At 69.3% G+C, this 57,671-nt stretch carries 51 protein-coding genes (2 of these 51 running past the window's edge); 21 read left to right on the top strand and 30 right to left on the bottom strand.

Features of this window, described 5'->3' with window-relative positions; genetic code table 11:
• The 4 genes from OG876_RS37035 to OG876_RS37050 all read right to left on the bottom strand — a co-directional run.
• On the bottom strand, window positions 1-812 hold the 5' portion of the coding sequence (locus OG876_RS37035) for a Mur ligase family protein (protein ID WP_328521369.1). 874 nt of this gene lie to the left of the window's left edge; the window shows 812 of its 1,686 coding nt (coding positions 1-812); it begins with the start codon at window positions 810-812; its stop codon lies beyond the left edge, outside the window.
• The gene (gene fabI / locus OG876_RS37040; protein WP_328521370.1) at window positions 813-1,583 is read right to left on the bottom strand and encodes an enoyl-ACP reductase FabI; all 771 of its coding nucleotides are present in this window, start codon (window positions 1,581-1,583) and stop codon (window positions 813-815) included.
• A gap of 29 nt (window positions 1,584-1,612) precedes the next feature.
• Complete coding sequence (fabG, locus tag OG876_RS37045) at window positions 1,613-2,317, bottom strand: 3-oxoacyl-[acyl-carrier-protein] reductase (protein ID WP_328521371.1); 705 nt, start codon at window positions 2,315-2,317, stop codon at window positions 1,613-1,615.
• Window positions 2,318-2,423: 106 nt separating this feature from the next.
• On the bottom strand, window positions 2,424-2,636 hold the full coding sequence (locus OG876_RS37050; protein ID WP_328521372.1) for a dodecin: 213 nt from the start codon (window positions 2,634-2,636) through the stop codon (window positions 2,424-2,426).
• Between the two features lie 74 nt (window positions 2,637-2,710).
• On the opposite strand from OG876_RS37050, the gene OG876_RS37055 reads away from it, so the two are divergent.
• Together OG876_RS37055 and OG876_RS37060 are read left to right on the top strand one after the other, a co-directional pair.
• On the top strand, window positions 2,711-3,070 hold the full coding sequence (locus OG876_RS37055; protein ID WP_328521373.1) for a DUF3099 domain-containing protein: 360 nt from the start codon (window positions 2,711-2,713) through the stop codon (window positions 3,068-3,070).
• A 202-nt stretch (window positions 3,071-3,272) separates the two neighbouring features.
• Window positions 3,273-3,476 carry a hypothetical protein gene (locus OG876_RS37060; RefSeq protein WP_328521374.1) on the top strand — a complete coding sequence of 68 codons (204 nt, stop codon included), beginning with the start codon at window positions 3,273-3,275 and terminating at the stop codon, window positions 3,474-3,476.
• Between the two features lie 48 nt (window positions 3,477-3,524).
• On the opposite strand, the gene moaA is transcribed toward OG876_RS37060, so the two are convergent.
• Entirely contained in the window at window positions 3,525-4,544 is a 1,020-nt protein-coding gene (gene moaA, locus OG876_RS37065; protein WP_328521375.1) for a GTP 3',8-cyclase MoaA, read from the bottom strand.
• A gap of 69 nt (window positions 4,545-4,613) precedes the next feature.
• Here moaA and OG876_RS37070 point away from each other — a divergent pair, with 69 nt between their 5' ends.
• From OG876_RS37070 to OG876_RS37080, 3 genes are read left to right on the top strand one after another with little or no spacing between them, the layout of a single operon-like run.
• Window positions 4,614-5,402, top strand: a complete 789-nt coding sequence (locus tag OG876_RS37070) for an SURF1 family cytochrome oxidase biogenesis protein (RefSeq protein WP_328521376.1) — start codon at window positions 4,614-4,616, stop codon at window positions 5,400-5,402.
• Entirely contained in the window at window positions 5,335-7,173 is a 1,839-nt protein-coding gene (locus tag OG876_RS37075) for a glycoside hydrolase family 15 protein (protein WP_328521377.1), read from the top strand. Before OG876_RS37070 ends, OG876_RS37075 begins: the two co-directional genes overlap by 68 nt.
• A gap of 49 nt (window positions 7,174-7,222) precedes the next feature.
• Complete coding sequence (locus OG876_RS37080) at window positions 7,223-7,999, top strand: SDR family oxidoreductase (protein ID WP_328521378.1); 777 nt, start codon at window positions 7,223-7,225, stop codon at window positions 7,997-7,999.
• A 3-nt stretch (window positions 8,000-8,002) separates the two neighbouring features.
• Here OG876_RS37080 and OG876_RS37085 read toward each other — a convergent pair whose 3' ends face one another.
• Together OG876_RS37085 and OG876_RS37090 are read right to left on the bottom strand one after the other, a co-directional pair.
• Window positions 8,003-8,476 carry a carboxymuconolactone decarboxylase family protein gene (locus OG876_RS37085; protein ID WP_328521379.1) on the bottom strand — a complete coding sequence of 158 codons (474 nt, stop codon included), beginning with the start codon at window positions 8,474-8,476 and terminating at the stop codon, window positions 8,003-8,005.
• Window positions 8,477-8,556: 80 nt separating this feature from the next.
• Entirely contained in the window at window positions 8,557-9,648 is a 1,092-nt protein-coding gene (locus OG876_RS37090; RefSeq protein ID WP_328521380.1) for a DNA polymerase domain-containing protein, read from the bottom strand.
• 169 nt (window positions 9,649-9,817) lie between these two features.
• Between OG876_RS37090 and OG876_RS37095 the strand changes: the two genes are divergently transcribed.
• The 6 genes from OG876_RS37095 to OG876_RS37120 all read left to right on the top strand — a co-directional run bounded on the left by OG876_RS37095 (window position 9,818) and on the right by OG876_RS37120 (window position 19,735).
• A complete protein-coding gene (locus OG876_RS37095) occupies window positions 9,818-11,413 on the top strand; it encodes a M4 family metallopeptidase (RefSeq protein WP_328521381.1) in 1,596 nt (531 codons plus the stop codon).
• Between the two features lie 137 nt (window positions 11,414-11,550).
• On the top strand, window positions 11,551-13,293 hold the full coding sequence (locus OG876_RS37100; RefSeq protein ID WP_328521382.1) for an FAD-dependent oxidoreductase: 1,743 nt from the start codon (window positions 11,551-11,553) through the stop codon (window positions 13,291-13,293).
• Window positions 13,286-14,668, top strand: a complete 1,383-nt coding sequence (locus OG876_RS37105; RefSeq protein WP_328521383.1) for an adenylate/guanylate cyclase domain-containing protein — start codon at window positions 13,286-13,288, stop codon at window positions 14,666-14,668. Before OG876_RS37100 ends, OG876_RS37105 begins: the two co-directional genes overlap by 8 nt.
• Window positions 14,669-14,750: 82 nt before the next feature.
• Window positions 14,751-17,141, top strand: coding sequence for a lamin tail domain-containing protein (locus OG876_RS37110; RefSeq protein ID WP_328521384.1), 2,391 nt, complete (start codon window positions 14,751-14,753; stop codon window positions 17,139-17,141).
• Window positions 17,142-17,232: 91 nt separating this feature from the next.
• Window positions 17,233-17,649 carry a peptide-methionine (R)-S-oxide reductase MsrB gene (gene msrB, locus OG876_RS37115; RefSeq protein ID WP_328521385.1) on the top strand — a complete coding sequence of 139 codons (417 nt, stop codon included), beginning with the start codon at window positions 17,233-17,235 and terminating at the stop codon, window positions 17,647-17,649.
• 43 nt (window positions 17,650-17,692) lie between these two features.
• The gene (locus tag OG876_RS37120) at window positions 17,693-19,735 is read left to right on the top strand and encodes an AAA family ATPase (RefSeq protein ID WP_328521386.1); all 2,043 of its coding nucleotides are present in this window, start codon (window positions 17,693-17,695) and stop codon (window positions 19,733-19,735) included.
• Between the two features lie 5 nt (window positions 19,736-19,740).
• Here the strand turns inward: OG876_RS37120 and OG876_RS37125 are convergent, their stop codons facing one another.
• From OG876_RS37125 to hemE, 5 genes are read right to left on the bottom strand one after another with little or no spacing between them, the layout of a single operon-like run.
• A complete protein-coding gene (locus tag OG876_RS37125; RefSeq protein ID WP_328521387.1) occupies window positions 19,741-20,118 on the bottom strand; it encodes a VOC family protein in 378 nt (125 codons plus the stop codon).
• Between the two features lie 4 nt (window positions 20,119-20,122).
• Window positions 20,123-20,821 (bottom strand): hydrogen peroxide-dependent heme synthase, encoded by a 699-nt coding sequence (gene hemQ / locus OG876_RS37130; RefSeq protein WP_328521388.1) that lies wholly within the window; start codon window positions 20,819-20,821, stop codon window positions 20,123-20,125.
• Window positions 20,818-22,227, bottom strand: coding sequence for a protoporphyrinogen oxidase (gene hemG, locus OG876_RS37135; protein WP_328521389.1), 1,410 nt, complete (start codon window positions 22,225-22,227; stop codon window positions 20,818-20,820). The genes hemQ and hemG overlap by 4 nt, the downstream gene beginning before the upstream one ends.
• On the bottom strand, window positions 22,224-22,730 hold the full coding sequence (locus OG876_RS37140) for a GNAT family N-acetyltransferase (RefSeq protein ID WP_328521390.1): 507 nt from the start codon (window positions 22,728-22,730) through the stop codon (window positions 22,224-22,226). The genes hemG and OG876_RS37140 overlap by 4 nt, the downstream gene beginning before the upstream one ends.
• Window positions 22,717-23,787, bottom strand: a complete 1,071-nt coding sequence (hemE, locus tag OG876_RS37145; RefSeq protein WP_328521391.1) for a uroporphyrinogen decarboxylase — start codon at window positions 23,785-23,787, stop codon at window positions 22,717-22,719. Before hemE ends, OG876_RS37140 begins: the two co-directional genes overlap by 14 nt.
• 221 nt (window positions 23,788-24,008) lie before the next feature.
• Here hemE and OG876_RS37150 point away from each other — a divergent pair, with 221 nt between their 5' ends.
• Window positions 24,009-24,611, top strand: coding sequence for a DUF3000 domain-containing protein (locus tag OG876_RS37150; protein ID WP_328521392.1), 603 nt, complete (start codon window positions 24,009-24,011; stop codon window positions 24,609-24,611).
• Entirely contained in the window at window positions 24,608-25,876 is a 1,269-nt protein-coding gene (locus OG876_RS37155) for a ribonuclease D (RefSeq protein WP_328521393.1), read from the top strand. Before OG876_RS37150 ends, OG876_RS37155 begins: the two co-directional genes overlap by 4 nt.
• On the opposite strand, the gene OG876_RS37160 is transcribed toward OG876_RS37155, so the two are convergent.
• From OG876_RS37160 to OG876_RS37185, 6 genes are all read right to left on the bottom strand, one after another.
• Window positions 25,877-26,362 carry a VOC family protein gene (locus OG876_RS37160; protein ID WP_328521394.1) on the bottom strand — a complete coding sequence of 162 codons (486 nt, stop codon included), beginning with the start codon at window positions 26,360-26,362 and terminating at the stop codon, window positions 25,877-25,879.
• Window positions 26,363-26,426: 64 nt separating this feature from the next.
• The gene (locus OG876_RS37165; protein WP_328521395.1) at window positions 26,427-27,656 is read right to left on the bottom strand and encodes an MFS transporter; all 1,230 of its coding nucleotides are present in this window, start codon (window positions 27,654-27,656) and stop codon (window positions 26,427-26,429) included.
• Window positions 27,653-28,243, bottom strand: a complete 591-nt coding sequence (locus OG876_RS37170; protein WP_328521396.1) for a winged helix-turn-helix domain-containing protein — start codon at window positions 28,241-28,243, stop codon at window positions 27,653-27,655. The genes OG876_RS37165 and OG876_RS37170 overlap by 4 nt, the downstream gene beginning before the upstream one ends.
• 100 nt (window positions 28,244-28,343) lie before the next feature.
• On the bottom strand, window positions 28,344-28,832 hold the full coding sequence (locus OG876_RS37175) for a glutathione peroxidase (protein WP_328521397.1): 489 nt from the start codon (window positions 28,830-28,832) through the stop codon (window positions 28,344-28,346).
• The gene (locus OG876_RS37180) at window positions 28,829-29,506 is read right to left on the bottom strand and encodes a dienelactone hydrolase family protein (protein ID WP_328521398.1); all 678 of its coding nucleotides are present in this window, start codon (window positions 29,504-29,506) and stop codon (window positions 28,829-28,831) included. The genes OG876_RS37175 and OG876_RS37180 overlap by 4 nt, the downstream gene beginning before the upstream one ends.
• A gap of 32 nt (window positions 29,507-29,538) precedes the next feature.
• Window positions 29,539-30,219, bottom strand: a complete 681-nt coding sequence (locus tag OG876_RS37185) for a hypothetical protein (RefSeq protein ID WP_328521399.1) — start codon at window positions 30,217-30,219, stop codon at window positions 29,539-29,541.
• A gap of 128 nt (window positions 30,220-30,347) precedes the next feature.
• On the opposite strand from OG876_RS37185, the gene OG876_RS37190 reads away from it, so the two are divergent.
• From OG876_RS37190 to OG876_RS37205, 4 genes are all read left to right on the top strand, one after another.
• Window positions 30,348-30,644 (top strand): hypothetical protein, encoded by a 297-nt coding sequence (locus tag OG876_RS37190; protein WP_328521400.1) that lies wholly within the window; start codon window positions 30,348-30,350, stop codon window positions 30,642-30,644.
• Between the two features lie 10 nt (window positions 30,645-30,654).
• A complete protein-coding gene (locus tag OG876_RS37195) occupies window positions 30,655-31,002 on the top strand; it encodes a hypothetical protein (protein WP_328521401.1) in 348 nt (115 codons plus the stop codon).
• 88 nt (window positions 31,003-31,090) lie between these two features.
• Entirely contained in the window at window positions 31,091-32,293 is a 1,203-nt protein-coding gene (locus OG876_RS37200) for a thiolase family protein (protein ID WP_328521402.1), read from the top strand.
• Window positions 32,290-34,410, top strand: a complete 2,121-nt coding sequence (locus OG876_RS37205; protein ID WP_328521403.1) for a 3-hydroxyacyl-CoA dehydrogenase NAD-binding domain-containing protein — start codon at window positions 32,290-32,292, stop codon at window positions 34,408-34,410. Before OG876_RS37200 ends, OG876_RS37205 begins: the two co-directional genes overlap by 4 nt.
• Before the next feature lie 124 nt (window positions 34,411-34,534).
• On the opposite strand, the gene OG876_RS37210 is transcribed toward OG876_RS37205, so the two are convergent.
• From OG876_RS37210 to dxs, 5 genes are all read right to left on the bottom strand, one after another.
• Window positions 34,535-35,845 carry a hypothetical protein gene (locus OG876_RS37210; protein WP_328521404.1) on the bottom strand — a complete coding sequence of 437 codons (1,311 nt, stop codon included), beginning with the start codon at window positions 35,843-35,845 and terminating at the stop codon, window positions 34,535-34,537.
• Between the two features lie 60 nt (window positions 35,846-35,905).
• On the bottom strand, window positions 35,906-37,387 hold the full coding sequence (locus OG876_RS37215; RefSeq protein ID WP_328521405.1) for an amino acid permease: 1,482 nt from the start codon (window positions 37,385-37,387) through the stop codon (window positions 35,906-35,908).
• Between the two features lie 69 nt (window positions 37,388-37,456).
• Entirely contained in the window at window positions 37,457-38,800 is a 1,344-nt protein-coding gene (locus OG876_RS37220; RefSeq protein WP_328521406.1) for a hypothetical protein, read from the bottom strand.
• A gap of 231 nt (window positions 38,801-39,031) precedes the next feature.
• Complete coding sequence (locus tag OG876_RS37225) at window positions 39,032-40,300, bottom strand: hypothetical protein (protein ID WP_328521407.1); 1,269 nt, start codon at window positions 40,298-40,300, stop codon at window positions 39,032-39,034.
• Between the two features lie 73 nt (window positions 40,301-40,373).
• A complete protein-coding gene (dxs, locus tag OG876_RS37230; protein ID WP_328521408.1) occupies window positions 40,374-42,266 on the bottom strand; it encodes a 1-deoxy-D-xylulose-5-phosphate synthase in 1,893 nt (630 codons plus the stop codon).
• 147 nt (window positions 42,267-42,413) lie between these two features.
• Between dxs and OG876_RS37235 the strand changes: the two genes are divergently transcribed.
• Window positions 42,414-42,926 (top strand): DUF402 domain-containing protein, encoded by a 513-nt coding sequence (locus OG876_RS37235; RefSeq protein WP_328521409.1) that lies wholly within the window; start codon window positions 42,414-42,416, stop codon window positions 42,924-42,926.
• Between the two features lie 33 nt (window positions 42,927-42,959).
• On the opposite strand, the gene OG876_RS37240 is transcribed toward OG876_RS37235, so the two are convergent.
• A complete protein-coding gene (locus OG876_RS37240; RefSeq protein ID WP_328521410.1) occupies window positions 42,960-44,741 on the bottom strand; it encodes a LamG domain-containing protein in 1,782 nt (593 codons plus the stop codon).
• Window positions 44,742-44,892: 151 nt separating this feature from the next.
• Here OG876_RS37240 and OG876_RS37245 point away from each other — a divergent pair, with 151 nt between their 5' ends.
• Window positions 44,893-45,387, top strand: a complete 495-nt coding sequence (locus tag OG876_RS37245) for a DUF402 domain-containing protein (protein WP_328521411.1) — start codon at window positions 44,893-44,895, stop codon at window positions 45,385-45,387.
• Here OG876_RS37245 and OG876_RS37250 read toward each other — a convergent pair.
• On the bottom strand, window positions 45,366-46,880 hold the full coding sequence (locus OG876_RS37250) for a CocE/NonD family hydrolase (RefSeq protein WP_328521412.1): 1,515 nt from the start codon (window positions 46,878-46,880) through the stop codon (window positions 45,366-45,368). The two genes, OG876_RS37245 and OG876_RS37250, sit on opposite strands and share 22 nt — an antisense overlap.
• A 132-nt stretch (window positions 46,881-47,012) precedes the next feature.
• Here OG876_RS37250 and OG876_RS37255 point away from each other — a divergent pair, with 132 nt between their 5' ends.
• On the top strand, window positions 47,013-48,914 hold the full coding sequence (locus tag OG876_RS37255) for a Na+/H+ antiporter (RefSeq protein ID WP_328521413.1): 1,902 nt from the start codon (window positions 47,013-47,015) through the stop codon (window positions 48,912-48,914).
• Between the two features lie 165 nt (window positions 48,915-49,079).
• Complete coding sequence (locus OG876_RS37260) at window positions 49,080-49,496, top strand: HIT family protein (protein ID WP_328521414.1); 417 nt, start codon at window positions 49,080-49,082, stop codon at window positions 49,494-49,496.
• On the opposite strand, the gene OG876_RS37265 is transcribed toward OG876_RS37260, so the two are convergent.
• The 5 genes from OG876_RS37265 to OG876_RS37285 all read right to left on the bottom strand — a co-directional run.
• Window positions 49,493-50,062 carry a HEAT repeat domain-containing protein gene (locus tag OG876_RS37265; protein ID WP_328521415.1) on the bottom strand — a complete coding sequence of 190 codons (570 nt, stop codon included), beginning with the start codon at window positions 50,060-50,062 and terminating at the stop codon, window positions 49,493-49,495. The two genes, OG876_RS37260 and OG876_RS37265, sit on opposite strands and share 4 nt — an antisense overlap.
• A gap of 72 nt (window positions 50,063-50,134) precedes the next feature.
• Entirely contained in the window at window positions 50,135-52,909 is a 2,775-nt protein-coding gene (acnA, locus tag OG876_RS37270; RefSeq protein ID WP_328521416.1) for an aconitate hydratase AcnA, read from the bottom strand.
• Between the two features lie 172 nt (window positions 52,910-53,081).
• Window positions 53,082-54,170 carry a Fic family protein gene (locus OG876_RS37275; RefSeq protein WP_328521417.1) on the bottom strand — a complete coding sequence of 363 codons (1,089 nt, stop codon included), beginning with the start codon at window positions 54,168-54,170 and terminating at the stop codon, window positions 53,082-53,084.
• Between the two features lie 196 nt (window positions 54,171-54,366).
• Entirely contained in the window at window positions 54,367-55,299 is a 933-nt protein-coding gene (locus tag OG876_RS37280; protein WP_328521418.1) for an LLM class F420-dependent oxidoreductase, read from the bottom strand.
• A gap of 10 nt (window positions 55,300-55,309) precedes the next feature.
• On the bottom strand, window positions 55,310-57,671 hold the 3' portion of the coding sequence (locus tag OG876_RS37285; RefSeq protein ID WP_328521419.1) for a hypothetical protein. It continues 2,210 nt past the right edge of the window; the window shows 2,362 of its 4,572 coding nt (coding positions 2,211-4,572); the start codon falls outside the window, past its right edge; the stop codon is at window positions 55,310-55,312.

Genomic DNA, 57,671 nt, shown 5'->3' on the forward strand with positions numbered 1-57,671 from the left:
TTCACCTCGGCCAACTGGTCGACCGTGTCGATGCCGCCGAGGCCCAGGTGGTCCGCGGTGACGTTCGTGACGACCGAGACGTCGTTCGAGATCACGCCGACGCCGCGGCGCAGGATGCCGCCACGGGCCGTCTCGGTGACCGCGAGCTGGATCCCCGGCTGGGACAGCACCTGACCGGCGCCACTCGGTCCGGAGAAGTCGCCGTACTTGACCAGTTCGCCGTCGAAGTAGACGCCGTCGGTGCTGGACCAGCCGACGTGCAGGCCGGCCGCACGGCCGATGTGCGCGATCATCCGCGACGTCGTGGTCTTGCCGTTCGTCCCGGTCACCGCGACCACGGGCACCTTCGGGCGCAGGGTCGGCGGCGGGTTGCCGGGCGGTTCGTTCCGGACCCGGTCGCCGACGGAGGTGATCAGGTCGGTCAGGTCGTCGGACCCGAACGCGTCCAGCACCTCGACGATCGCGGCCCCGAGCGCCCGCGCCCGGTTCTCGTGGGCCCACGGGAACGCCACCACCAGGCGCCGTACGTCGGACTCCGGGCGGACCCGGACACCGATCCGCCCGATCCCGGCTTCGCGGGCGATCCGCCGTACGACGTGACCGGCGACGCGGATCGCGAACCGCTGCCGGAACCCGGACCCGATCCGGCCGGGCCGGGTGGTGCCGAGACCGATCGCCTGGCCGTAGGCCTTAGCGGCCGGAGCCGGGGCGTCGACGAGGGCCGACACGTCGAGCGTGAGCTTGACGGCGGCACGACTGAAATAGAGGTTGGCGCCGTCCAGGACCCGGAGCTCAACCAGCGATGTGGCCACCTACGCTCCCATCGCGTGGTAGCCGCCGTCGACGTGGACGATCTCGCCGGTGGTCGCCGGGAAGAAGTCGCTCAGCAACGCGACGATGGTCCGGCCGGTGGGCTCCAGGTCGGTCGGGTCCCAGCCCAGCGGGGCGCGGTCCAGCCACGGCCCCTCGAACTTCTCGAAGCCCGGGATCGCCTTCGCGGCCAGGGTCTTCAGCGGACCGGCCGAGACCAGGTTGCAGCGGATGCCCTGGGCGCCGAGGTCGCGGGCCAGGTACCGGCTCGTCGACTCGAGCGCGGCCTTGGCCACGCCCATCCAGTCGTACCCGGGCCAGGCGACAGTGGCGTCGAAGGTCAGCCCGACGACGCTGCCGCCACGGCCCATCAGCGGCGCACAGGTGATCGCCAGCGACTTGAGCGAGTACGCCGACACGTGCACGGCCTGGGACACGTCGTCCCACGGGCCGTCGAGGAACTTGCCGCCGAGGATGGTCTCCGGGTTGCCGTAGGCGATCGAGTGCACGACCCCGTCGAGGCCGTCGACGTGCTCGCGGACGGCATCCGGCAGCGCGGCCAGATGGTCCGGATCCGTGACGTCGAGCTCGAGCACCGGCGGCTCGACCGGGAGGCGTTTGGCGATCCGTCTGGTGATGCCCAGCGCGCGGCCGAAGTTGGAGATGAGCACGGTGGCGCCTTGCTCCTGCGCCACTTTGGCGGTCGCGAAGCCGATCGAGGAGTCGAGCGTGACGCCCGCGACCAGGATGCGCTTGCCGTCGAGGATGCCCACCGGCGTCCCTTTCTAGAAATGGTGTGTTGTCAGTTGCCCATGCCGATGCCGCCGTCGACCGGGATCACCGCACCGGTGATGTATCCGGCCTCCTCGGACGACAGCCAGCGGACCGCCTGCGCGATCTCCTCGGTCCGGCCGAACCGGCCGAGCGGGATCTGGCTCAGGTACTGCTTCTGGGTCTCCTCCGGCAGGACCGCGGTCATGTCGGTCTCGACGAAGCCGGGAGCGACCACGTTCGCGGTGATGCCGCGGCTGCCGAGCTCGCGGGCGATCGAGCGGGCCATCCCGATCAGACCGGACTTGCTGGCGGCGTAGTTCACCTGGCCGGGCGAGCCGAGCATGCCGACCACCGAGGAGATGAAGACGATCCGGCCCTTGCGCAGCCGCAGCATCCCCTTCGCCGCCCGGCGGGCGACCCGGAACGAGCCGGTGAGGTTGGTCTGTACGACGGCGTCCCAGTCGTCGTCCGACATCCGCAGCAGCAGGGTGTCGCGGGTGATGCCGGCGTTGGCCACCAGCACCTCGACCGGGCCCTGCTGCTCCTGGATCGCGTCGAACGCCGCGTCCACCTGCTCCTGGTCCGTGATGTCGCACTTGACCCCGAAGAAACCCTCCGGCGGCGGGCTGCTGTTGTACGTCACGGCGACCTGGTCACCGGCCTCGCGGAACGCGGTCGCGATCGCCAGCCCGATCCCCCGGTTGCCACCGGTCACCAACACAGACCTGCTCACAAGCCCTCCTCACTCGGCACCAGTGGAGGAACGCTATCGCCCGCCGCCCGCGTGCCCGGACGGCGGGTGCCCCCGCCCCTCCGCCGAGCGCGGCGAGGCGTGCTGTTCAGGAGTCCTCGAGGCGGAAGCCGACCTTCATGGTCACCTGGTAGTGATCGATCTGGTTGTCGGCGACATGGCCGCGGATCTCGGTGACCTCGAACCAGTCGAGGTGCCGCAGGGTATCGCCGGCCCGGCTGATTCCGTTGGTGATCGCCTGGTTCAGGCCTTCCTTGGACGTGCCCACGATCTCGGTCACGCGGTAGGTGCGGTCGGTCATGAGACGTACCTCTCCATCCTGGCCGCGCCGGGGCGAACGACGCGGCGTACCGTTGTTCTTGTTGAGGAGGATAGATGTCGAGACGTCGTGAACGGAGCGGCGAGACCGTCATCTCGGTGACGAGTGCGCAGCCGGGCCGGTCCGCGGATCTGGACAGCCGGATCGCTCGGTATGCCTGGATGATGTCGATCCGGATCGTCTGCTTCGTGCTCGCCGTGATCACCCCCTCGCCGTGGCGCTGGATGTTCATCGTCGCGGCCGTGTTCCTGCCCTACATCGCGGTCGTGCTGGCGAACACCCAACGGACCACGACGGTGTCCGACGCGCAGCCGTTCGTGGCCCCCGCGCGACCCGCGATCGGCTCGCATCCGGCGGCCGTCACACCACCGGATCAGGCTCCCGATCCGGAGCCCGCGATCGACACCGAAAAGTGATCTGTGCCGGGACTGGAAACTTTGGCGGGATCCGTGTCAGAATCTCCCGCGTGCTCTGAAGTTCACGGATGAAATTCAGGGACTTGATGCGGCGTCGGACGGCTCCCCCCGTGGCTGTCCGACGTCGCTTCATTTCGTCCAGGCTATTGATAATTGAGTGGTCAGGAACAATTGCCCGCATGCACAGGAATGGGTGTCCCCGATGACTGACGAGGCACTCCCATCGGTCTGCTCCGCCAGGGGATGCGGGCAGCCGGCCACCTGGGCGCTGCTGTGGAACAACCCGAAGATCCACACACCCGACCGGCGCAAGACCTGGCTGGCCTGCGACGAACACAAGGACAGCTTGTCCGACTTCCTGGCCCGCCGGTCATTCCTGCGCGAGGTCGAGCCTTTCTCCGGCTAAAGACCCAGACCCGAAAAAGCACATTTCCGGATTGGGCCGGTATGGCGGTCAGCCGCCGATCGCGGACATCGGCCGGGTGGGTTGCAGGAAGCTCGGGTCGTTGATGCCGTGGCCGGGGAGTTTGTCGCGCATGGCGCGCCGCCAGCGATCGGCCAGTTCGTCGTCGTCCGCACCCGCCCGCAGCGCCGTCCGCAGGTCCGACTCGGTCCGGGCGAACAGGCAGTCGCGCACCTGACCGTCGGCGGTGAGGCGGACCCGGTCACAGTCACCGCAGAACGGCCGCGTCACCGACGCGATGATGCCGACCGTCTGCGGCCCGCCACGCACCAGGAACGACTCGGCCGGCGCACTCCCCCGGGCCGACGGGTCGGTCGGCGTCAGACCGAACCGTTCGTCGAGCAGTTCGTGGATCTCGTCCGCGGTGACCATGGTCGCGCGGTCCCAGCCGTGCTGGGCGTCCAGTGGCATCTGCTCGATGAAGCGCAGTTCGTAGCCGCGTTCCAAGCAGTAGTCGAGCAACTCGGGCGCCTGCTGGTCGTTCACGCCGCGCATCAGGACGGCGTTCACCTTCACAGGTGTCAGCCCGGCTGTGTGTGCCGCCTCGAGTCCGGCCAGCACGTCCTTGAGGCGGTCCCGGCGTGCGAGCTCGACGAAGGTCTCCGCCCGAATCGTGTCGAGGCTCACATTCACCCGGTCCAGACCGGCGTCCTTGAGGGCCTGGGCCTGCCGGGCGAGGCCGATCCCGTTCGTCGTCAGCGACACCTCGGGCCGTGGCGTGAGCTCCGTCGTACGCGAGACGATGCCGACCAGGCCGCGGCGGAGCAGGGGCTCACCACCGGTGAAGCGGATCTCGCGCACGTCCAGGCGGGTCACCGCGATCGAGACCAGGCGGACGACCTCGTCATCGGTGAGCAGGTCGGGCTTGGCGAGCCAGTCCAGGCCTTCCTCGGGCATGCAGTAGCTACAGCGCAGATTGCAACGGTCAGTGAGCGACACGCGCAGGTCGGTGGCGAGCCGGCCGAACCGGTCCGCCAGACCCACCTGGGTCACCTCTTCCGTAGCCGTCATGCCTTCAGCCTACGTGCCGGGCGCGAGTCTTTTCAGGCGATGGCTTAAGTTCGAGATGTGGGTCGCTTGATGAATGTCCGCTGGATCGCCACCGCGCTGGCGGTCCTCGTGCTCGCCGCGGTGTGCGTCCAACTCGGCCGCTGGCAGTTGCACCGGCTGGACGAGCGCAAGGCCCGCAACGACGTCACCCGGGCCAATCTGAAGGCTCCGCCGGCGCCGCTCGACCAGGTCGTCGGCCAGCAGGGCGTGATCGGCGACCAGCACGCGTGGCGGACGGTCGTCGTCACCGGCACGTTCGACGCGTCGAAGCAGATCGTCATGCGGTACCGCAATGTCAGTGACCGGCCCGGCTTCGAGATCGTCACCCCGCTGATGCTCGCCGACGGCAAGGGGATCCTGGTCGATCGAGGCTTCCTGGCCCGCCAAGGCGCTGAACTCGCTCCGCTGCAGATTCCCGCCGTACCGGCCGGCGAGGTGACGATCACCGGCCGGCTGCAGCGCAGCGAACGCGGCGGCAACACCAACGGCGGGACGCCGGACGACGGTACGGCGCGACTGATCAACGGACCGGACTTCGCCAAGGCCCTCGGCCTGAACCTGTACGACGGCTACATCACCGTGGACAAGCAGGAACCGGCCAACGACCCGGCGTTCGGCGCGTTCCCGGGACCGGAGATCGACGACGGGCCACACTTCTTCTACGCGCTGCAGTGGTTCTTCTTCGCGCTGCTGGCGCTCGGTGGACTGGTCTACTTCTCCAGACAGGAAGTACGCGGTGAACGATCAGCGGGTGACAGCGCAGCGGCCGCATCGCCGGAACCGTCCCGACCCGAAGCACGTACCGGAGCGGCGGATTGAGGACTACGCGCTGATCGGTGACCTGCAGACCGCCGCACTGGTGTCCAAGCAGGGCTCGATCGATTGGCTGTGCTTCCCGCGGTTCGACTCCGAGGCCTGTTTCGCGGCGCTGCTCGGCACCGACGAGAACGGCCACTGGCGGGTCGCTCCCCGCGACGCCGACGCGGTCAGCAGCTGGCACTACCGCGACGACACGCTGATCCTGGAGACGGAGTGGTCCACCCCGACCGGATCGGTCCGGGTGATCGACTTCATGCCACCACGGGACGCCGCGCCCGACGTCGTACGGATCGTCGAAGGCATCAGCGGGACCGTGGAGATGCGGTCCGAGCTGCGGCTGCGGTTCGACTACGGTCAAGTGGTGCCGTGGGTGCGGAACCTCGACGGCCAAGTGGTCGCAATCGCCGGTCCGGACGCGGTGTCGTTGCGGTCCGACATCCATCAGTACGGGCGCGACTTCGCGACGTACGCGGATTTCCGGGTCTCGGCCGGGGACCGGGCCTGGTTCGTGCTCACCTGGCATCCGTCGCACCACCCGGTGCCCGAGCCCACCGACGCCCTCGCGTCGCTCGAGCCGACCGCGACGTACTGGACCGAGTGGATCGCTCGCAGCAAGGGCGCGAACGAGTTCGGCGAGGAGGTCACCCGCTCGATCCTCACGCTCAAGGCGCTCACCTACGGCCCGTCCGGCGGCATCGTCGCGGCGCCGACCACCTCGTTGCCCGAGGCGCTCGGCGGGCAGCGCAACTGGGACTACCGGTTCTGCTGGTTGCGCGACGCAACGATGACGCTAGCGGCGATGCTGCGATCCGGCTACAGCGAGGAAGCCCATGCCTGGCGGGACTGGCTGCTCCGGGCGATCGCCGGATCGCCGGCCGACCTGCAGATCATGTACGGCGTGACCGGGGAACGGCGGCTCCGGGAGTTCGAGGCGGATTGGCTGCCCGGGTTCGCCGCGTCGGCGCCCGTACGGATCGGGAACGCCGCCGCGGACCAGTTGCAGATCGACGTGTACGGCGAGGTGATGGACGTCCTCGCGCTGGCCCGCGAGACGCAGATCGGGGCGAGCGACGAAGCGTGGGCCGTGCAACGCGGGCTGATGCGCCACCTCTCCGAGATCTGGAACCAGCCGGACGAGGGCATCTGGGAGGTCCGCGGCGGCCGCCAGCACTTCACCCACTCGAAGGTGATGGCCTGGGTCGCGTTCGACCGGGCCGCGCGGGCGGTCGAGCGGTTCGGGCTGGGCGGACCGGCCAAGCAGTGGCGGGCGATGGCCGAGGAGATTCACCGGGACGTGTGCGAGAAGGCGTTCGACCCGGAGCGGAACACGTTCACCCAGGCCTATGGCAGCAAGGCGCTGGATGCCGCCGTACTGCTGATCCCGCAGGTCGGCTTCCTGCCGCCCAGCGATCCGCGGGTGGTTGGGACGGTCGACGCGGTGCAGCGGGAGCTGGCCACCGACGGGTTCGTCCGGCGGTATCTGACCGAGCACACCGACGACGGGCTGCACGACGACGAGGGCGTGTTCCTGATCTGCTCGTTCTGGCTGGCCGACGCGCTGGCGATGATCGGCCGGGTCGGCGAGGCTCGCGACCTGTACGACCGGCTCGTTGCCCTGCGCAACGATGTGGGGTTGCTCGCGGAGGAGTACGACCCGGCCACCGGCCGGATGCTCGGGAACTTCCCGCAGGCCTTCTCGCATCTGGGGCTGGTCAACACCGCCTGGCATCTGACCACCGCCGAGTCGCCGCTGCGCCGGTCGGCGTACTAGGCACCGGTTCTTGCCGGAGGCCACGAACAGTCGAGGTGCGCTACGGGGTGTGGTGAGGCAGGATGGTGACGTGGACCTCGGACTGCGCGACCGCACCTACATCGTCACCGGAGCCAGCGCCGGACTCGGCTTCGCCACCGCGAAAGCCCTCGCCGGCGAAGGCGCCAGGTTGGTGATCTCGAGCCGCAACGAGGAGTCGATCGCCCGCGCCGCGGCCGAGCTCGGCGAGAACGTCGTCGGCATCCCGGTCGACAACGCCGATCCGGAGAGCGCCGAGCGACTGGCCGCGACCGCGATCGCCAAGTGGGGCGCATTGCACGGCGCCCTCATCAGTGTCGGCGGCCCCCGGCCGGGCACGGCTCTGGACACCGACGAGGAGGACTGGCGGGCGGCGTTCGACAGCGTCTTCCTCGGCGGCCTGCGGATCGCCCGCTCGGTCGCCCGAGCGGGTTCGGAGGGTACGTCGATCGTCTTCGTGCTGTCGTCGTCGGTGAAGTCCCCGATCAGCGGCCTGGCCATCTCGAACGGTCTGCGCCCCGGTCTGGCGATGGTGGCCAAGACGCTCGCCGACGAGCTAGGCCCGAACGGGACCCGCGTGAACGGCCTGATGCCCGGCCGGATCGCCACCGACCGGCTCAAGGAACTCGACGCCAAGGGTGGCGACCCGGAGGCGGCCCGGCGCGCCTCCGAGAAGACCATCCCCTTGCGTCGCTACGGCGACCCCGACGAATTCGGCCGCGTCGCCGCCTTCATCCTCTCCCCCGCCGCCTCCTACATCACCGGAACCATCCTCCCCATCGACGGCGGAGCCCTCCGAGCCCTCTAGGTATCAGCCCCACTGGCCGGGGACGTAGTCGCCGGCCGGCTGCTGGGTGATGACGTTGAGGCGGTTCCAGGTGTTCATGCTCGCGATGGTGGCGATGAGCGCCGCAAGCTGTTCCTCGTTGTAGTGCTTGGCCGCATTGGCCCACACCTCGTCGGTGACTCCCGGTGCGGCGTCGGCGAGCCGGGTGCCCTCTTCCGCCAGCGCGAGTGCGGCGCGCTCGGCCTCAGTGAAGACCGTCGCCTCCCGCCAGGCCACGACCAGGTTGAGGCGCAGCGAGGTCTCCCCGCGCTCGATCGCGTCCTTGGTGTGCATGTCGACGCAGACCGCGCAGCCGTTGATCTGGCTGACCCGCAACGCCATCAGCTCGAGCGTGTCGATCGGCACGCCGGCCGACCTCGCGACCAGGCTTCCCGCGTTGACATGCTTGATGAACTTCATCGCGACCGAGTTGGTGAACAGATCCAAGCGGGCGTCCATAGTGGTGTCTTCTCCTTAGCGGATGTGTTGTTGACACCACTCCGACGAGACAGCCCCGCAAGGTGTGAGTTCGGCCGGGGTCAGTCCGGCGCGATCCGGTTGCCCTGCTCGTCCCAGTGCCCGGCAACCTTCTTGCTCGGCTGGACGCGGGGCGGTTCTCCCGGCATCTTCGGGTAGTCGGGTGGGAAGTTCAGCTCGCCGCCAGGGAGTTCCTCCCACAGGCGCAGCAGCGCATCGAGCGGGTACGCCGTCTCGTCCATGTCCGCCCAGGGATCGCCGTCGGCGAGGTAGTCCGGAACCGTGTGCAGGTTGAAGGCACGCGGGTCGTCCACCTCGGCAAGCCGGTCCCACGTCATCGGCGTACTGACCGGCGCACCCGGCCGTGGTCGCAGCGACCAAGCGCCCGCGACCGTCCGGTCCCGGAGGTTCTGGTTGAAGTCCAGGAAGATCGAGGCCTCGCCGCGTTCCTCCTTCCACCAGGCCGTCGTCACGCCGTCGTCGCGCCGCTCGAGCTCGCGGCCGAGGCCGATCGCGGCATGCCGGACCTGGTCGAAGGTCCACTCCGGCCGGATCCGCACGTAGATGTGGATCCCGCGGTTGCCGCTGGTCTTCGGATATCCCCGTAGGCCCAGCTCCTCGAGAAGTTCGCGGGCGACGCCGGCCACCCTCCGCGCATCGGCGAAGGTCGCGCCGGGCTGTGGATCGAGATCGAGGCGCAGCTCGTCGGGGTGGTCGAGATCGCTGCTGCGCACCGCCCACGGGTGGAAGGTCAGCGTGCCCATCTGGGCCGCCCACACCGCAGCGGCAGGCTCGGTCAAGCACAGCTCGTCGATCGGGCGGTCGTTCGGCGTCAGGACGCGGCAGGTCTGGAGCCAATCGGGAGCACCCTTGGGGAGGCGCTTGGAGTAGAAGCCGTCCCCGGTCTGACGACCGATCGAGTCCACCGACAGCGTCATACCCTCGCGCCACCCACCGGGCCAGCGTTCCAGCGCGACCGGACGGTCGCCCGACGCTCGCATGAACGCAGGAGCCACACCGATGAAGTACTCGCAGACCTGCAGCTTCGTGACCTCCGGAGCCCAGTCGGTCGCCTCGTAAACAACCCGATCGGGGCTGGAGACCCGGACCTCGCGGTCTCCGACGGTGACCACCACCCCTGTGCTCTTCGCCATGCCGCGACGTTATCGCCCCGCACCGACCAAGTCCCGGAATTGCCCGGGAGCGTGCGGGAAAGGCAACTTTTCCCAACCTCTGGCCACCGTGGGTGACCGAGCGGTAACGTTCCAGCACCCTCGTTCCTGGGGCGTGAGGCCCCCGGGACGCTGATGAAGGAGCGCGAGGATGAACAGATCCGCCCTGTTCGCCGCTGCCACCGCAGTGGCGACCACCACCGCCCTCGGTCTGTCCAGTGTCACCACCGCCACGGGTGCACCGATGGCAGACCCCGTTCCCAGTCCGGCCGCGGCCGTTGCCCGGGCCAAGACCGCGATCGGCGACCATCTCGCCGTACTGCGTGCCACCGGCGCCGATGCGTTCGCCGTCAAGGACGTCATCGTCGACCCGGACGGGTCCAGCCATGTCCGGATGGATCGCACCATCGGCGGGCTGCCCGTCCTCGGTGGTGACGTGGTCGTGCACCAGGCCAAGGACGGCACCTTCAAGGGCGCCAGCCTGACGCTGAGCCGCAGCGCCGACGTGAGCCGGACCCCGAAGGTCAGCGTCGCGACGGCGACGCCGAAGGCTTTGGCCAAGGGCCTGAAGGCCGAGGGCAAGCCCGCGCTGGTGATCGAGGCCCGCAAGGGTGCGCCGCGGCTGGCCTATCTGGTCACCACGGTCGGCACGCAGCCCGACGGTACGCCGAGCAACATCACGACCACCATCGACGCACTCACCGGCGCCAAGCTGGTCAGCGAGCAGCACATCGAGACCGCGACCGGCGACGGCCAGAGCCTCTACAGCGGGACCGTGCCGCTCCAGACCACGGCGGCCACCGGCGGCTTCACGCTGACCGACCCGGTCCACGGCAACGGCTTCACCGCCGACGCCAACAACAAGACCGACTCCATCCTCTGCCAGCTGTTCGGCCTCGGCTGCCCGACGCCGACGCGCTTCACCGACGCCGACAACCACTGGGGCACCGGCACCAACGCGAACCGGGCCACCGCCGCCGTCGACGCGCACTACGGGGCCGCGACCACGTTCGACTACTACAAGAACGTGCACGGCCGGAACGGCATCTTCAACGACGGCAAGGGAGTCCCGAGCCGGGTGCACTACGGCACCAACTACGTGAACGCGTTCTGGGACGGCAAGCAGATGACGTACGGCGACGGCGACAACGTCGTCGCGGGTCCGCTGGTCTCGATCGACGTGGCCGGCCACGAGATGTCCCACGGCGTCACCGAGCACACGGCCAACCTCACCTACTCCGGTGAGTCCGGCGGCCTGAACGAGGCGACCAGCGACATCCTCGGCACCATGGTCGAGTTCTATTCCAACAACGCCGCCGACCCCGGTGACTACTACATCGGCGAGCGGATCATGAAGGACCGGCCGGCGCTGCGCTTCATGGACAAGCCGAGCAAGGACGGCAACTCCCCCGACTGCTGGTCCTCCGGCGTCGGCAACCTCGACGTGCACTACTCGTCCGGGATCGCGAACCACTTCGCCTACCTGCTGGCCGAGGGCAGCGGCGCCAAGACGATCGGCGGCTTCCCGCACAACTCGCCGACCTGCAACGGCTCGACGGTCACCGGCATCGGCCACGACAAGCTCGGCAAGATCTGGTACCGCGCACTGACCACGTACATGACCAGCGGTACGACGTACGCCCAGGCCCGGACCGCGACACTCAACGCGGCCACCGACCTGTACGGCGCGAACAGCACAGAAAGGGCCGCGGTCGCCGCCGCCTGGTCCGCCGTCAGCGTGAACTGAGTCGGTGAGGTCATGGGGCCCGCCGGGAACCGAGGCCCCATGACCCGCCGCGCCGGAGGCGCGGCAATCAAGTACAGACTGGTGAACAAACGCTTTGTCCATTGCCGTCCGCCGGTCGCGGACCTACCGTCACATGCATGGGTGGGGAGCTCGGGGGAGATTCCAGAGTGCAGGTGGCCAGGCTTCAAGAGGCCAGGCCACTGCTGCTCGTCGTCGACGCTGACCCGGAGCGTCTGGAGCGCTGTGAAACCGAGCTGGAGCGGGGCTTCGGCGTTGACTTCAGAGTCCGCGGTGAGCTGACCGCCGCTGCTGCGATCAATTCCTTACAGCAAGCTCACGACTGGGGACAGCGGGTCGCCGTCGTCCTGGTCGATCACGCGTTCACCGACGCCGCGCGAACCGAGATCCTCGCCGCGGCTCGCACGCTGCATCCGGACGCGCGCCGGGCGTTGCTGATCGAGTGGGGCGCCTGGGCGGACCGTGCGACGGCGGCCGCGATCCTGTCCGCGATGTCGGTCGGGGATATCAACTACTACGTCCTCAAGCCGTGGATCGCGCGGGACGAGTTGTTCCACCGGACCGTCGCGGAGTTCGTCCAGGAGTGGTCCCGCAACGAGGTGGCGAACCTGCGCGAGGTGGTCGTGATCGCTTCCGACCACTCGGTCCGGGCCCAGGCGGTGCGCAGCCTGCTCGCACGCAACGGCATCCCGAGCGCCTTCCGGCCGAGCGGTTCGGCGTCGGCGAACGACGCACTGGAGTTCATCGGGGAGCCGGATCCCGGCGACGGTGTGCTGGTCTGGATGCCGGCGGTCGGCGGCACCCTGTTGCACGATCCGACCGACGTGGAGATCGCCGAGGCGTGGGGGGTGCCGACGAGGCTGGCTCCCGGCGAGGAGCCGTCGTTCGATGTGCTGGTGATCGGGGCCGGTCCAGGTGGGTTGGCGGCCGCCGTCTACGCGTCGTCCGAGGGTTTGCGGACGTTGGTGGTGGAGCGGGAGTCGATCGGCGGGCAGGCCGGGTCCACGTCGCTCATCCGCAACTATCTGGGGTTCTCCCGGGGTATTCGTGGCTCGGAGCTGGCGCAGCGCGGATACCAGCAGGCCTGGGTGTTCGGCGTGCATTTCATGCTGATGCGGACGGTCGAGCGGGTCGAGAAGCGTGGCGACCATTTCGTCGCCGTGATCGGGGACGTCGGTGAGGTGACCGCGCGGGCCGTCGTACTCGCGGCGGGCGTGTCGTATCGGAGGCTCGGCGTACCGTCGCTGGAGAAGCTGATGGGGACCGGTGTGTACTACGGCGCCAACGTCTCGGAGGTCCATGGGTTGAAGGGTCTCGACGCCTGCGTGGTCGGTGGCGGGAACTCGGCCGGGCAGGCGGTCGTGGATCTGGCTCGGTACTGCCGGCAGGTCACGTTGGTGATCCGCGGCAAGGATATTGCCGCGGGCATGTCGCAGTACCTGATCGACGTGATCCAGGCCGCGGCGAATGTGACCGTGCGGGTCTCCAGTGAGGTTGTCGACGGCGGCGGCGACCGGTGGCTGCAGAAGGTCACGCTTCGGGATCGCGAGACCGGCGCCGAGGAGACGCTCGCTGTCGACGGACTGTTCGTGATGATCGGTGCTGTGCCTGGTACGGATTGGCTACCGGAGGAGGTCGGCCGGGATCGGCGGGGCTTCGTCCTGACCGGCACGGATGCGGGCGTCGATCCGCACTGGCACGAGGGCCGGCCGCCGCAGCCTTACGAGACCACCGTCCCGGGGCTGTTCGCGATCGGCGACGTACGCAGCGAGTCGGTGAAACGGGTGGCGTCCGCGGTCGGCGAGGGTTCCGTGGTCGTGTCGCAGATCCACACCCATCTCAGGGTCTCGGCGGATGGCTAAGCGACGGTTCGTCTACACCCCGGCGATGGTCGCGCTGACCGCCGTCGCGCTGCTGATACCGCTGGCTGGATTGGTCCTGCTGCTGAATGCGCCTCGGCTCAACGTGCATTGGGAGCACCATCCGGCGCACTTCTGGCTGGTGCTCCTGACCGCCGGGCTGAGCGCCGTACTCGCGTACGTGACGGGTGCGGCGGCGCTTCGGCGGGGGGATCCCCGGGTGCTGTTCATCTCGCTGACGTTTCTGTCGGCGGCCGGGTTTCTCGGGTTGCACGCGCTGGCCACGCCGAAGGTGCTGCTCGACACGCCGAACGTCGGTTTCACGCTCGCGACCCCGGTGGGCGTTGCGCTCGGCTCGGTGTTCGCGGTCCTGTCCACCCTGAACTTCTCCGGGGATCGGGTGGCGTCCGCGATGCGGTGGGGACGGTGGCTCCGGGCCGGCCTGCTGACGCTGATGGGCTTGTGGGCCGCGGCCTCGGTCCTGCGGTTGCCTCCGCTGCACGCCGCCTCGGTGCCGGAGGTTGCCGACGGCATCCTCAAGGTGATCGCCGTACCGGCTGTGCTGCTGTACGCCATCGCGGCGGCGCGTTTTCTGCGGAGCTGGTGGCAGCGCCCGTCGCTGATGGTGCTGGCGATGGTCGCCGCCAACGTGCTGCTCGGTGAGGCGATGGTCGCGCTGGTGTTCGCGCAGAACTGGGCGCTGTCGTGGTGGGAGTGGCATGTGCTGCTGCTCACCGCGTTCGCACTGGTTCTGGTCGGGGTGCGGCTCCAGTGGTACGAGGAAAGGTTCGCGGATCTCTACCTGGAGGACACCGTGTCGGGGCAGCGCGAGCTGAGCGTGTTGTTCGCGGATCTGGAGGGGTTCACCCCGTTCTCGGAGAAGCACGACCCGGCCGAGGTCGCGGCGATGCTGAACACGTACTTTCAGGTCGTCGTACCTCCCGTCGTACGGCGGCATGGCGGCACTGTGGACCGGATCATCGGGGACGCGCTGATGGTGACCTTCAACAAGCGTGGTGACCAGCCGGACCACGCCGCCCGCGCGGCCGCGGCGGGACTGGCGCTGCAGGATGCGGCGATCGCGGTCCAGGCGGCGCACCCGAACTGGCCGCGGTTCCGGGTCGGCATCAACACCGGGATCGCGTCGGTCAGTCTGCTCGGCACCGAAGGCGGGCGGACGCACACGGTCATCGGCGACACGGTCAACGTCGCGTCCCGGATCGAGGGCAAGGCTCCCGGCGGTGGTGTGGCCATCGGGCCGGCCACCAAGGCACTCCTGCCGGACGCGGTCACCGAGTCGCTCGGGCTGCTCAGGCTCAAGGGCAAGGCCGAGCCGATGGAGGTCCACCACCTGCTGGCGATGCACCCCGGCGAATGATCACCCGTGCCTTCCGGGCGCGCACCGGCTGTTCACGTGTTGGACCTTGGCGGCGACTGGTCCGGGTGTGAGAATCCGGCTCATGTCTGCCCAGAACCGATCGCGGCGCCGCCTGGGCGCCCTCGTGATCACCTCGTGTCTCGCCTTGTCGGCCGCCGGAGTGCTGCTGGCCGCACCCTCGAACGCCGCCTCCCCCGATGTGGTCATCACCGAGGTGTACGGCGGTGGAGGCAACAGCGGCGCGCCGTACACGAACGACTTCGTCGAGCTGACCAACAACGGCAGCTCTCCGGTCGACGTGAGCGGCTGGTCGGTCCAGTACGCGTCGTCGACCGGCGTCACCTGGCAGGTGACCAAGCTGACGGGCAGCATCGCCCCCGGTGCGGCGTACCTCGTCCAGGAAGGGGCCGGCGCCGGGAACGGCGCGCCGATGCCTACCCCGGACGTCTCGGGCACCATCGCGATGTCCGCGAGCGCGGGCAAGGTCGCGCTGGTCACCAACCAGACCGCGCTGGCCTGTGGCTCCGTGTGCCACGCCGATCCGGCGGTTCGGGACTACGTGGGCTTCGGCTCCGCGGCGACCGACTCCGAGACCGCACCGACGGGCACGCTCTCGAACACGAGCTCGGCCGCGCGCATCGACCCGACGAAGGACACCGACAACAACGGTGCCGACTTCGCCGTCGGCAACCCGTCGCCGGGCACGCTGACCTCGACCCCGACCGAGCCGCCGGTCGACGCGAAGATCCACGACATCCAGGGCGCCGCGCACCGGTCGCCGCTCGAGGGCAAGGTGGCCGCCAACGTCACCGGTGTGGTGACCGCGAAGACCGGCAACGGGTTCTGGTTCCAGGACCCGCAGCCGGACACCGACCCCGCGACCAGCGAAGGTCTGTTCGTCTTCACCAGCTCCGCGCCGACGGTCTCCGTCGGTGACGCCGTCACGGTGCAGGGCACGGTTGCCGAGTTCCGTCCCGGCGGCTCGGGCGGAGTCACGAACCTGACCACCACCGAGCTCACCAACCCGACGATCACGGTCACCGGCACGGCCGCCGTACCGGCTCCGACGATCGTCGGCCCGGGTGGCCGCGTCCCGCCGTCGACCGTGATCGAGGACGACTCGGCCGGTGACGTCGAGACCACCAGTACGGCGTTCGACCCCGCCAACGACGGCCTGGACTTCTGGGAGTCGCTGGAAGGGATGTGGCTGGGCATCAACGAGCCCCAGGTCACCGGTCCGACCAGTTCGTTCCGTGAGCTGTCCGTCGTACCGGCCGGATCCGGAGTGCGGACCGTGCGTGGCGGCATCCTGCTGCAGAAGACCGACAGCAACCCCGAGCGCGTCCTGCTCGACGACGTGCTGACGCCGATCCCGGACGCGAAGACCGGCGACAAGCTGGCCGGTGTGGTGACCGGTGTCCTGGACTACTCGTTCGGGAACTTCAAGTTCCTCCCGACGCAGACCCCGACCGTGATCGACGGCGGCGTGAAGCGCGAGACGACCAAGGCGTCCTCGCCGCTGCAGGTATCGGTGGCGACGTTCAACGTGGAGAACCTGGACCCGTCCGACGGTCCGGCCAAGTTCGACGGGCTGGCGCAGGCAGTGGTGAAGAACCTCGCCTCGCCCGACATCGTCGGTCTGGAGGAAGTGCAGGACAACGACGGCGCGACGAACTCCGGCAACACCCAGGCGAACGTCACCCTGGACACGCTCGTCGCCGCGATCCAGGCCGCGGGCGGACCGAAGTACGCCTATCGCCAGATCGACCCGGTGAACAACGCCGAGGGTGGCGAGCCGGGCGGCAACATCCGGGTCGCGTTCATGTACCGGACGGACAAGCCGGTGAAGTTCGTCGACCGCCCCGGTGGCGGCTCGACGGTGCCGACGACGATCACCACCGACCGGTTCGGCCGGCCGCACCTGAGCTCGTCGCCGGGCCGGGTCGACCCGGCCAACCCGGCCTGGCCCGCGACGCGGGTCCCACTGGCCGGTGAGTTCACCTGGCACGGGCAGAGCCTGTTCGTGGTGGTCAACCACTTCAGCTCCAAGGGCGGCGACAACCCGCTGTGGGGCCGGTTCCAGCCGCCGGTGCAGGTGACCGCGGAGAAGCGGCACCAGCAGGCTCAGGCGGTCCGTGGGTTCGTGGACCAGATCCTCGCGAAGGACAAGGGCGCGAACGTGGTCGTGCTCGGTGACCTGAACGACTTCGACTGGTCCGAGACCGCGGACATCCTGGTCGGCTCGGGCAAGACCGCGCTGATCGACATGCCGCGGACCCTCCCGCTGCCGGAGCGCTACAGCTACGTGTTCGAGGGCAACAGCCAGATCCTCGACCAGATCCTGATCTCGAAGAACCTGCAGCCGGCCTCGACGTACGACGTGGTGCACATGAACGCGGAGTTCCCGGACCAGATCAGCGACCACGACCCCCAGGTGGTGCGGGTCATCCCACTGCCGTCCTGGGTCCGGTGATCCGGCGGGCCTGAGGGCGCGGCGATCACGGGAGTCTTACGTGCGGCCGCCCGGGCGGGGTTTTCCTTGCCCGGGCGCCGATACTGGACTCGTGACAGATGACACCAAGCAGTACGCCGTGACCAAGTCCGACGCGGAGTGGAAGGCGCAGCTCTCCCCCGCCGAATTCCAGGTACTGCGCAAGGCCGGGACCGAGCGGCCGTACACCGGTGAGTACACCGACACGAAGACCGTCGGCGTGTACAAGTGCCGGGCCTGCGACGCGGAGCTGTTCCGCAGCGAGAACAAGTTCGACTCGCACTGCGGGTGGCCGTCCTTCTTCGCCCCGCTGGCCGAGGACCGGGTCCAGTACATCGAGGACAGCACCCTCGGCATGAAGCGCGTCGAGGTCCGCTGCGCCAACTGCGGCTCGCACCTCGGCCACGTCTTCGAAGGCGAGGGCTACGAGACCCCGACCGACCTCCGCTACTGCATCAACAGCATCAGCCTCACCCTGCAACCCGCCTGAAGCTGCCGGGACGTCGGCCGCTGACACACTAAAGTTGGCCAGCGTGGCTGACGACTTCGGACCTCGCGTTCTCGATGCTCTTGGAGCCGACCAGCCTTGGGAGGTGCCGGAGGATTGGCTGGCCGGTGTCCGTGACCGGCTACGCGCGTGGGGCGACGATCCGGGCACGTTGCGGCCGGTCGCCTTCCCGGAGTTCGTCGACGGAACGCCGGCCGCCGTGTGGTTCACCCACCAGATCGCCCCACTCCTGACCGGCTGGATCCCGGTGCTCCACGGCGAGTACGCCGACATCTCCGCCGTGCTGACCCGGGACTTTTACCGGTCGCCGGTCCGGTACGGCGGGGCCGGTCACCTGATCCGGGTCGCGGACGCCGACTGGCCGCTGCAGCTGGTGTCCGGCGCTCGCGGTTTCCGCGAAGACGCTCGCCGGCAGGCGCTGCAGCTGTCCCGGGACGTCGTCAGCCTCTTCGTCGACGCGCCGCCGATGGCGACCCGGGCCCGGGCCCTGACGAGCGCGTTCGACCGGGTGCTTTGGGACCGCGAGCTGACCCGCATGCACACCGCCGCCGACTACGAGACGATCGCTCAGTTCTGGCGGACCGCCGTACTCAGCGATGACGAGCGGTTGGCGCTGCCGGAGCTGGCGGGCACCGCGTCGGCCCTGTACTACTCGCTCAGCACGCTCCGGGACACACACGCCAAGCTGGTGACGGAAGTCCCCGACGACGAAGCCGGCGACTTTGCGCAGCTGCTGGCCCGGATGATCCTGGCCACCGGGCTCCACGGCCTGCCTCCGGCCGTCGGCCAGATCCTGGGCGGCGCCGGCTGGGACGTCGTGAACGCCCTCGCCGACCTCAAGGCCGGCTTCGACGCGCACACCTGGCTGGCCGCCAACACCGTGTGGCTGGCCCGCGCGGTGCGTCGCGACCAGCAAGGGCTCGCGCGGTCCTGGGCTGCTGCGGCTACCAGGGTCTCGGTGCATCTGGCCGACGTACTCGCGGGCGCACCGTGGCCGGAGCTGCAGGTCCCGGACCTGAACGCCTTCCTCCGTGATCCCCGGCCGGTTTCCAGTACGCCGAACCCGCCGGCTCCGGTGCGCGAGGCTGAACCCGAACAGCAGCCTCCAGTCGAGCCCGTGCCCGAACCAGTCGTCGAGGTCGAGCCCGAGCCCGCCCAAGCTGCCGAGATCCGGGCGGAGCCGGTGATGCTGGCCGTGCCGGAGCCGGTGGACTACACCGACAACCCGATGGCCGAGCTGGACGCGCTGATCGGGCTGGACTCGATCAAGGACGCGGTCCGCCGGATGGTGGCCGAGGTCAAGACCAACCTGCGTCGCAAGGAGCTCGGTCTGCCGAGTCACGAGCGGGCCCGGCACATGGTGTTCGTCGGCAAGCCCGGCACGGCCAAGACCACGATCGCCCGGTTGCTCAGCCGGGTCTACAAGCAACTCGGCGTCCTCGAGAAGGGTCACGTGGTCGAGGTCGACCGGTCCGACCTGGTCGGCTCCAGCGTCGGCACCACCGCGCCGCTGACCGCGGCGAAGTTCCGCGAGGCGCTCGGCGGGGTGCTGTTCGTCGACGAGGCCTACACGCTGGTTCCGGAGAACAGCCCGGGTGACTTCGGCCTCGAGGCCGTGGCCACCATCCTGAAGCTGATGGAGGACCATCGCGACGAGTGCATCGTGATCGTCGCCGGCTACCACCGCGAGATGCAGCGGTTCATGGAGTCCAACACCGGGCTGGCGTCGCGGTTCCCCAAGCTGTTGTCCTTCAGCGAGTACGACACCAACCAGCTCGTCGCCATCTTCGAGCTGCAGGCCCGGCTGAACGGCATGATCTACTCCGGCGACGTGCTGGATGCGCTCCGCGCGGTCATCCCGCCGGCTCCCCGGGCCCACAACTTCGGCAACGGCCGCTTCATCCGGAACGTGCTCGAAGAGGCCATCTCCAACCAGGCGACCCGGCTGTCGGCGTACGACCCGGACAGCCTGACCGAGCGCGATCTGCGCGAGCTGCTTCCGCAGGACATCAAGCCCCCGACCTCGATGCGCGCCGAGGACTACCTCTTCCAGAAGCCCGGGACCTGAGTCGCCTAGATCGGTGTGGCGAGGGCGACCGGATTGCCCTCGGGGTCGGCGATGTAGGCCTGGCGCTCGCCCCAGGGCATGGTCACCGGCTCCTGCAGGACCGTGTGCCCGGCGGCCCGGAACGACTCCACCTCGGCGTCGACGTCGTCGACGTACACGAAGAGCTCGAAGCGGGGCGCCGCGCCGACCGTGATGCCCAGCTGGGCCTCGGGCCAGCTCGCGTCCGAGAGGCCCAGTGAGGAATCGCCGCGTTCGAGGCCGACGTAGTGCGGGTCACCCTCCAGCGGGAACTGGTACGTCGGCTCGTACCCGAGCAGCGCGTAGAAGTCGACGGACCGGCGCACGTTGCTCACGTAGAGCACCGGGAACGCTTTGCGGTGCACCGGCTTACGCCAGGTTGGCGACCAGCTCGCCGAGCTCGGTCCGCTTGCCCGTGTAGAACGGGACCTCCTCGCGCACGTGCCGCCGTGCCGTCGAGGCGCGCAGGTCACGCATCAGGTCGACCATCCGGTGCAGCTCGTCCGCCTCGAACGCCAGCATCCACTCGTAGTCGCCGAGCGCGAACGACGCCACCGTGTTCGCCCGCACGTCCGGGTAGGTGCGGGCCATCTTGCCGTGCTCGGCCAGCATGAACCGCCGCTCCTCGTCCGGCAGCAGGTACCACTCGTACGACCGCACGAACGGGTACACGCAGACGTACGCCCGCGCCTCCTCGTCGGCCAGGAACGCCGGGATGTGGCTCTTGTTGAACTCGGCCGGCCGGTGCAGCGCGAACTGCGACCAGATCGGCGCCAGGTGCCGCCCGAGCCGCGACCGCCGCAGCGCGTGGTATGCCTTCTGCAACGCGTCCGACGTCCGCGCGTGCCACCAGATCATGAAGTCGGCGTCCGCCCGGAATCCTTCGACGTCGTAAATTCCGCGGATCACCACGTCGTCGTCGGCCCGCAGTTTCGCCAGCAGATCGGACAGCTCAGCGGTCAGCTCGTCCCGGTCCGCATCACCCAGCGGCGTCTCCACCTTGAAGACCGACCACAGGGTGTACCGGATCACATTGTTGAGTTCACGAGCTTTCGGCTTCTCTGTCACGGAGCCATTGTCCCCACTGTGGCTAGGTGAGCCTGCACCCGGGTGGCTGCCTTACCGCCAGACGCCACACAAGCAGCGATCCCCACACCCCGGTACGCCGCTCCGCAGACAGCCAGCCCGGGCTCCGCAGCCACGGCCGCCTCCACCCGGTCAACGCGGTCCAGATGCCCCACGGCGTACTGCGGAAGCCCACCACCCCACCTGGTCACCAGGGACCCGACCACAGGCCCCTGCAACCCGATGGCACGCCCGAGGTCCGCGGCGGCCAGTGCGACCAGCTCCTCATCGGACCGCTGCAGCACGTACTCCTCACCGAGCCGTCCGACCGAGGCACGCAGTACGGCAAGCTCTCCGCCGGCCTCCCCCGACCACTCCCACTTGGCGTGCGAGTACGTCGACGCCTTGATCGTCCGCCCTTCCACCGACGGCACGAGGAACCCGGACCCGGTAGCTCCGGCCGGCCAGTCCTGCTTCCGGACCGCCAGCGTCACGATCGCCATGCTGGCGTACTCGATCGACGCGAGCTCGGCCGATGCCGCGGGCACCAGGTCCGCCAGCATGCGGGCCGCGGGGGTCGCCGGTACGGCGATGATCACGGCGTCCGCCTCGATCAGAGTCGGGGCCGGGACCGGCCCGGCCTCCAGCGCGTAACCGGCCGGCGTCCGCGTGATCCGCCGTACGGCGAGCTTGCGCCGGATCTCGACGCCACGAGCCGTCAGATCCTTCTCCAGCGCCTCGATGATGCGGTTGATCCCACCCACGACGCCCGCGAACACCGGCTGGCCGGCCCGGCGCTGCCCCGCCTCGCGGAGCTCCGCGGTCGCCGCGAGCAGGCTCGGCGCGGTCCGCAGCTTCGCGTAGAGCTCCGGCACCGCGGCCGCCAGCGAGATCTCCTCGGCCTTGCCGGCGTACACCCCACCGAGCAGCGGATCGATCAGCTTGTCCGTCACCGCCGACCCCATCCGGTCGGCGACAAATCGCCCGATCGCAACATCCTCGGTCAGCGCCGGCGCGGGCAACTCCGCCTCGCGTGCCACCGCGTCAGCCGCCGCTGGGCCGAGTACGTCGACAGTCGCCGCCGGGTCGACCGGGACACCCATGATGGTCGGCGGGATCGCCCGGATCCGGTCACCGACCCACAGCCCGGCGGATGTCGTGGCCGGATGCACCAGGTCGTCGCCGAGCCCGACCGCGCGGATCAGGTCGACCGCCTCCGGCCGCCGGGCCAGCACCGACTCGGCACCCAGGTCGACCGGCACACCTTCGAGTTCAGCGCCCGCCAGCTTTCCACCCAGCCGCGGCGACCCCTCGAGCACGGTGATCTGTGGAGGGTTCGGCCCGGTCGCCAGCGCGTGCGCCGCGGCCAGCCCGCTGATCCCGCCACCAACCACAACCACCCTGCTCACGCTTCCTCCAGCGTCAACTCGTACCTCGTCCCCGGTCCCAGGTCCGTGTTCGACTTGCCGATCGGCCGGAAGCCTGCCCGCGTCAAGATCGCCTGCGACGCGGGGTTGCGGTCCGACGCCCCCGCCCGCAGCCTCGTCAGCCTGTACTCCGACGCAGCGAGCTGGATGACCGCGCGCACCGCGGCCGTGGCGAGTCCCTTGCCGCCGGCCTTCTCCGCGATCCGGTAGCCGAGCTCGGCCGACCCGTTCTCGAGGTCGACCAGGTTCACCCTGCCGACCACCGCACCGGACTTGTCCACCAGGACGTGGAACTGGCAGACCCCGGCCTCCTGCTCGGCCAGTCGGGCCGCGTGAACGGCCGCGAAGGACGTGAAGTAGTCGTCACCGCGGTCCCACACCCACGCGGCGAAGTACTCGCGGTTGTCCAGCTCGAACGCGAGTACGGCGTCGGCGTGCGCGGCGGTGAGACGCTCCAGCGTCACCTCGTGGTCAGGCAGGTACACGGGCGGACTTCGCTTGGACGTACTTGACGATGCGGGTCAGGACCTCGGGATCGGCGTCCGGCGGGACGCCGTGGCCGAGGTTGAAGATGTGCCCGGGAGCCGCCTGGCCCTCGGCGAGGATCCGGTCGATCTCGGGCTCGAGGGCGTCCCATCCCGCGAAGAGCAGGGCCGGGTCCAGATTGCCCTGCACCGGCTTCGGACCGGAGCCGGTCGCGGTGATCCGCCGTACCGCCTCGTCCAGCGGCACGCGCCAGTCGACCCCGACGACATCGGCGCCGGCCGCGCTCATCAGGCCGAGCAGCTCGCCCGTGTTCACGCCGAAGTGGATCCGCGGTACGCCGTACGAGGCGAGCGCGTCGAAGACCTTCGCGGAGTGCGGCAGGACGAACCGCCCGTAGTCACGCGGGGACAGGGCGCCCGCCCAGGAGTCGAACACTTGGATCGCGGACGCGCCCGCCTCGACCTGCACCGAGAGGTACGCGATCGCGACGTCGGCCAGCCGGTCCGCCAGCGCGTGCCACAGCGACGGGTTGCCGTGCATGAGCGCCTTGGTCTTGGCGTGGTCCTTGCTCGGTCCGCCTTCGACCAGGTACGACGCGACCGTGAACGGCGCGCCCGCGAAGCCGATCAGCGGCGTGCCGCCGAGCTCGGAGACGAGCTGCTTCACCGAGTCGGTGATGTAGGGCACGTCGGCCGGGGTGACCGGGCGGACGGTCTCGAGACCCGCCAGGTCCCGGACCGGGTCGGCGACCACCGGGCCGACGCCCGGCTTGATCTCGATGTCGAAGCCGACCGACTTCAGCGGCATCACGATGTCGGAGTAGAAGACCGCCGCGTCGACGCCGTAACGGCGTACCGGCTGCAACGTTATCTCGACGACGAGGTCAGGACGCATACAGGACTCGAGCATCGTCGTGCCCTCGCGAACCGCGCGGTACTCGGGCAGCGCGCGGCCGGCCTGCCGCATGAACCACACCGGGGTGTGTGGTGCAGGCTCGCCCCGGGCAGCGAGCAGGAAGGCGGAACGGTCGAGCGGGAGCGGCTGTGGCTGAGACACACAGCGATAATCCCACGCTGTTGTTGACGCGCTGACAGGGCGGTCCTGGGGCCCTCCCGGCCTGGACTGAGGAGCGCAGGGAGCGAAGCGACCGGAGCGACGAGGGAAGGCCGGGAGCCAGGGCCCCAGGACCCCGCCGCGCCGGAGGCGCGGCCATGAGCACTGCGTTACCGGCGCGTCGCCACAGGCGTCGGTGAGTAATCAGTCGTAGGCTGCCAAGCATGGGTGCCCGCAAGCAGGTCGACGCGCCACCCGCCGAGTTCGCCGAGGCCGTGACGCAACTACGCGGTGCCCGGTTCCGGCCCGAGGTATTCGTCGAGGAGATGCCCGCGCCGCAGCGGATCGCTCCGCATGCGGCCGCGGTCAGCGCGGACGTGACGGTCGACGGTGACGATGTCGCCACCGGCCGCCTCGTCATCCTCTACGACCCGGACGGGAACGACGCCTGGCAGTCGACCTTCCGCTGTGTCGCGTACGTGCGCGCCGCCGTCGAGCCGGAGATGGTGACCGACGCGCTGCTCGGCGGCGTGGGCTGGACCTGGTTGATGGAGGCGCTGGCCGACCGGGGCGCCGACTTCCTGGCCCCAAGCGGTACCGTCACCAGGGTGGTATCGGAAAGCTTCGGCGGCATGGCCGACGACGACGCGACGGCGGAGATCGAGATCCGCGCGTCCTGGAGCCCGGTGCCGGGACCTGGAGGCCTGGTGGACGTGACCCGGCACGCGGAGGCGTGGGGCGAGGTGCTCTGCACGGCGGCCGGCCTGCCGCCGGTGCCGCCGGGGGTGGTCGCGATGCCGACCCGGCGCGGACAGCGGGGCCGATGAGCCCAGCCGAGACCCAGCAACCGACGCCCGTCCCGGACGACCCGACCGCGCACCTGCCACTGCTCGAGCTCCGTGACGGGCTGTCGGACGTCATCGACACCGAACCCGCACTGACCGAGGTGGTCGACGCGTTCCGGTCCGGCACCGGCCCGGTCGCCGTCGACGCCGAACGCGCGTCCGGCTACCGCTACTCCCACCGCGCGTATCTGGTCCAGCTTCGCCGCGAGGGCGCTGGCTCGGCGCTGATCGACCCGATCCCGTTCGGCGACCTGTCCGCGCTCGGTGACGCGATCGTCGACGCCGAGTGGATCATCCACGCCGCCAACCAGGATCTGGCCTGCCTGGCCGAGGTCGGGATGGTGCCGCGGAAGGTGTTCGACACTGAACTGGCCGGCCGCCTCCTCGGATACCCGAAAGTCGGCCTGGCCTCACTGGTGAGCGAAGTGCTCGGCTACCGGATGCGCAAGGAGCACTCCGCCGCCGACTGGTCGACCCGTCCGCTGCCCGCACCCTGGCTGGTGTACGCCGCTCTGGACGTGGAGATGCTGATCGAGTTGCGCGACGCGATCGAGCAGGAGCTGCGTCGCGAGGGCAAGTGGGATTGGGCCGACCAGGAGTTCGCCGCGATCCTCGAGGCGCCGCCCCGGGAGCCGAAGCCCGACCCGTGGCGCCGCACCTCCGGCATGCACCGGGTCCGCAATCGCCGGAGTCTGGCCGTCGTACGGGCGTTGTGGGAGGCCCGCGACCAGATCGCCGAGTCCGCGGACATCTCCCCCGGCCGGATCCTGCCGGACGCGGCGATCGTCGAGGCCGCGTCCGCGATGCCGGCGGACCGGGACACGCTGCAGAAGCTGACCGCCTTCAAGGGCCGCGGCGCACACCGCCACATGCGGACCTGGTGGGAGGCGGTCGACCACGCGCGCCGGCTCCCCGACTCCGAGCTCCCCAAGCAAGGACCCCGGTACGACGGTCCGCCGCCTGCGCGCGCCTGGGCCGATCGGGACCCGGACGCGGCGGCCCGGTTGTCCGCCGCGCGGGCCGCGGTCGCGGAGATCGCCGAAGCCCACCGGCTGCCGACGGAGAACCTGCTCTCCCCCGACACGATCCGGCGGCTCGCCTGGTCGCCACCACCGGACCTGAGCCTCGACGTGGTGACGACCTTCCTGCGCGAGCATCACGCCCGCGGCTGGCAGATCGCCCTCACCGCGGAGGCCCTGACCGACGCGATGTCCTCCGAGGCCGCGCCCGCCAAACCGCTGGACTGATCAGCCGACCGGCCGGAACAGCGAGCTCTGCACGTAGTCCAGCGCCTTGGTGAACTTCTCGTCCCCGAACCGGCGTCTCAGCTCCGCCTCGTCGACGACCTCGATCCGGGTCTGCAGCCAGTACAGGTTGCCGAACGGGTCGTGCACCCGCGCCACGATGTCGCCCCAGAACAGGTGCGTCGGCTCGGTCACGACGGTGCCGCCGGCCGCGACCGCCTGCTTCAGGGCGGCCTCGACGTCCGGCAGATAGAGCCGCAGGAACGCCGGCGTCGGCGGCCAGTCCGGCTTGTCGAACATCATCACCACCGAGTCGCCGATCCGCATCTCCGCGTGCCCGATGTTCCCGTGCTCGTCGACCACCCGCCCACCCAGGTCCTCGGCGCCGAACGCGGCGGCCAGGAACTCCATCAGCCCGGCGGTGTCGTGCCCGATGATCCACGGGGTCACGGTGTGATAGCCCTCGGGGATCGGCGTGACAGTCGTCATGATTCCTGCTCCTTCGCGGTCGGTTGACACCACCGTAGAAGCAGTACAGGACAGCTTCGGTCCTCTACTCCTCCAGGCTGACGGCGTCCTGCTGCCGGTCGCCGCTCGCCAGGTCGCCGCGGATCTCATCGGGCAAGGTGAGAACGATCTGGAGTACGCCGAGCAGGATCACCGTCGCGATGATGGCGAAGATCTGGCGGTAGCTGAGCAGACTGACAAGCAGGCTGCCGAGCGCCAGTGAGATGGCCTGCGGGGTGGACACGAGCACCTCGACCGCGGTCGACACCCGGCCGATCAGGTGGCCCGGCGAGCGCCGCTGCATCAGCGTCGTGAACGCGACGAAGGTCCACGGCAGCCCGAGACCGCAGATGCCTGCGCCGACGAGGACAAGTGCAATGGTGGGCGCGGCGGCACAGACGACAGTGGCGACGGCCAGCGCGGTCAGGCCGACGGCACAGGTCGCGATCTCACCGAGACGGCGTACGGCCCAGCTCGCGGTGAGGCCGCCGAGGACCGCACCGACGCCCTGACAGGTCACGAAGACGCCCGAGAACGTCGGCGGTTTGTCGAAGGCGTCCATCAGCGCGTAGATCGACGACTCGAAGAAGCCGATGACCAGGATGGAGATCGCCAGCCCGGCGACGACGTGGCGGAGCACCCGGTCGCCGACCAGGAAGCGGATGCCACCGAGGAGATCTTCCCGGAAGGTGCTCCTGACCGGTGCCGGGGTCTCGGTCACCTTGATCGTCGCGATCAGCAGCCCGGCGATGGCGAACGTCGCCGCGTCGACGACCGCCACCAGCCAGCCGCCCGCGGTCGCGAAGATCGCCGCCCCGACCAGCGGCCCGAACAGCCGATAGCCCTCCTTGATCGTGGCGAGGCTGGAGTTGGCGTCGACGAGGAGGTCTTCCGGCAGCAGCTCCTTGAGCAGCCCGTTGAGCGCCGCGGGCAGCACCACGAACGAGACGCCGTACAGGAACGCAACGACCCAGATCAGCCAGACGTCATTCTCGTCGCGCACCAGCACGAGCGGCAGCACCGCGGCCGCGCTGGCGAAGTTCCCCCAGACGAGGATCGACTTGCGGGGCAGCCGGTCGACCCAGACACCGAGCAGCGGAGCGCCGAGCGCCGGCAGCACCATGAAGAAGAAGGTCAGCCCGGCGAGCGCGTTGGAGCCGGTGAGTGTCTTCACCCACATGCTCAGCACCAGCAGCATCACCGAGTCGCCGAGCATCGACGTACTCAGCCCGCCGAAGAGGCGAGGGAACCCAGGCTGCGCGAACACCTTCCTCATGCCGGCTCGACCCCCGGGAAGTACGTCGGTATGCCCCACGCGACGAACTCGCAGAGCCGCGAGCCGGGTGGTCGCTGCTGCGGTTCGGTCAGTCGCTCCACATGGCGGTCGAGCACCGCAGTGATCGCGTCGTTCATCTCCTTGAGCTCGTCCGCGGTCAGCCAGGCGACCATCTCATTGCTGGTCTGCGCCGTGCGCCATTCCTCGGTCTCCTCCGGGGCGCGCTGCTGGAACTCGCGCAGCCGGTCCATCGCACGGCTCATCACCACCTCGGACAGGGCCTGCGCTGCCCGCCGCTCCTGGATCGACTCCGACGCGTGCTCGTCGTCCCAACCGAATCCGAGCCCTGGCACCTGCCACGGCCGCTGCCGGCCCGTTCCGCCCCCGGCCTCCTCCACGAACCCGTGCTGCGCCAGTTTGCGCAGGTGCCACGAGCAGTTGGCCGGCGTTTCGTCGAGCCGGTCGGCCAGTTCGGTGGCGGTCAGTGGTCCGCTGATCGACAGCAGTTCGACGATCGCCATCCGCACAGGGTGCGCCAGGGCGTTGAGCTCACGTGGGTCGCTGAGATGGCGATGCGGGGTCGGCATCCATCGAAAGTACTCTTTCGAAAGAAGTGTTGCAATAGAAATTGGACCAAAAGAAACGCCCGCCGCGAAGACGCGGCGGGCGGGTGGTGAGGAGGCAGAACTAGTTCGGGAGCTGGGTCTCGATCGCGGTGACGATCTCCTCGGACTCCGGCTCGGTGCGCGGCCGGAAGCGGGCCGCGACCGTGCCCTCAGGGCTGATCAGGAACTTCTCGAAGTTCCACTGGATGTCGCCGGCCTCGCCCGTGGCATCCGGGGTCAGGGTGAGCTCGGAGTAGAGCGGGTGGCGTCCGTCGCCGTTCACCTCGAGCTTGTCCAGCATCGGGAAGCTCACGCCGTACGTCGTCGAGCAGAACGTCTCGATCTCCTCCGCCGTCCCCGGCTCCTGCCCGCCGAACTGGTTGCACGGGGCACCGAGCACGGTGAAGCCACGGGCGGCGTACTTCTTCTGCAGGTTCTCCAGGCCCTCGTACTGCGGCGTCAGGCCACACTTCGACGCGACGTTCACGACGAGGACGGCCTTGCCCTTGTAGTCGCCGAGCGAGGTCGATGCACCGGAAAGGGTCGTCAGCGGGATGTCGTACAGGCTCATGCTTGTCCTTGGGAGGTTGGGAGGTGACGGGCAAGGAAGTCGACGGTACGCCGCCACGCCAGCGCGGAAGCGTCCGCGTGGTGGAAGGCAGGCATGGGATTGTCGAACGCGTGACCGGCGCCGGCGTACCTGTGGATCTCGGCATCGCCCAGCGCGGGGATCACGGCGTCGGCTTTGAGATAGGTGTCCGCGTCGCCGAAGTGGTGCAGGCTGGTCGCGGTCACCTCCGGCGCAAGGTCGATCAGCTGTGGCAGCGAGGAGCCGTAGTAGCTGACCAGCACGTCCGGCGACGACGCTGCGGCGACGTTGAATCCGAGCCCACCGCCGAAGCAGAAGCCGACGATCCCGGTGCCTTTGCCGCGGGCACGCAGGTAGTCCAGCGCGGCAACCGAGTCCGTGACGGCCTGGCCCCAGTCGAGCCGCTGCACGATGCCCATGGCGCGCTGCAGCAACTCGGGGTCGGACTCGTCCAGGGACGTGTCGTCCAGCCGCCAGTAGATCTCAGGCGCGATCACGTAGTACCCGAGCGCGGCCAGATCCGAAGCGCGCTGCTTGATGTAGTCGGAGACCCCGAAGATCTCCTGAAGGAGCAGCAGCCCCGGCGTGTCATCGCCAGTGGAACCCCACTCGTGGACTGGCATCAATCCTGTACCGGTATCGATCTCCAAAGTCACACAGTGAAGCCTACTGGTCGCCTAGCCACGCCCTAGCGAACTTCCACGCGCTGTTCGCGGACGGGCATCTCTTGCACGGGCAGCGGTGCGGGCGCCGGCATCCACGCCCTGCACTCCGCGATCGCCGCGGTGAGCAGGTTGTAGAGGCGTTCGTCCGGGTTCGGCACGCAGGCCTGCGAGATCCCTTCGACCGCGCACGACACCGCACGTGGTGCGGTCCGGCGCGCGAAGTCCGGCGTACCCCGGTGGGCCCGCGAGGTGAAGGACCGCGCCCACTTGGTCGCGGACGGCACCGCCTCCAGCACCGCGAGCGAGTCCGGCTCGAGGTCGTCCAGCGGACGCCCGTCCAGCGCGGCCAGGTGCTTCTCCCCCACCAGCAACGCCACGGCCAGGATGTACTGACGCTCCTGCGAGACCACCGGCAACGCGTGCTGGATGCAGCGCGCGGTCACTCGTGCCACGACGTGCGGGTCGTCGGGCGTCAGGCCGATCACCGACGGGATCAGCGGAGCCAGCCGCGACCGGCCGCTGTCCGTCGTGCAGTCGTTGACATCCCGGGCCACGCCCGCCAGCAGCGGGTGCGTGCAGGACGGGTGATCCGACCAGGGCTCCCCCGCCAGGTACGACGCGAACTCCATGAAGCATGCGCCCTTGCGCGGGTTGCGGTGCTTGCCCCGGCTCAGCACCGGTACGGCGAGATCAAGGTTGTTCATAGAACGGCTCCCCATAGCTACCTGGCACCAGCATGCGCCGATTCGACGCCGTGCGCCACGGGTTACGAGATCTGGCCGCCGACGGAGCCGCGGCCTACGGTTGGACGACCGAACCGAGGGGGGAACCAATGTCCGGTGGAGGGGCGACGCAGTCACGCGGTGACTACATCCGGGACGTCGTGCTGGACCAGGTCCAACAGGAGGGCATGCGGCTCACCGACGAGGCGGTCGACTACTTACAGTCGATCATCGACGACGGTCTGAGCGAGGACGCGGCGGCGGCCGAGGACGGCGCCCGCGCGCTCGCCCGGACGATCGTCGCGGGCGCCGGCCAGGTCGGCGGCCTGCACGAGGGCGACGTGATGGACGCGAGCACGCTGCGGTCGATCCGGCGCTGGTTCTGCCCGATGTCACCGTGGTGCTGAGGGCCGCCCGATGGACGACCGGCAGGCGAAGGCCTTCGACTTCTCGCAGGATGCGGCCAAGCAGCTGATCACACTGTCGACCGCGGTGGTGGCGCTGACGATCACCTTCTACAAGGACTTCGCGACCGGCGCGGGGCACACGTCCAAAGTGCTGATGACGATCGGCTGGGGGCTGTTCCTGCTGTCGATCTTCGCCGGCGTCGTGCACCTGTTCGCCCTCACCGGCGCGCTGGCGCCGAAGGACGGCAGCGCACTGAATCTGCACACGCGGATCGGGGACATCTCGCTCGGCGCGCAGCAGGTGTGCTTCGCCGCCGCCCTGTCCTTGACCGTGCTGGCGGCTGTCCTGGCCCTGTGAGCAGCCGCACAGGCGGGGGTGCTTGGGGAGTTCTGTTACCGACGGGTAGCATCGGGTTAGCTTTCCCGACCCCCAGAGGAGGGCCCTCGTGCCCCGTGAGATCCGCGATGTCGTGTTCGTCGACGGCGTTCGCACCCCGTTCGGCAAGGCCAAGGGCCAGTACGCCGAGACGCGCGCCGACGACCTGGTGATCAAGTGCATCCGGGAGCTGCTGCGGCGGAACCCGGAGCTCCCGCCGGAGCGGGTGGACGAGGTCGCGATCGCGGCCACCACCCAGATCGGCGACCAGGGCCTGACCATCGGCCGGACCGCGGCCCTGCTGGCCGGCCTGCCGAACACCACCCCCGGCTACGCGATCGACCGGATGTGCGCCGGTGCGATGACCGCCGTCACCACCACCGCGGCCGGCATCGCCTTCGGCGCGTACGACGTGGTCGTGGCCGGCGGCGTCGAGCACATGGGCCGGCACCCGATGGGCGAGGGCGTCGACCCGAACCCGCGGATCATCTCCGAGAAGCTGGTCGACACGTCCGCGCTGGTGATGGGGTCGACCGCGGAGAACCTGCACGACCGCTTCCCCTCGATCACCAAGGAGCGCGCCGACGCGTTCGCGGTGGCCTCCCAGGAGCGCGCCGCCAAGGCCTACGCGAACGACCTCATCCAGCCCGACCTGGTGCCGATCGCCACCCGATCGGCCGAGCAGGGCTGGGGCTACGCCACCACGGACGAGCCGATGCGCCCGGGCACCACGATGGAGGACCTGGCGAAACTGAAGACCCCGTTCCGCCCGCACGGCCGGGTGACCGCGGGCAACTCCGCGGGAATCAACGACGGCGCGACCGCCGCGCTGATCACCTCGGCCGAAGCCGCCGCCGAGCTGGGCCTGAAGCCGAAGATGAAGCTGGTCTCCTATGGCTTCGTCGGCGTCGAGCCCGAGGTGATGGGCCTCGGACCGGTTCCGGCGACCGAGAAGGCACTCAAGCTGGCCGGGCTGACCATCGACGACATCCAGGCCTTCGAGGTGAACGAGGCGTTCGCCGTCCAGGTGCTCGCGTTCCTGGAGCACTACGGCATCGCCGACGACGACCCACGGGTCAACCCGTACGGCGGCGCGATCGCCTACGGCCACCCGCTGGCGTCCTCCGGCGTCCGGCTGATGAACCAGCTGGCCAAGCAGTTCGAGCAGCGCCCCGAGGTCCGCTACGGCCTGACCACCATGTGCGTCGGCCTGGGCATGGGTGGAACGGTCATCTGGGAGAACCCGAACTGGGAAGGGAACGCGGCCGCATGAGCTTGCAGGAACTGATGGATTCGGCTGTCGCGCTGTCGGACGACGAAGTCGTCACGCTCGCGCACTCGCGGGACGTCGTACTGCCGGGCAAGGCCGGCCTGATGGCGCTGATCACGCTCGACAACGGGCATGACCACACCAAGCCGAACACCTTCGGGCCGAAGGGCCTTGCCTCGCTGAACGCCGCGATCGACGCGGCGCTGGCCCGGGACGAGGTCGTCGCGATCGGCGTCACCGGCAAGCCGTTCATCCTGGCCGCGGGCGCCGACCTGACCGGCGTACCGAAGCTGGTCGATCGCGAGCAGGCGCTGAACCTGGGCCGGATCGGCCACGGCGTGATGCGCAAGCTGGTCGACGGCGGCAAGCCCAGCTTCGCGTTCGTCAACGGCGTCGCGCTGGGTGGCGGGCTCGAGGTCGCACTGCACGCGACGTACCGGACCGTCTCCGCCGCGGCCGGGGTGCTCGCGACGCCCGAGGTGTTCCTCGGCCTGATCCCGGGCTGGGGCGGCAACTTCCTGCTGCCGAACCTGATCGGCGCCGACAAGGCCGTCAAGGTCGTGGTCGAGAACGCCCTGAACCAGAACAAGATGCTCAGCGGCCCGGAGGCCGTGCAGTTCGGCATCGGCGACGTGCTGCTGGACTCGGCCGACTTCCTGGAGCAGTCGCTGATCTGGGCGAGCAAGGTGCTCACCGGCTCGGTGGTCGTCGAGCGGCCGGAGATCGACCGCGGCGAGGCCTGGGACGCTGCCGTTGCCCGGGGCAAGGGGTTTGCCGACCTCAAGGTCAGCGGTGCGGCCCCGGCGCCGTACCGGGCGCTCGACCTGATCGCGGCGGCGAAGGACTGTGACAGGTGGGACCGCGACTCCGCTTTTGCGGCCGAGGACGAGGCGCTCGCCGATCTGATCATGAGCGAGGAACTGCGCAGCGGCCTGTACGCCTTCGATCTGGTGAACAAGCGGGCCAAGCGGCCGGCCGGTGCGCCGGACAAGTCGCTCGCCCGCCCGGTCACCAAGGTCGGCGTCGTCGGCGCGGGTCTGATGGCGGGCCAGCTGGCGCTGTTGTTCGTACGGCGCCTCGAGGTTCCCGTCGTACTCACGGACCTGGACCAGGAGCGGGTGGACCGCGGGGTCGGGTACGTGCACGGTGAGATCGACAAGCTGCTCGGCAAGGGCCGGATCCGGCCGGACAAGGCGAACCAGCTCAAGGCGCTCGTCACCGGCTCGGTGGACCGGGCCGTGTTCGCCGACGCGGACTTCGTGATCGAGGCCGTGTTCGAGGAACTGCAGCTGAAGAAGACGATCTTCGCCGAACTGGAGAAGATCATCCGGCCGGACGCGATCCTGGCCACGAACACGTCGTCCCTGTCGGTGACGGAGATGGCCGCGGACCTGGAGCACCCGGAGCGGGTCGTCGGGTTCCACTTCTTCAACCCGGTCGCAGTGCTGCCGCTGCTCGAGATCATCCGGGCCGACCGGACCGACGACGCGTCGCTGGCGACCGCGTTCGCGGTCGGCAAGACGCTGAAGAAGTCGTGCGTGCTGGTGAAGGACGCCCCGGCGTTCGTGGTGAACCGGCTGCTGACGCGCTTCCTCGGCGAGGTCAGCGCGGCGGTGGACGAGGGTACGCCGATCCCCGCGGCGGACAAGGCGTTGTCGGCGCTCGGGTTGCCGATGCCGCCCTTCGTGCTGCTGCAGCTGGTCGGGCTGCCGGTCGCGCTGCACGTGGCCGAGACGATGAACCGGGCTTACCCGGAGCGGTTCGCGGTGTCGGCGAACCTGGCCAAGGTCGTTGCCGCAGGCAAGAGTTCGTTCTACCTGTGGCCGGAGGGCAAGCCCGTCGTCGACCCCGAGGTCGAGGCACTGGTGACGGTCGGCGACAAGCCGTCGACGCCCGAGGAGCTCCGCACCCGAGTCCTGGCCGCGCTCGCCGAAGAAATCAAGATCATGCTCGACGAAGGCGTGGTCGCCGAAGCCCAGGACATCGACCTCTGCCTACTCCTCGGCGCCGGCTGGCCCTTCCACCTCGGCGGCATCACCCCATACCTCGACCGCACGGGCATCTCCGAAAAAGTCAACGGCTCCCGCTTCCTCCGAAAGGGCATCGCCAGCCTGACCTGACCACACCCGCTCGGGGCGATGCGGGCCGCAACCCCGCTCCGAGCCCGGCTCCAGCAGGACCATGGGGTGGGCGGGCTCCCACCCGAACCCCGCCCCCGAGCGAAGCGAGGGGGCGGGGGCTTTTCTAGCCCTTGAACTTCTTGACGGCGGCAACCAACTGCGTGGGGGTCTTGCCCGTGTGTTTCTTGATGATGCTGGTGTAGGTGGCCTCGTTGGTGCTGTGGACGGCGAGGTCGGCGTAGAGAGACGCCACCCCCTGCTCCCCCAGCTTCGACTCCAGGTACGCCGTGATCCACCAGCTCTGCCCGTACGACCGATCACCATCGGCGTCGAACTCCGCCGGACCAGGCAGCACCTTCATCCCCGGCAGATACTTGGTCCGCACCGTCTTCCGGTAGGGATCGACCGTCCAGTGCGGGTCGTCCTCGATCGACGCACATCGGACATACTCCGCGAGCCCTTCGACCAACCAGATCGGCGTGTTGTTCCCGATCGGCACGGTCGCGACGTGCGTCATCTCATGCACGAGCAGGTCTTCGTCGAGTTGTTTGCGGACGGCCGGGTTCACGACGATCCGGCTGCTCACCGGCGTCGTCTTCTTCGGTCCGATCGGCTCCCCGTCGTACAAGGTGACCGCCTTCGCGGCGATGGTCCAGCCGGAGCCCGACCCAGAGGTCCACAGCAGCGCCATCACCCGCGGCTCGGCCATCGCGACCACCATCACCGCGCCGTTCCACGGTCGCGGCCAGTGCCGCCGTACGGCGTCGACCGAGCCCTGCGACACCTTCGCGATCTTCCGGCCCAGCGCCAGTTCGCGCTTGTCGACCACGACGACGACCTTGCCGCGCCGGACCACCGCGACCTCCTGGTAGTCCCACGGCTGGCGATGCCCGTCCGCGCTCAGCTCGCCGTCGATCGCGCTGTCCTCGACCAGGATCCACGCGCCTGCTCGCCGTACGAAGGTGTAGCCGAGGTCCGTCTGCACGGGCTTCGCGTCCAGGCCGGTCAGCTGATACCGCATCATCACCCGGGTGGTGAACACGCCCGGCCCGTACTTCGTCGTCAGCTCCGGCGACTCACGCTCGTCCGCGGCGAAGTACGTCAGCTTGGTGAACCCGAACTTCCGCAGGTTCGTGAACAGCAGCCGCTGCCGCGCCACCAGCTGCGGCTGCTTCGGATCGACCGCGGCGAGGAACCTCCGCAGATCACCCTTCAGAACCGCGGTGGCCCGCGCAGCCAGCACGACGTCGACCTGGCCCTTGCGGGCCTCCTTCTGCGCGTCGTTCAGCAAGCCCGGCGTCGCGGTCGCTTCGACCGCCGCCACGGCGCTGCTGCCGGGCGGCGAGCCGTGCTGGACGCGGACAGCGACGACACCCGCGGTCGCGGCCAGCGCCAGCGCGGCGACGCCTGCGAGCAGGCGCCTCGGGTGCTTCATGCGATCCCCCTCGGATGGTCGGCTGATCCTACCGGGTCGCCGACCATCCGAACGGAACGGTCAGGCCTTCGTGACCTCGCCGGTGCGCTCCTCGATGCCGACGCGGCTCCTGCGGTAGCCGTACAGGGCGTAGACGACGAAGCCGAGCACCATCCAGATCGCGAACCGCAGCCAGGTCTCCAGCGACAGGTTCAGCATCAGGTAGACGCAGATGAGCGCCGCCAGGATCGGGACCACCGGGTTGCCCGGCACGGTGAAGGAGCGCTTGATGTCCGGCCGGCTCTTGCGCAGCAGCGGTACGGCGATCGACACCAGGGTGAACGCGGCCAGGGTGCCGATGTTCACCATCTCCTCCAGCTTCCCAATCGGGGTGAGACCGGCAACGATCGCGACGATCACGCCGATCGCGATGGTCAGCCGGTACGGCGTCCCCCACTTCGCGTGCGTCTTGCCGAGCTGACGCGGCATCAGGTGGTCACGGCTCATCGCGAACACCACGCGAGCCGCGCCGATCATCAACGTCAGCACCACCGTGGTCAGACCGGCCACCGCACCCGCCGAGATGAGGGTCGCGAAGCTGTCCCGGCCGACCGATCGGAACGCCTCGGCCAGCGCCGCCTCACCGTTGATATCGGTGTACTTCACCATGCCGGTGATGACGATGCAGACCAGCACGTAGAGCACCGTGCAGATCGCCAGTGAGCCGATGATGCCGCGCGGCAGGTCGCGCTGCGGGTTCTTCGCCTCTTCGGCAGTGGTCGCGACCACGTCGAACCCGATGAACGCGAAGAACACCAGCGACGCGCCGGACACCAGGCCCATCACGCCGAACGTCGACGGGGTGAACCCGAACATGGCCTGGAACAGCGGGGTGGTGATGGTGACGTCGCCGTTCGGGGCCGGCACGCTCGGCGGGATGAACGGCGAGAGGTTCGAGCCCTTGATGTAGAACAGGCCGGCGATGATCACGAACAGCACGACGAACAGCTTGATCGCGACCAGCACCAGGTTGACCCGGAGCGACTCCTTGATGCCGATCGTCGCGAGCGTGGCCAGCACGGCCACGAGCAGCATCGCCAGCACGTTCACATGACTGTCCGGCCCGATCGACGCCGGCCAGCCCAACCCGATCTGTTCGAGGAACAGAGCGGCGTACGTCGACCAGCCCTGGGCGACGACGCTTGCCCCGAGCATCAGTTCGAGCAGCAGGTCCCAGCCGATGATCCAGGCGAAGATCTCACCGAGCGAGAAGTACGAGAAGGTGTACGCCGATCCCGACACCGGGACGGTGGACGAGAACTCGGCGTAGCACAACGCGGCCAGCGCACAACAGACCGCGGCGAGCACGAAGGACAACGCGATGCTCGGTCCGGCGTAGGCCTTCGCCGCGCGGCCGGTCAGCGTGAAGATACCGGCGCCGATGATCACACCGATGCCGAAGACGGTCAGATCGATCGCGGTCAGACGTTTCTTGAGCTGGTACTCCGGTTCGTCGGTGTCGGCGATCGACTGCTCGATCGTCTTCTTCCGGACAAGACTCATCTGCGCCTCCTCGACGTGGACGGAACCATTCGAGATTGCCTCTCTGACCGCTTGAGGTCAAACCGCCACTCAGCGTTGCGGAGTGTACGACTGCAGAGCAGTCCACAACGTCGCCTCGGTGAGGCCGGTGCGGCTGAGCAGGATCCGGTCCCGGGCCGCCTGGTCGGTGCCGTTCGTCGCCATGTCCTCGTACAGCTCCTCGACGTGGGCGATCCCGATCCGCTGCACCAGGTAGCGCACGGCCAGCCAGCTGACGCCGTACACGTCGGCGGAGTTCTGGTAGAAGCCGGCGTCGCTCGGCAGCGAGGTCAGGCTCGGCAGTGCGTCGTCGATGACCTCCTGCTCCCACTTGGCGACCTCACCCGGTCCGCTGATCGCCTCGATCCCGCGCCAGGACACGTACTCGGCCGCGCCCTCGGCCAGCCAGAGCGGTTCGTACCCACCGAGGTCGGCGGTGGCGACATGGGTGATCTCGTGCGACAGCAGGATCTCGTCGACGCGATCGCGCTCGTTCGGATTGATCACGACGTAGGCGCCGGCGACCGTGCCGTCGGCGGTGTCCTGACCGGGCAGCGACGAGAAGGTCGAGCCCGAACTCGCGGCCGACTCGATGTCCTCGTCGGCGAAACGCGCGTCGCGGACCTCGGTCTCGTCCAGCGCGATCACGAACACCGAGCCGCGCCACTTCCGCGGCCAGTACGCCGACACCTCGGCCAGCCCCTGGGACGCCGCGGCCGCGATCGCCCGGCCGCGCTTGGTGTCGCCCTTCTCCACCGCGACCAGCACCCGCGGCGCGCGCTCCACCTCGATCCGGCCCAGGTCCCAGGCCTCCTGGTGCGCGCCCGGGCCGAGGTCGTTGTCCAGGTCGTCGTCGTCCGTGATCACCCAGCGGCCGGCCCGGCTGACGAACGTGTAGCCGAGCTCGGTCGTCACCGGGGCGAGGTCGACCTGCGGGATCTGGTAGCGCATCAGCACCCGGACCAGGTACGTCGTACGCCCGTGGGCCTGGAGCACCGACGGGTTGAACCGCTCCTCGGCCTGGCTGTAGCCGAGCTCGGTGAAGCCGATCTCGACCAGGTTCGCGAACAGCACCGCCTGCGCGGCGCGCAACTTCGTGTTGGCCGGATCGATGTCGGCCAGGAAGAGCGCCTGGTTGCGGGTCTGCACGGCCTGGGCGCGGCGCAGCAGGATGGTGTCGACGGCGACCCGGCGGGCGGCGATCGCGGCGGCCGTGCGCGACGTCTGCGGGCTCTGGCTCGGCCCCGGGGTCTGGGTCGCAACGACCCCGGCGCGCTCGTCCTCGTGCCGCTCTTCAACGGTGTAGGCCACGCCGACGGAGACCAGCGCCACCGCCGCCAGCAACCCCAGCCAGCGGCGGGGCCCAGCAGGCGGAACAGGGGTGGTCGCACTCACGTCGGGTCGTTCCCCTCCGAGTACCCGTCAGTCACAGCCCGGCTACCCTACTCGACTCTTGCGGGCTCAGGGTGCGTCTGATGGTCCCGCGGCGTAGCGAGTAGGTGCTCGGTGCGGTGCATCGGCGTGCTGGAGCGAAGGTCTCGATGCGGAGCATCGTGGCCTTTGCGCCAGTGCGGCGAGGTGCCGTGCCGAGTGCCGCGCAGTAGCCGCGGGACCATCAGACGCACCCTAAGCAGCCGCAGCGGCCTTGAGGGCTTGGAAGAGGCCGGCTTCGGTCATGCCTACGTGTTCCAGCATGATCCGATCCCGATCGGCCTGCGTCGTGCCGAGCGCCGCCATCTCGCGGTAGAGCGTGCCGACCTCGGTCCCACCGAACCGGGTGAAGAGGTAGTCGAGGGCCAGCCAGGACAGCGGGTACGAACTGTCGGACTGCTGGAAGAAGGTCGCATCGGCGGGCAGGCTCTTCGCCTTCGCCAGGTACTTCGTCCGCACGTCCTGCCGGTACTTCCCGATGGCCAACGGCTGTGCACCGTCCATCGGCAGGAACTCGACGTACGTCGCCGCCCCCTCGACCAGCCACCGTGGGGCATAAGGCCCGTACGGCGCGGTCGCAACATGGGTGAATTCATGCGCCAGCGTCCGCGCGTCGACCTTGTCACGGTTGCGCGGGTTGATCACGACGTACGAATCGGCCCGCTGTCCCTCCCCCGTCACCTCGCCGGGCAGCGTGCGGTAGACCCACGTCGCCATGGCGATCGCGTCCTCGGCGTTCTTCGGCTGGGTGTAGTCGGCACCGCGCACGACCTTGTCGTCGAGCCCGATCACCACACCGGAGCCGTTCCAGCCGCCCGGCCAGCTCTTGCTGACCGCCTTCACCGCGCTGCTCGCCATACCGACCAGCTTGGTCGCGAGCCGGTCCTGGCCCTTCTCGACCACCACCAGCACCCGCGGCGCGCGCTTCACCAGCACCTCGCCGGTGTCCCAGGCCTCCTGGTGTGAGCCGCGCGGCAGCCGCTTGTCCAGGTCGGTGTCGGACACCAGCATCCAGTCGCCGGTCGGCCGTTCGGTGAACGTGTAGCCGAGCATCGCGCGGACCGGGACCGTGTCGATGCCCCGGATCTGGTAGGTCATCGCGATCGCGACCAGGTACGTCGACGGGCCGTACTTCTGGGTGATGGCGTCGTCGAACTGCTGGGACAGCTGCTGGTAGGTCAGTTTCGCGAAGCCGAACTGACGGAGGTTCGTGAACAGGGTCCGCTGCCGGGCGACCAGGTTCTTGTTGTCCGGGTCGACGTCGGCCAGGAAGTCCTTCTGGTTGTCGGTGAGCACGGCCTGTGCGCGCTTCTTGAGCACCTTGTCCACGGCGGCGGCCCGGGCCGCCAGGTCGATGTCCGGCGTGGTGGCGGTCGTCGCTTCGGAACCGTCCGCGCCCTCGCTGGAGTGATGCAGGGCCAGGCCACCGGCAACGGCGACCGCGACGAGGACCAAGGAGAGCAACAGCGGCCAGGCGCGGGTGCGGCGGCGAGCTGCTGCATGACGGCTCCGCGGTGGAACGGAGTGCCGCCCTGACTCAGGCACTGCCCTGACGGCCGCTGGCCGGATCGGGCTCGCTGAGCGGCTCGCCCGGATGCCGGGCGATCAGCTCGGTGATCTCCCGCGCCAGCTCCTGCCCGGTCAGCCCGATCTCCTGCAGTACGGCGGGACGCTTGGCGTGCTCGAGGAACTTCTGCGGGATGCCGAAGTCGCGGACCGGTGTCGCCACGCCCTCGTCGCGCAACGCCTGCGCGATCATCGACCCGCAGCCACCGGCCCGGCCGTTGTCCTCGATCGTGACCACGAGCTTGAAGTCCGCGGCCAGCTCGACCAGCTTCGCGTCGACGGGCTTGACCCAGCGCGGGTCCACCACGGTGACGCCGAAGCCGTGCGCCTCGAGCCGCTGCGCGACATCCATCGCGGTCGCCGCCATCGCGCCGATGCCGACCAGGAGTACGTCGGTCCCGGACCGCTTCAGCACGTCCGTCTCGCCGAACCGGTCGATCGCATCGATGTCCGGGAACACCTCGCCCTTGGCAAAGCGCAGTACCGTCGGGGCGTCCTTCACCTCGACCGCCTCGTTGAGCAGCTCCTCCAGGCGCTTGCCGTCACGGGGCGCCGCGAGCCGCAGCCCGGGGACGACCTGCAGGATCGACATGTCCCACATGCCGTTGTGGCTCGGACCGTCGTCACCGGTGATCCCCGCGCGGTCGAGCACGAACGTGACGCCGAGCCTGTGCAGCGCGACGTCCATCAGCACCTGGTCGAACGCCCGGTTCAGGAAGGTCGAGTACAGGCCGACGACCGGGTGCAGACCGCCCAGCGCGAGACCGGCGGCACTCGTCACCGCGTGCTGCTCGGCGATGCCGACGTCGAAGATCCGGTCCGGGAACTCAGCCGCGAACGCGGCCAGGCCGGTCGGGTGCAGCATCGCCGCGGTGATCGCGACCACGTCCGGGCGGCGGTGACCGATCCGGATCATCTCGTCGGCGAACACGTCCGTCCAGCCGCGCGGCTTGTTGACCGGGCGGACCTGGTGGAAGTTGTCCTCCTCGTCCTCCTCGGCGGCGGCGTACCCGTACCCCTTCTGGGTCACCGCGTGCACGATCACCGGACCGCCGAACGCCTTCGCGCTGCGGAGTGCCTCTTCCATCGCTTCGCGATCGTGGCCGGCGACGGGACCGACGTACTTGAGGCCGAGGTCCTCGAACATGCCCTGCGGGGCGAGCATGTCCTTCAGGCCCTTCTTCACCCCGTGCAGCACCTCGTACATCGGCGGGCCGACATACGGCGTCCGGGCCAGGTTCTTCTTGATCAGGTCGAGGACCTTCTCGTACCGCGGGTTGGTGCGCAGGCTGGTTAGGTGGGTGGCCAGGCCTCCGACCGTGTCGCTGTAGGAGCGGCCGTTGTCGTTGACGATGATGACCAGCTTGAGGTCCTTGGCCGCGGCGATGTTGTTCAGCGCCTCCCAGGCCATGCCGCCGGTCAGGCCGCCGTCGCCGATCAGCGCGACCACGTGCCGGTCCTCCTTGCGCAACCGGTAGGCCTTGGCCAGGCCGTCGGCGTACGACAGGGCGGTCGAGGCGTGGCTGTTCTCGATGATGTCGTGCTCGGACTCGGCCTGGTTCGGGTAGCCGGACAGGCCGCCCTGCTGACGGAGAGTGTCGAACTTCGGCGCCCGGCCGGTGACCAGCTTGTGCACATACGCCTGGTGACCGACGTCGAAGACGAGCCGGTCGTGCGGCGAGTCGAACACGCGGTGCATCGCCAGGGTGATCTCGACCATCCCGAGGTTCGGGCCGAGGTGGCCCCCGGTCCGGGACACGGTCTCGACCAGGATCTCGCGGATCTCCGCCGCGAGATCGGTGAGCTGCTGATCGGACAGCGTCTTGAGGTCCGCCGGCCCTCCGACCGTCTCCAGCACGCGCATCGAGTTCCTCCCCGCGGTCGTCCTCGGATGCTTGAGTCTATTCACCCCGCGCCCGGTTTCCGAACTCGGCAAGCCCGACCGGAGCTATCTCACACTCCAAGACGCCTCCTCAGGCAGGATGGTTCGGCTTTCACCTAGAGTGATCGCATGGAGCTGGTGAGGACGCTGTTCCGCAAGTACGACGGACAGCCCCATCGCCTGGTGGAAGCCGTCCGGCTCGGCGAGGACGAGCACGGCCTCTGGGTCGGCTCCCTCCCCGGCACCAAGGGCCAGCGCGCCGACGGCAGTTGGACCACCATCGACCACCACCGCGTCCGCCTGTTCCCGCACGGCCAGTGGTGGAGCGCTCTCTTCAACGACACTCCCCACCAGACCGCCATCTACTGCGACATCACCATGCCCGCCGAGTTCGGCGTCGACTCCGTCACCACCGTCGACCTCGACCTCGACATCCGCCTGATGCGCGACGGCTCGGTCCGCGTCATGGACGAGGACGAGTTCCACCACCACCAGGTCCTCTACGACTACCCGCCCCAGGTCATCGCCACCGCCCGGGCCACCTGCGACTACCTGGCCGCCCACATCACCACCACAGAACCCTTCACCACCGCCTACCGGCCCTACCTCCAACAGATCCGCTCGCTGACCCCCACCGGATAAGGCCCCCCTACACCGGCGAGGGTCAGCGAGAACCTAGGACCCGCAGCCGTCGAGTTCGGGGAACTCGGTGCAGGCCTTCGACTGGGACAGGACGCCGGCGTAGACCCGCAGTTCGTCGAGCCGTCCGATCAGACCGGCGCCCTTCGTCGCGGCGGCGCCGACAATCGTGCTGCCTGTGCGGGTCGGTGCGCTGTAGGCCTTCTGGCCGCCGTCACTGCCCCGGTTGTCGACGGTGAGCTCGATCCGGCCGTCGGGGTTGCCGAAACCACCGGTCCCGGTCCTGTTGTAGCTCCCGATCAGCAGATGCCAGCCCTCCAACGAGTCACGGTCGACCGTGCTGACTGCCACGGTCTCGGTGCTGCCGTCGGCATGGCCTCGAGCGAACCTGTACTGACCGGTGAACTGGTCGAGCGGCTGGTACGACAGCCGCCAAGCGTCCTGGGCGGTGGTCCCCTGGCGAGCAATCACCATCGGCTTGGAGAGGTCGCCGATCTTGACCCAGACCGCCACCGAGAAGCTCGCGCTGCCGTCGATCACCGGCCGGGTCAGGCTGACCGACTCGCGGGCGGCGCCCGTCAGCTCCAGCACCTTGCCGCGCTCCGGGTCGTCCACGAACGCCTTCGACTGATCGGTGCCGAACCCCGACACACTCAGATCCGCGCCACGAACGGTCTCCGGCGTGCGCCAGACCCGGTCGGAGCCGCGGACCGCGGAGTCGAGCGGCCAACGGGCGGCGATTCCCGAAGCCACGCGATCGTTGATGCGCGGGTCCTGCAGAGCCGTGATCTCGTTGGCGCGAAGGACGCGCTGCCATACCTGCACGTGATCCAGTGATCCGGCGAAGGAGCCGCCCGTCGCACCGGCGTACAGGCCGCTGCCGACGGTCAGTTGCCCGGTCGCCTTCCACGCCTTGGCGATCGGGAAGGCGGTGGTCTGCTGCAGTCGGCCGTTGACGAAGAGCTTGAGCTCACCGGCCGATGCGTCGTACGACGCCAGCAGGTGGGACCAGGCGCCATTCACCGGGGCCTCGGCTGACGAGGCGCGGTACAGGGTCGGCGTCCGGGTGTCGGCGGAGGTGCGCGCGAACACCCAGCGCTTCGTCGACGGGTCGTAGCCCAGGCCGAAGGCGCTGCTGTTGGTCCCGTCGGCCGCGGCTACGACGCCTAGCTTGGTGCTGCTGGTCGGTCGTGCCCAGGCCGAGACGGTGAAGCTCTGTGACGTGTCGACCACGGAATCGCTCGCCTGCGCGTAGTCATCGACGCCGTCCAGCGCCAAAGACCCGTCCAGGCGGCCCTTGCCGTCGAGGGCCGCTCCCCCGTTCAAGGCCAGCGCATGCGCGTTCCCCGAGCCGTCCGCAGCCGTCGTACCGCTGCCGTCGTCGAATGCCCAGGAACCCACGGGCCCGGGCGCCGGCGCGACGTTGAACAGGAAGGCCGTCGTCGTGCTGAACTGCCCGTCCGAGTTGATGGCCTGGACGTCCAGGCGGACCCAGCCCTCCTCCGGCGGCCTCAGGTCGAGGGTGATCGACGAGCCGTCGATCTCCTGGGCCGGCTCGCCGATGAAGCCATACCGGTAGCGCACCACATCGGGCGAGCTCGTCGTGAAGGTGAACGTCACCGGATCGTCGAACACCACGATCTCCGGGCACACCGTCTGCTCCAGGCAGTTGGCCAACTGGGCGCCCTGGTACGTCGCGGTCACCGTCGGCGCGGTCGGAGGCTCGGCGGCATTCGCCGGCAGTCCTGCCCATCCGGCGATCCCCACCACGACCACCAGTCCCGCCAGCAGGACCTTCAGCCGTCTCCACCGCACCATGCGTTCCTCCCCAGATGTTCGACCCTTCATCCTGGAGGTCGGCGCCGGTCGCGGGCCACAAAACTGCAGCAACCTGCAACTTCCGTAACGCCCGCGCGTCCGGCGGGCGGTCCGCGGCCGGGCGCACCGTTGCCGGGATAGGTTGTCCGGCATGCGTGATGTTCGGGTGGTGTATCGGAAGTACGACGAGAAGCTGCACTGGCATCAGTGGATGCGGTATCTCGGGGAGGACGCGTTCGGGGTGTGGTTGGGAGCGCCGGCGAACTCGGTGTCGCAGCGAGGGGATGAGCCGGTGGTGACGCAGGAGCAGGCTCATGTGCAGTTGTTCCCGCGGGACCAGTGGTTCACGGCACTCTTCAACGACGAGCCGCGGTCGACCGAGATCTACTGCGACGTGACGACACCAGTGGAGTTCTCCGAGGACGTGGTCACGATGGTCGATCTCGATCTGGACGTGATCAAGAAGCGGGACGGAACGGTGATCGTCGACGACGAGGACGAGTTCGCCGAACACCAGGTCAAGTACGGGTATCCGGCCGATGTGATCGCGACGGCACAGGAGACGTGCGACTGGCTGGTCGGTGCGGTGGCGAACGAGGAGCCGTTCCTGACGGTCTACAAGACCTATCTCGACAAGATCCGATAGGTCAGCGTTCCGTCCTTCAGCAGCAGCGCGCCGGGGAGCGGGCCGCGTTGGCCGGCGTACATGTCGGCGACCGGGGTGACGGTCAGGTAGAGATTCTTGCCGGCCGGGACGTCGACGGCGATCGCGGGAAGCTCGATCGTGCGCCGGACTCCCTTGGCGACGTGCTCCTCCCGCAGCGGCATCGTGTTGTTCTGCACGACCCTCGCGGTCAGCGGGTTGGTGCCGACGCTGAGGGCGAAGAAGGCTCCCGAGTCCGGTACGAGCGTGTAGACCTTCGCGGAGAGCCGAGGAGTTCCCGCGACGGTCAGAGGCCCGGTCGCGATCTTCAGGTTGAGCGGCAGTCCGGCGCCGGTCGGGACGAGGATCTTGCCGAGTGCCTGGCGTGTGTTCGGCGCCAGAGTCCGTTGCGTCAGGCAACGACCGTCCGCGGTGGACAGGTGATAGACGCCGAAGCCGGACAGCCCGGTCGCCGTCCCCAGCAGCTTCGCGGTCATGAAACGCACCGCCAGGTCGGAGAAGTTCGGCGAGCCGAGCGCGATGGAGCACGGATCCCCCGGCGTCGCGAAACCCGGCGGTACGACGCTCGGCAGCGTGTGACCGCCGTTGTACCCGACGAAGATCGACCGCGCCCGGGCCCGGGCGGTCAGCGCGTGATCGAAGTTGGCCAGGCCCTGGTTGAGGTTGAACAGGTTGTCCGAGATCCCCTGCCCGAACTGCACCGGGATATCCAGCCTGCGGCCCTGCGACACGTGCCACGCCGGCCCGTTGTGCGCGAAGAACGCATCAAGATCGCGCCCGGCCTTCCCCGCCGGCCAGCCGCCGGTCGCGATCAACTGCACGAACGCCGCCGACACCGCGGGCGGCAGGTGGGTGCCGCCGCCGGCGAAGAGGATCGAGAGCCAGAGCGTCCGCGCAGCCTCCTCCGGCGCGAGGCTCTGCTTGAGATCCCACCAGGTGATCTCGGGCGCGAGCGCGTCGAACCGGGTCCGCCCGCTGTCCCGCACCTCGGTGAACGCGCCGGCGAACTGGTACCCGCCGCCGTACGACCCGCCGATCGCCCCGATCAGCGGATCACCCGGCCGTTGCTTCGTCACCCAGTCCAGACCGGCGACGAAGTCGACGAGCTTCACCACGTCGCGACCCTCGTAGTCCGGGTTCATCACGTGCGCAACGCCGGTGCTCTCGCCGAAGCTGCGCTGGTCGAAGCTCAGTACGCCGAAGCCGGCGTCGAGCCAGGCCTGGAACGCGGCCGGGTCCTTGGTCCGGCTGCCGCCCCAACCATGACTGTGGAAGATCAGTGGCACGGTGTGTGCGCCCGAGGCGCCGGCGGGCTCGAACAGCGAATAACAGATCCGGACCGGTGTCGTCGTACCGGGCTCTGGCACCGAGGCGACGCAGCCGTTGGTGACCGTGACGGCGGCCGCGGCAGGGACCGCGAGCGACGAGCCGAGAACGACAAGCGCACAAACCAGTGAGACGACACGACGACGCATCAGTCACCCCCAGTGATCGACAGATCTCGTTGCGCACACGCTAGACGACCGTGCCCGCACTGACCAGATCCCGGCTCAGCCGAGGGCGAACCGAGCGGCCGAAACCGGGCCGACGCTGCGACACTGTGCAGCGTGCATATCGCGATCGAGGTCGTAGCCCTCGTCGCCGTGGTCGCGGCCGGGGCCGCACTGGCCCGGCGGCTCGGGATCTCGGCTCCCCTGCTGCTCGTGGTCATCGGGATCGCGGCGTCGTACCTCCCGTTCGTCCCCCGGGTCGAGCTCGCCCCCGAGGTCGTCCTGGTCGGCTTCCTGCCGCCGCTGCTTTACTCGGCGGCGATCAAGACCAGCCTGGTCGACTTCTCCAAGCACCGCCGGTCGATCGGGCTGCTGTCGGTCGGACTGGTCGTGTTCACCGCGCTCGGCGTCGGCGTGGTCGCGTGGTGGCTGCTCGGCGTGGTGGCCGAGTCGCTCGGCCACGAACCGCTGCCGGTCTGGGCCGCTTTCGCGATCGGCGCCGTGGTCGCGCCGCCGGACGCCGTCGCCGCGACCGCGATCGCCAGGCGGGTCGGACTCCCCCGCCGCGTGGTCACCATCCTCGAGGGCGAGAGCCTGGTGAACGACGCGACCGCGCTGGTCTGTCTGCGTACGGCGCTCGCGGCCGCAGTGGTCACGCCGACCGTCCTGCAGGTCGGCCTGGACTTCCTCCGCGCGGCCGGTGGCGGGGTGGTGATCGGTCTGGCCGTGGCGTTCGTGCTGGCCAAGGTCCGCCGCCGGTTCACCGACCCGGTGCTCGACACCACGCTCAGCCTGACCGCGCCGTTCATCGCCTATGTCGCCGCGGAAGAGATCCATGCGTCCGGCGTCCTCGCCGTGGTCGTCACCGGCCTGTTGCTCGGGCACAAGTCGCCGATCATCCAGTCGGCCAAGTCGCGGATGTCGGAGCGGACGAACTGGCGGACCTTCCAGTTCCTGCTCGAGAACACCGTCTTCCTGCTGATCGGCCTGCAGACCCGGTGGATCCTCGACGACCTGGCGATGAGTCCGCTGCCGGGCTGGCTGATCGCGGCCGCGACCATCGCGGTCTTCCTGGCAGTGGTGCTGCTCCGGCCGATCTGGCTGATCCCGTCCACGATGCTGTCCCGGCGCGTCCTCGGACCGTCCCGGCCGGGACCGGTGTCGTGGCAGGCGCTGATCGTCGTGTCGTGGGCCGGGATGCGCGGTGTCGTCACCCTGGCCGCGGTCTTCACCCTCCCCGACAACACCCCGGATCGCGAAGTACTGGTCTTCATCGCGCTCGCCGTGACCGCGGGCACGCTGCTCGTCCAGGGCTCGACCCTGCCCTGGCTGGTACGGCGGCTCCGGCTGCCCGGCCCGGATCCGGCGGAGGATGCGCTGCAGGAGGCCGCCGTACTGCAAGGTGCGCATCGCGCGGCCGAGGAGAAGCTGCAGGAGATCGTCACGCCGGACGACCCGCCCGAGGTGGTCAACCTGCTCCGGCAGCGTGGCGAGGCCCGGGCGCAGGCCGCGTGGGAGCGGCTCGGGCGGCCGGAGAGCGAGTACGAGACGCCGAGCGAGGCCTATCGCCGGCTGCGGATCGCCATGCTCGAGGCCGAACGCGAGCACATCCTCAAGGTCCGCGACGCCGGCCTGGTCGCCGACGAGGTGCTGCAGCGGGCGCAGATCGCCCTCGACATCGAGGAGTCCATCCTGGATCGCGACGAGGACGACGACGTGGGCGGCCGGTCCGAGGACCTGCGGGTCAAGACCTCACCGGGCGGTGCCTGCAAGCACCTCGAACAAGCTCCCTTGGTGGTCGCGCCGAACACGCCCGAGGGGTGCGAGGAGTGCCTGGCGACGGGTAGCTCCTGGGTCCACCTGCGACTCTGCCTCGAGTGCGGTCACGTCGGCTGCTGCGACTCGTCGCCGATGAAGCACGCCAGCAAGCACTACGACGACACCGAACACCCGGTGATGCGCAGCTTCGAACCAGGCGAGAATTGGCGCTGGTGCTTCGCAGACGAGAAACTCGGCTGAGGTCATGACTCCTAATCCCCTGCGTGCTGCGCTGCACTCGGTGGCGCACCTCGCTGCACTGGTGCAAAGGCCACGATGCTCCGCATCGAGACCTTCACCCCAGCACACCGAGCCACACCACCGAGCACATGCTCGCGACTGCACGGGATTAGGAGTCATGACCTGATGGCCGACTGTCTGTTCTGTTCCATCATCGCCGGTACGACGCCGGCGCAGATCGTGCTGGAAACACCGGACGTCGTGGGATTCCTCGACGTACGGCCGGTGTTCAAGGGGCACACGCTGATCGTGCCGCGCGAGCACGTGCCGACGCTGGTCGAGCTGCCGGACGCGTTGATGGTGCCGTTCTTCGGCGCAGCGCGGTCGGTCGCGGATGCCGTGCGTACGGCGTTCGACGCGCAGGGCTCGTTCGTTGCCGTGAACAACATCGTGTCGCAGTCCGTCCCGCATCTCCATGTGCATGTGGTGCCACGGACGAAGGGCGACGGACTGCGCGGCTTCTTCTGGCCCCGGACCAAGTACGCCGACGACGCCGAGGCAGCCGAATACGCCGGCAAACTCCGCGCTGCACTGTCGAGTTAAGGGCGCCGGTCGAAGGTGCGGTCCAGCCGTTTCTCCAAGCGGGCCAGGGCTTTCTCCGCTGCGACACGGACGGTGAGGTCCGGGTCCTCGAGGAGATCCTGCAGGGCCTCGGCGTGCTCGGCCTCGCCCGCGGCGCCGACGGCGCGGGCGGCCGTCGCACGGACCCTGGGCAGCTCGTGCTGAAGATCGGGTAGCAGGGCGTCGACGAGCTGACCGAGCTCCCGCTGCGCGGTCAGCCGAGCGACGTGCTCTCGCACCCGCCAGGCGGGATCGCTCGCGGCCACCCGCAGCGCGTCGACGGCGTCATCGCGCCAGACGTAGAGGAGCACGCGGGCGGCCCACACCCTGATCCAGTAGTAGTTCACCGGGTCGACCGGCGCGGACCAGCCGCCTGGGTTCGGGTTGCCCGTGATCGCCACCAGCTTCGGCAGGTCGGCGCCGTACGCGTCCTCCCCCGAGATCTCCCCGGTGAGGAACGCGACGCACCAGTCGATCACGGTGTCGTCGCCGTACTTGGCGCACGCCACACGCACAACCTCGCGCGGCGCCTCGCGTTCCTTGACCATGCCGACCAGTAAAGCGTCCTGGACCGACAGAAAGGGCCGGTCCACAGTGGACCGGCCCTCTCAGGATGCTTCTCAGCCGGCGATCAGCGACCGCAGGACGTACTGCAGGATGCCGCCGTTGCGGTAGTAGTCGGCCTCGCCGGGGGTGTCGATCCGGACGACCGCGTCGAACTCCTTCAAGCCGCCGTCGGGCGAGGTGACCTTGACGTGGACGGTGCTCGGGATCGAGCCCTCGTTCAGCGCGGTGACGCCGGTGATGTCGAACGTCTCCTCGCCGGTCAGGCCGAGCGACTCCGCGGTCTCACCCTCCGGGTACTGCAGGGGCAGCACGCCCATGCCGATCAGGTTCGACCGGTGGATGCGCTCGAAGGACTCGGTGATCACGGCCTTCGCCCCGAGCAGCGCCGTACCCTTCGCCGCCCAGTCACGCGACGAACCCGAGCCGTACTCCTTGCCGGCCAGGATCACCAGCGGCGTGCCGGCCTCGGCGTACGACTGCGCGGCCTCGTAGATCGACGTGACGGGCGCGTCGTCCTTGGTGAAGTCGCGGGTGAAGCCGCCCTCGGTGCCCGGTGCGATCTGGTTGCGCAGCCGGATGTTCGCGAACGTGCCGCGGATCATCACCTCGTGGTTGCCGCGGCGCGAGCCGTACGAGTTGAAGTCCTTGCGGTCCACGCCGTGGTCGGCCAGGTACGTGCCGGCCGGGCTGTCGGCCTTGATCGAACCGGCCGGGGAGATGTGGTCGGTGGTGACCGAGTCACCCAGCTTGGCCAGTACACGGGCGCCGGCGATGTCTGTGACCGGCGACGGGTCCTTGGCCATGCCCTCGAAGTACGGAGGCTTGCGCACGTACGTCGACTCGGCGTCCCAGGCGAACGTCTTGCCCTCGGGCGTCGGCAGCGACTGCCAGCGCTCGTCACCGGCGAACACGTCGGCGTAGTCCTTGGTGAACATCTCCTTGCTGATCGAGGAGGCGATCACCTGCTCGACCTCGTCCGCGGCCGGCCAGATGTCCTTCAGGAACACGTCGTTGCCGTCCGTGTCCTGCCCCAGGGCATCGGTCTCGAAGTCGAAGTCCATCGTCCCGGCCAGCGCGTAGGCGATCACCAGCGGCGGCGAGGCGAGGTAGTTCATCTTCACGTCCGGGTTGATCCGGCCCTCGAAGTTGCGGTTGCCGGACAGCACCGAGACAACCGCCAGGTCGGCCTCCTGCACGCCGGCCGAGACGGCCTCGGGCAGGGGGCCCGAGTTCCCGATGCAGGTGGTGCAGCCGTAGCCGACCAGGTGGAAGCCGAGCTTCTCCAGGTACGGCGTGACGCCGGCCTTCTCGTAGTAGTCGGTCACGACCTTCGACCCGGGTGCCAGCGACGTCTTCACCCACGGCTTGGAAGCCAGGCCCTTGTCGACCGCGTTCTTGGCCAGCAGCGCGGCGGCGAGCATGACCGACGGGTTCGAGGTGTTGGTGCAGGAGGTGATGCTGGCGATCACGACGTGACCGTGGTCGAGCTCGGTCTCCGCGCCGTTCATGGTGATCTTGGTCTTCTTCGCCGGACGGCCGGGACCGCCGTGCGGGACATGCGGCTCGTCGTTCACGTCGCCGTGACCGTTCGGCGCGTCGCTGGCCGGGAAGCTCCCGGTCTCCGACGGGTCGACGTCCAGCTCCTCGGTCGCGTAGTCGGTCAGCGCACCGCGGAAGGCCTCCTTGGCCTCGGTCAGCGCGACCCGGTCCTGCGGCCGCTTCGGGCCGGCGATCGACGGTACGACGGTCGACAGGTCGAGCTCGAGGTACTCGGAGAAGCGCGGCTCGACCGACTGGTCGTGCCACAGGCCCTGCTCCTTGGCGTACGCCTCGACGAGCGCGACGTCCTGGTCGCTGCGGCCGGTCAGCCGCAGGTACTCCAGGGTGACGTCGTCGATCGGGAAGATCGCGCAGGTGGAGCCGAACTCCGGGCTCATGTTGCCGATCGTGGCCCGGTTCGCCAGCGGCACGGCCGCGACACCCTCGCCGTAGAACTCGACGAACTTGCCGACCACACCGTGCTTGCGCAGCTGCTGGGTGATCGTGAGTACGACGTCGGTCGCCGTGGCGCCGGCCGGCACCGAGCCGGTCAGCTTGAAGCCGACGACCTTGGGGATCAGCATCGACACGGGCTGGCCGAGCATGGCCGCCTCGGCCTCGATGCCGCCGACGCCCCAGCCGAGCACGCCGAGGCCGTTCACCATCGTGGTGTGGCTGTCGGTGCCGACACAGGTGTCGGGGTAAGCCACGCCGTCGCGGACCATCACCGTCCGCGCGAGGTGCTCGATGTTCACCTGGTGGACGATGCCGGTGCCCGGCGGGACGACCTTGAAGTCGTCGAACGCGGTCTGGCCCCAGCGGAGGAACTGGTACCGCTCGCCGTTGCGCTGGTACTCGAACTCGACGTTGCGCTCGAACGCGTCCGGGCGGCCGAAGACGTCGGTGATGACCGAGTGGTCGATGACCAGCTCGGCCGGAGCGAGCGGGTTGATCTTGGTGGGATCGCCGCCGAGCTCCGCGACCGCCTCGCGCATCGTGGCCAGGTCGACGACACACGGCACACCGGTGAAGTCCTGCATGATCACCCGGGCCGGGGTGAACTGGATCTCGGTGTCGGGCGCCGCGTTCGCGTCCCAGTTGCCGAGCTTGGTGATGTGCTCGGCGGTGATGTTCGCGCCGTCCTCGGTGCGCAGCAGGTTCTCCAGCAGGACCTTCAAGGAGTACGGCAGCGTGTCCGCACCCTCGATGCCCGCCAACCTGAAGATCTCGTACGACTGACCGTTGACCTCGAGTGCACCCTTGGCACCGAAGCTGTCGACGCTCGCCATCAACCTGCTCCTCTGTCCAGTCCAGTTCCGCTGAGCCCATCCTGCCGAGCACGCCGCCCGGCCGCGAGATCAGGCTCCCCTAACCTCGCCCCAAAACTCTCTCGACATCAAGATACACGACATCGAGCCACCCCGGCCAACGATCAGGAACCTGTGGACGAACAGTTGCCGTTCACCGCGCAGCGGCCGCGATCCGGACCGCGAGGTCGTCCAGCTCGTCCAGCAGGTCCGTCGCTCCCCACACCTGGTTCCGCGTCCGGTTCGTCAGCGGCCGGATCACGCCGGCCGCGTGCAGTCGCTCGATTCCGGCGTACACACTGCTGGCGGCACCACCGATCGCCTCCTCGGCCTCGCTCGCCGAGAAGATCGGTGCCGAGATCAGTCCCTCCAGCAGGCGGGATGCCGCACTGCCTCGCCGGGCTCCGACCGTCCGCTCCCAGGCCGGCCGCAGTTCGGCGATCCTGTCCGCTGTCGCCCGTGACTCCCGCGCCGCGATGGTGGAGGCCGCGGTGAATGATCGGATGATCGGCTCGACCCGGCCCTGGCGATAGGCACCCAGTACATCGAAGTAGTCGTCGCGGCGCGCCACCAACGCGGAGGCCAGCGGAACGACCACACGCCGGGTCGCCCCGCGGCGACGCAGCACAGTGTTGATGAGAGCGCGGCCGATCCGCCCGTTGCCATCGGTGAACGGGTGGATCGACTCGAACTGGGCATGCACGATCGCTGCCTGGGCCAGGACCGGGAGGTCGGTCCGGTTGGCGAAGACGACCAGGTCGGCCATGTAGTCGTCAACGGTCTCGGGCGGCGGCGGCACGTAGACCGCGTTACGTGGTGAGTAGTCGCTGCCGCCGATCCAGTTCTGCAGATCGCGGAAGCGGCCGGCGTACGCATGCTCGTACGGATCGTCGTCCATGAGGGCGAGGTGCGCCATCAGGATCATCGCCGGCTCGATACTCGCTCCGCCGTCCACGGATCTGATCAGCGCGTCCAGGGCGGCTGTGGATGCGGCCATCGACGTCGCGGACGGATTCGACCTGATGCCGTGCAGCGCTCGCGCATAGTCGTCCACCGTGGCATCGATGTATTCGATCTTGGAGGAGGCGACCGATTCGGTCCGCAGCAGGAGTGTCTCGAGCGCCGCCAGCTCGGCGCCGTGCGAGTGATCGAGCGCGGCGATCTCGAGCACGCAAGCCTCCATGGCCGCCGCGACCTCAGGGCTCAGCCGTACTGCGCGCTCCCCGATCAACGGCGGTCGCATGGCCACTACTTCGCTGAGTGTGCGATCCGCGGCGCTCCCACCTCGACTGCGCTGCCGCCACGCACGCTTCTCCGGCAGGTGGGCAGGCCAGCTCTCCACGTCACGCCTCCAAGTCGGAACATCGTCGGAGATATTCCGACTTATGCAGTGTAACTCGGACTTAATCCGCGTTGTTCCGACTTGGACGGCGCTGTGATCAGGACACCTGCGGGAGGACTTCGGCGGCGATCAGGTCGAGGTGGTCGAGGTCCTGGAGATCCATGATCTGGACGTACTGGCGCTGGGAGCCGACGGCGGCGAACTGGCCGAGGCGGTCGACGACCTCGGCAGGGGTGCCGGCGATCGCGTTGGCCTTGAGGTCTTCGACGTCGCGGCCGATGGCGGCAGCGCGCTGCTTGACCTGGGCGTCGTCCTTGCCGACCACGACGGTGTGCGCGGTGGAGAGGTTGAGGGTCTTCGGGTCGCGGCCGATCTCGTCGCAGGCGGCTTGGACGCGCTTGAAGAGTGTGTCGGTCAGCTCGACGGAGCGGAAGCCGGCGTTGAACTCACTCGCGAACTTGGCCGCCAGAGACGGCGTACGCTTCTTGCCCGCGCCGCCGACGATCACCGGCGGGTGCGGCTGCTGGACGGGCTTCGGCAGCGCTGGGGAATCGGTCAGCTGGTAGTGCTCGCCCTGGAAGTTGTACCTCTCCCCCACCGGCGTGTCCCACAGGCCGGTGATCAGCTCGAGCTGCTCGGTCAGCAGGTCGAACCGGCCCGGCGTGTCCGGGAAGTCCAGGCCGTACGCCTTGTGCTCCGTCTCGTACCAGCCGGCGCCGAGCCCGAGCTCCGCGCGGCCACCGCTCATCTGGTCGACCTGGGCGACGGTGATCGCCAGGACACCCGGGTTGCGGAAGGTGGCCGAGCTGACCAGTGTGCCGAGCTTGATCCGGCTCGTCTCGCGGGCGAGGCCGGCCAGCGCGATCCAGGCGTCGGTCGGTCCGGGCAGGCCGTCGTCCTCGCCCATCACGAGGTAGTGGTCCGACCGGAAGAACGCGTCGAAGCCGTTCTCCTCGGTCTTGCGTGCCACCGCGAGCAGATCGTCGTACGAGGCACCTTGCTGAGGTTCGGTGAAGATCCTGAGAAGCATGGCGCCCACGCTATCGCGCGGTGGTGTACAGCTTCTCCAGGTACGACGGCTGCCATTGGGGACCGCGGTTGTACAGGCGGCGTACCAGACCGTGTACGTCGAGGCGCGGCTCGATCGGGTTGTCCCACCAGTCCGGGACCTGGTCGTACCACCGGTCGATCCGCAGGGTCCGGCCGGCCGCGTCGATGCGGGCGAACAACCAGCCGCCCACGTCGCTCTGCGCCTCGGTCTGCCACAGGTCACCGAGCAGACCGCTCAGCTTGTCCATGGCGAACTCCGGGTCGTCCACCTCCGGCGGCTCCAGGTCGAACCGGTACGACGGCGCGCTCGGGTCCAGCACCTGGATCTGGATGGTGAACCCGGACGGCACGATCGCGGTCCTCGCCCGGCACCAGTCGTGCAGCGCCTTCATAGCCTCCGACTCCTGCGGCCGCGGCCGGGGCCGCTCGACCTCGGAGCGCATGGCCTCCTCGATCGACCCTGGAGGCGGGGCGATCCGGGGCCCGTCCGCCCCCACCAGCCCCAACCCAGGAATAGACATCCGAGCCACAACATCCGCAGCCGACTCCCCACGCACCCCGTGAGGCGCGCCGTCCCGCTCATCCCCGCTGTGCCGATCCGCCTCGGTCGCCTCGTCCGCGAACCCGTCCAGCGCGGGGAAGGACCCAGTCGGCCAGTCATCACCGATAACGGGCACAAACCCAGTCGGCTCGTCATCCTCATCCACCGCAAACCCAGCCGACACCTCAGCGCCCGCCTGCTCCACGGCTCCCGAGTCCTCAACCCAGCCGGCCCGCGCCACATCCGTCGTACCCTCGAGGCGACTCGCCGCGTCATCCCCCCGCGCCGACTCCGGCTCGCCACTGTCCACCCAGTCGCCGTCCGCCACACGCTGCGTGCGCTCAAGGTCACTCGCCGCGTCATCCTCCCGCGACGACTCCAACTCGCCACCGTCCGCCCATTCGTCGTGCGCCGCCCAGTCGTCTCGCGCCACCTGCGTGGTGCGGTCCGGCTCGTGCGTCGAGTCCTGCTGCCGCGAGTGCGCGTCGGCGTCGGGCCATTGGCCGTGCGCTACGTGGGTGGTGGGTTCTGGGCGTGGGGTTGGGTCTGGCTGTGGGGATGGCTCTGGATCCGGCCAGGGGGCTGGCTCTGGCTCCGGGCGTGGTCCTGGCTCGGGCTCGGGTTGTGGGACTGGTTCTGGGTCTGGCCAGGGCTGGGGCTCTGGGTTCGGGTTCGGTTGAGGGTCGGGGCCTGGGATCGGGTCCGGGGTTGGGCCGGGGATCGGCTGCGGGTGCGGCTCCGGCCCAGGGGTGGGCGGTGCAGGGTACGGATCGGGGCCCGGAGTGGGTGTGGGGTACGGGTCGGGGGCTGGGGTCGGTTCGGGACTCGGTGGGGCGGGCTCGGGCCAGGGGGCCGGGTGGGGCTCGGGTTGCGGCCACGGCTCCGGGTGCGGTTCGGGCTGAGGCCATGGCTGGGGTTGAGGGTGAGGCTCGACCTGAGCTTTAGCCGTCGGAGCCGGTACGTCGTAGCCCTGCTCCTCGTCGTCCTCGCCCACCACGTGGAACCGGAGCCCCGGATGCGCCGCGCCCGCCAACCCCTCTCCGGCTGCCCGGTAGGTCTCCTCAGCCGCCGCGGATGCTTGCTGCTCGCCCGCTGACGCAGATGCATCATGCGCCTGCGCTGCCGCTGATGTTTGATGGGCCTCCGCTGCTGCGGGAGCTTGGTCCGGCTCCGCGGCTGTGGGTGCTTGCGGCCGCTGCGCTGCTGTGGGTGCTTGACGCTCGTCCGCAGCTGGCTCGGTGGAGTCGGCCGGCACTGCGGGGATCTCGGCGGTCTGGTCGTCGGCGTAGTCGGCTTCCGCGGACGGATCCGAGAAACGCGCGGCTGGGGCGGCGGGGTCGGTGGTCGGGGCCGAGAAACGGGCGTCCGGAGCGGGCTCAGCAGCAGGGTCTGCGTGCGGGGCCGAGAAGGGTGAGGCGGAAGCAGACGGGGCCGAGAGGCGGTCGCCTGCGGCGGACTGGGCTGCGAGATCGGTCTGACGGCCTTCCGGAGTGCCTGGTGCCGTCGAAGGGTCGCCTAGGCGGCCAGCGGGCTGCGCCTCGGTCTCCGTCGGACGGGCGGCCGCAGCGCCGGGCGCTGAGGACAGGTCGCCCAGGCGAGCAGCGGGCTGCGCGCCGGGGTCCGTCGTACGCGCGGCGGGCCGTGCCTCGGGGGCCGTCGGATGGGCGGGCCGTGTCTGAGGTTCTGTGAGGCGGGCGGCTGGAGTGCCGGGCGCTGTCGACGGGTCGCTCGGGTGGGCGGGGGGCCGTCTGTGGGGTTCTGTGAGACGGGCAGCTGGTGTGACGGGTGCTGTTGGCGGGTCGCTCGGGTGG

The sequence above is a fragment of the Kribbella sp. NBC_00359 genome, from assembly GCF_036097425.1.
In the GTDB taxonomy this organism is placed as follows: domain Bacteria; phylum Actinomycetota; class Actinomycetes; order Propionibacteriales; family Kribbellaceae; genus Kribbella.

What these genes read in the sequence shown, in the direction of transcription:
- OG876_RS37050 (WP_328521372.1), bottom strand. Translation starts at nt 2,636, where the DNA reads ATGACCGACCGCACCTACCGCGTGACCGAGATCGTGGGCACGTCCAAG.
- OG876_RS37055 (WP_328521373.1), top strand. Translation starts at nt 2,711, where the DNA reads ATGTCGAGACGTCGTGAACGGAGCGGCGAGACCGTCATCTCGGTGACG.
- OG876_RS37060 (WP_328521374.1), top strand. Translation starts at nt 3,273, where the DNA reads ATGACTGACGAGGCACTCCCATCGGTCTGCTCCGCCAGGGGATGCGGG.
- moaA (WP_328521375.1), bottom strand. Translation starts at nt 4,544, where the DNA reads ATGACGGCTACGGAAGAGGTGACCCAGGTGGGTCTGGCGGACCGGTTC.
- OG876_RS37070 (WP_328521376.1), top strand. Translation starts at nt 4,614, where the DNA reads ATGAATGTCCGCTGGATCGCCACCGCGCTGGCGGTCCTCGTGCTCGCC.
- OG876_RS37085 (WP_328521379.1), bottom strand. Translation starts at nt 8,476, where the DNA reads ATGGACGCCCGCTTGGATCTGTTCACCAACTCGGTCGCGATGAAGTTC.
- OG876_RS37090 (WP_328521380.1), bottom strand. Translation starts at nt 9,648, where the DNA reads ATGGCGAAGAGCACAGGGGTGGTGGTCACCGTCGGAGACCGCGAGGTC.
- OG876_RS37095 (WP_328521381.1), top strand. Translation starts at nt 9,818, where the DNA reads ATGAACAGATCCGCCCTGTTCGCCGCTGCCACCGCAGTGGCGACCACC.
- OG876_RS37100 (WP_328521382.1), top strand. Translation starts at nt 11,551, where the DNA reads ATGGGTGGGGAGCTCGGGGGAGATTCCAGAGTGCAGGTGGCCAGGCTT.
- OG876_RS37105 (WP_328521383.1), top strand. Translation starts at nt 13,286, where the DNA reads ATGGCTAAGCGACGGTTCGTCTACACCCCGGCGATGGTCGCGCTGACC.
- OG876_RS37110 (WP_328521384.1), top strand. Translation starts at nt 14,751, where the DNA reads ATGTCTGCCCAGAACCGATCGCGGCGCCGCCTGGGCGCCCTCGTGATC.
- OG876_RS37150 (WP_328521392.1), top strand. Translation starts at nt 24,009, where the DNA reads ATGGGTGCCCGCAAGCAGGTCGACGCGCCACCCGCCGAGTTCGCCGAG.
- OG876_RS37155 (WP_328521393.1), top strand. Translation starts at nt 24,608, where the DNA reads ATGAGCCCAGCCGAGACCCAGCAACCGACGCCCGTCCCGGACGACCCG.
- OG876_RS37160 (WP_328521394.1), bottom strand. Translation starts at nt 26,362, where the DNA reads ATGACGACTGTCACGCCGATCCCCGAGGGCTATCACACCGTGACCCCG.
- OG876_RS37165 (WP_328521395.1), bottom strand. Translation starts at nt 27,656, where the DNA reads ATGAGGAAGGTGTTCGCGCAGCCTGGGTTCCCTCGCCTCTTCGGCGGG.
- OG876_RS37170 (WP_328521396.1), bottom strand. Translation starts at nt 28,243, where the DNA reads ATGCCGACCCCGCATCGCCATCTCAGCGACCCACGTGAGCTCAACGCC.
- OG876_RS37175 (WP_328521397.1), bottom strand. Translation starts at nt 28,832, where the DNA reads ATGAGCCTGTACGACATCCCGCTGACGACCCTTTCCGGTGCATCGACC.
- OG876_RS37185 (WP_328521399.1), bottom strand. Translation starts at nt 30,219, where the DNA reads ATGAACAACCTTGATCTCGCCGTACCGGTGCTGAGCCGGGGCAAGCAC.
- OG876_RS37190 (WP_328521400.1), top strand. Translation starts at nt 30,348, where the DNA reads ATGTCCGGTGGAGGGGCGACGCAGTCACGCGGTGACTACATCCGGGAC.
- OG876_RS37195 (WP_328521401.1), top strand. Translation starts at nt 30,655, where the DNA reads ATGGACGACCGGCAGGCGAAGGCCTTCGACTTCTCGCAGGATGCGGCC.
- OG876_RS37205 (WP_328521403.1), top strand. Translation starts at nt 32,290, where the DNA reads ATGAGCTTGCAGGAACTGATGGATTCGGCTGTCGCGCTGTCGGACGAC.
- OG876_RS37210 (WP_328521404.1), bottom strand. Translation starts at nt 35,845, where the DNA reads ATGAAGCACCCGAGGCGCCTGCTCGCAGGCGTCGCCGCGCTGGCGCTG.
- OG876_RS37215 (WP_328521405.1), bottom strand. Translation starts at nt 37,387, where the DNA reads ATGAGTCTTGTCCGGAAGAAGACGATCGAGCAGTCGATCGCCGACACC.
- dxs (WP_328521408.1), bottom strand. Translation starts at nt 42,266, where the DNA reads ATGCGCGTGCTGGAGACGGTCGGAGGGCCGGCGGACCTCAAGACGCTG.
- OG876_RS37235 (WP_328521409.1), top strand. Translation starts at nt 42,414, where the DNA reads ATGGAGCTGGTGAGGACGCTGTTCCGCAAGTACGACGGACAGCCCCAT.
- OG876_RS37240 (WP_328521410.1), bottom strand. Translation starts at nt 44,741, where the DNA reads ATGGTGCGGTGGAGACGGCTGAAGGTCCTGCTGGCGGGACTGGTGGTC.
- OG876_RS37245 (WP_328521411.1), top strand. Translation starts at nt 44,893, where the DNA reads ATGCGTGATGTTCGGGTGGTGTATCGGAAGTACGACGAGAAGCTGCAC.
- OG876_RS37250 (WP_328521412.1), bottom strand. Translation starts at nt 46,880, where the DNA reads ATGCGTCGTCGTGTCGTCTCACTGGTTTGTGCGCTTGTCGTTCTCGGC.
- OG876_RS37260 (WP_328521414.1), top strand. Translation starts at nt 49,080, where the DNA reads ATGGCCGACTGTCTGTTCTGTTCCATCATCGCCGGTACGACGCCGGCG.
- OG876_RS37265 (WP_328521415.1), bottom strand. Translation starts at nt 50,062, where the DNA reads ATGGTCAAGGAACGCGAGGCGCCGCGCGAGGTTGTGCGTGTGGCGTGC.
- acnA (WP_328521416.1), bottom strand. Translation starts at nt 52,909, where the DNA reads ATGGCGAGCGTCGACAGCTTCGGTGCCAAGGGTGCACTCGAGGTCAAC.
- OG876_RS37275 (WP_328521417.1), bottom strand. Translation starts at nt 54,170, where the DNA reads ATGCGACCGCCGTTGATCGGGGAGCGCGCAGTACGGCTGAGCCCTGAG.
- OG876_RS37280 (WP_328521418.1), bottom strand. Translation starts at nt 55,299, where the DNA reads ATGCTTCTCAGGATCTTCACCGAACCTCAGCAAGGTGCCTCGTACGAC.